Raw genomic sequence first — 56,492 nt, 5'->3', positions numbered from 1 at the left:
GTCCTGCTTCCTTCACTGGGGAGTGCCGTTGTGGGCGACAGTGTGCTGAGTGGTACGTTCCTGGCCGAGTCGAAGCTGGGCTTGATTTCGCGGCGTAATCAGGCGCGCAAGCAGGCCAACATCGCCTATCGTCAGGGGCGGTATGAGCAGGCGCTGGCGCAGTTTCGGACGGTACTCGAAACCGGACAACCTGTGTCGGCAGTTGAACACCTGGCCGTGGCTCACATGTATTTCCGGCTGCATCGGTTCCGGCCCGCTTCCTACCATTATGGGTTAGTCAGTGGCTCGGTGACACCCGCTGTTTTCAGCATCGCGTCGGCCCAACTGGGCGTGCTTGCCTGTTACCGCCGCGACACGGCCACGGCCCTTTCGCAGTTTCAGCGGGCCCTGCTCAGCGACCCGGAGAATAAGGCCGCCCGCCTGAATTATGAGTGGCTAAAACCACGCTATTCGGGTAAAAAACGGCAGCCGAAACCTCAAAAAAAAGCAGCTACAGCCCAACAGGAGGTGTCGCAGCAGGTGGAAAAGACGGAACAGCAACAGGCAAAGCTGAATCCATTTCGGAACGTGAACATGACCGAAGAACAGGCTCGTCGGTTGCTCGACGCCCTACAAAACGACGACCTCCCTTACGCCTTGGCTCGTCGGCGGCAGCTTCATCGCAGCAGCGCCGGAACGGCCGGACGCTGGTAAATAGTCATCAACAAACAGTAATCATCTAGTATGCAGGAAGTCGTTATTATTGCCGCCGTGCGCACACCTATCGGTAGTTTTGGTGGAACGTTATCTACGCTGTCGGCCACCGATTTGGGCGCGGCGGCTATCAAGGGAGCGCTGGCGAAAGCTGGTGTTGCACCCGAACTGGTCGAGGAAGTGTACATGGGTAATGTGGTGTCGGCCAACGTGGGTCAGGCACCGGCCAAGCAGGCCGCCCTGAAGGCTGGTCTGCCCGCCAATATTCCCTGTACCACCATCAACAAAGTCTGTGCATCGGGCACCAAAGCCATTATGCTGGCCGCCCAGACAATCCAGCTTGGCCTGGCCGACGTAATCGTTGCCGGGGGTATGGAAAGCATGTCGAATGTGCCGTATTACGTGCCCAAAGCCCGTTTCGGCTATAAATATGGCAACGCCGAACTAGTCGACGGTCTGGCCAAAGATGGCTTGCTGGACGCCTACGACGAGTGCGCCATGGGTGTCTTTGCCGATGCCACTGCCGAGCGTTACCACATCAGCCGCGAAACGCAGGATGCCTACGCCGTACAGTCGTATCGCCGTGCGGAAGCCGCCACCGAATCGGGGGTTTTCAAAGAAGAAATTGTGCCGGTAGAAGTGCCAGGCAAAAAAGGAGTGGTGATGGTGTCGGAAGATGAGGAGTTCAAAAATGTGTTTTACGACAAAATTCCGGCCCTAAAACCAGCCTTTACCAAAACCGGAACCGTGACAGCAGCCAACGCGTCGACCATCAACGATGGGGCCGCCGCGCTCGTGCTCATGAGTGCCACCAAAGCCGCTGAGTTGGGCCTGCAACCGCTGGCTCGTATTCTGGCCTTTGCCGATGCCGAGCAGGAGCCGCAGTGGTTCACCACCGCCCCAACCAAAGCCGTACCCAAGGCGCTGGAACGGGCAGGTCTGACCGCCGACCAAATTGATTTTTACGAAGTGAATGAAGCCTTCGCGGTGGTGCCACTTGCATTCAGCGAGGTGTTGGGCGTGCCGCAGGAAAAAATGAATGTGTTCGGCGGGGCCGTGTCTATTGGTCATCCACTGGGTGCATCGGGTGCGCGTATCGTGACCACACTGACCAACGTGCTGCACCAAAAAAAGGGTCGCTACGGTGCTGTAGGCATCTGCAATGGCGGCGGTGGTGCCTCCGCCATAATTATTGAACGAATGTGAAAACTAGTTGTGCGTGCTTCGCCGGCGAAGCCCAGAGCGTGAAGCTTCTCCACACGTACAATTGAAAAGACGCCCTTTTTTCTATGCCCAACCAACCTTTCACCTTCCCCGGACAAACCGGATTTTACCGGGGGAAAGTCCGCGATGTATATTCGTTTGCCAATCATCCGGCGGGGCCGCGGCTGGTGATGGTAGCCTCGGATCGGATTTCGGCGTTTGACGTGGTGCTGCCCCGGCCCGTGCCGCATAAGGGACAGGTGCTCAACCAAACGGCTGCTCATTTCCTCCGCGCCACCGCCGACATTGTGCCCAACTGGCTGCTGGCCGTGCCTGACCCCGCCGTGAGCGCGGGCCTTCGGTGTGAGCCTTATGCCGTGGAAATGGTGGTGCGGGGCTACCTGGCGGGTCATGCCTGGCGCACCTACCGCGCCGGTGGGCGAGTGCTGTGTGGTATCACCCTGCCCGACGGGTTGCGCGAAAACGACCGGCTGCCCAACCCCATCCTGACGCCCACCACCAAAGCCCACGAAGGCCACGACGAAGATATTTCGCGCGAGGAAATCCTGGCGCGACGCATCGTTAGCGAAGAAGAATACGTACAGCTGGAAAACTACGCGCTGGCCCTGTTCCAACGGGGAACCGAGATGGCTGCCCAACGGGGTTTAATTTTGGTCGATACCAAGTATGAGTTTGGGCGGGTGGGTAACGTTATCTATCTGATCGACGAAGTACATACGCCTGATTCGAGTCGCTATTTTTACACCGACGGGTATGCCGAACGCCTGGCTGCCAATGAGCCACAGCGCCAGCTCTCGAAGGAGTTTGTGCGGGAATGGTTAATGGAAAACGGGTTCCAGGGGAAAGAAGGACAGTCCGTACCTGCCATGTCAGACGAGTGGTTAGCCCAGATTTCGACCCGCTACATCGAGCTTTACGAGACCGTAACGGGACAGTCGTTTCAGCCGGCTCCGGCCCAGAACCGGGATGCAGAAATAGAGAAGGCCATTTTAGCTTATTTGCAAACAAACGAATAGCCGCGACGTTACACAGCAGAACCAGCTCGTTTCACTACCTGCGGTTTGTTGCCTGTTCCGGTCTGTAGACAAAACTGAACGCTATTCGCAACAGGAGTATACACATGGAATTTACCACTGAAAAAACAGAACGCTACGCCCTGCTGCGGCTGAGCGAAACCGAGTTTGCCAACACCGTACCTGCTGATTTTGAAGGCGCATGCCGGGGGCTGCTTCGAGAAGGATTTAGCCGCCTGATTGTTGACCTGGCCACCGTGCAAACCGTGGATGACGCGGGGCTGATGGCCATTCGAAAGATAAATCGCCAATGCAGTAATGAGCTTGGTTTACTGGTGTTGGTAACAAAGAATGACGAGCTGACTGATTTCCTGGAAGACGCCCGCATTACCGACCTGACCATATTGCCCACCGTGGAAGAAGCCATCGACGCGGTGTTTATGAACGAACTGGAAAACGACTTCGGCAGCGGAGCCGATGATGAATATGACGGAGAGTTGGATGAAGGATTTGAGCCCGAACGGTAACGTATCTACTACCGAGCCTGTATCCACGATTCCGTTTGCGATTACCATGTTGGGGTCCGGCTCGGCAACGCCTACGCTGGACCGCCACCAAACGGCTCAATTGCTCAACTATAACGGTGACTATTTCCTGATCGATTGCGGCGAGGCTACCCAATACCGGCTTATTGAGCAGCGCGCCCGGCCCAGTCGGCTAAAGTATATTTTCATCAGCCACCTCCACGGCGACCACTACTTTGGGCTGATGCCCCTGTTGTCGAGCCTGAACATGGGCGGACGTACCGAGCCCTTGTACCTGTTTGGCCCGCGCGGCCTGGATGAAGTCATCACCACCACGTTCAGGGTCTCTAACGGAAAGTTTTTCTTTCCTCTTCATTTTCAATCAATTAATCCCGACGTGCCCACGCTGCTGCTCGACTTGCCGGGCCTGACTGTTGAGAGTATTCCGCTGGATCATGGGATAGAGTGCACGGGATTTTTGTTCCGCGAAAAGCCCTACAAACCCCGCCTCCTGCGCGAGCGGCTCCCCGCAGAGGTGTCTATTGAAGCCCTGAAAACGTTGAAAGAGGGCCATGACGTGCTCAACGACACGGGTCAGGTGCAGTATGCCGCTGCTGATTATACAACGCCCGGCCCGGCGGCCCGGTCTTATGCTTATTGCTCAGACACCCGCTACAACGAGCGTATTCTCCACCAGATTCAGGGGATCGACCTGCTCTATCACGAGGCCACATTTCGCGATGACAATGCCGGTCGGGCGTCGGAAGTACACCATACTACCGCCCGGCAGGCGGCAGCGCTGGCCCAAAAGGCGGGCGTTGGGCGGCTGCTGATTGGCCACTTCTCCTCGCGCTACAAAACGTATGATGGGTTCCTGGCTGAAGCGCAGGAGGTTTTTGCAAATACTGAACTGGCTATTGAAGGGCAGCAATTTCCCGTGTAGCCCAACGGCTGACCAAGGCTTTGGCTCGGTTTTGTTCGGCAGAGTGCAGTTGGCGTTGTATCTTGCCCGCCAACGAAATGCATTGCCCACTGCCCCACACTATGTTTCTGATTCGCCTTGGTTTTCTTGATATTGGCTGGCTCGACGTGCTGGATATTACGTTGGTAGCCATCCTGATTTACCAAATATATACCCTGGTGCGGGGCAGCGTTGCCAGCCGGGTTTTTGTGGGCTACCTCTTCGTTTATCTTTTCTATCTGGTTGTTAAAGCACTGGGGCTGAACTTATTAACAACCATTTTAGAGTATTTTATTAGTGTTGGTGCACTGGCTTTGATCATTATTTTTCAGCAAGAGATAAGGCGATTTTTGCTGCTCATTGGTAAGTCGACCAACATTGGTAATAACCCCTGGATTAGAAAATGGCTGCTGCGCCAACCCGACCTGACCGAGCCAACCACACCGCTGAAGCCGATTCTGGATGCGTGCAAAATGCTCGCGGCCGAGTTCTCTGGCGCGTTGCTGGTGATTCAGCACAACGACGACCTGACTAAAATTGCCGATTCGGGTGAGCTGTTGAATGCTGAGTTGTCGAAGCCATTGCTGTTGGCTATTTTCAACCAATACAGCCCGCTGCATGACGGGGCGGTGTTGATAGCAGACGGCCACATCCGGGCGGCACGGTGCATACTGCCCGTGTCTGATGATGCCGAATTGCCCGCTACGATGGGCTTCAGGCACCGGGCTGCTGTGGGCATGAGTGAGGCTACTGATGCTGCCGTCATCACAATCTCTGAAGAAACCGGCCGACTATCGTTGGCCTTGAACGGTGAGCTGATCATTGGTATCACCATCCACGAGCTCGAAGAACGACTGAGTCAATACCTGAGCAAGCCCCGGAATTGATGATAGAAACGAAAAAGTGATGGGCTTACACAGCAGAAAAACAGCTTGTGCAAACCCATCACTCAATCACTCTTCCTGTCTGTCATTAAACCAATCCTAATATTCCAGCATAGCGGGCAGGCCTTTAGCCTGATCAACGAATCCTGCCACCTGATCGGCCGAGGGTGGACGTTGCGTTAGCTGACGTACACTGTTGATTTCCACCAGTTTAGCGTGTAGGTTAGCCGGTACGCGCTTTGATAATTCTTTAACGGTATCTACGCCTGCTTCTTCCATCAGGTCGCTATAAACCCGACCAATGCCTTTGATGCGGGCAAGGTCGGCACGGTTGGCCAGCTCAAGGAGCATGGCTGCATCAACGCCAATTGTACTGGCCAACTCCTTGCGGCCTTTTGGCGTACGTGTTGCTTCAAGCAGGGTGTCTGAATCGACTAAGCCCTGTGCTTTAAGTAGATTGATGAGGGCGTCGTTAATACCTTTCAATTCGCCAAGTGTGAGGCTCATACGCATTTGGGGTAGGGGATAAGTTTTGTCTAACTGGTCTTTTACCAGCCTTTCAACTATAAATTAACGCATTAAGTATTTACGTCTGGTAAGGTTAAGTAGAAATTTTTTTTGAACGGTAAAACTTTCTACGCTCACTTGGTCGAATAAACGAGACCATTCGTCGAAAATAACGGGGTCTTCGGCGGCAAAACGAACCGCATCAATCTTCTTGGTAGCTAAGTATTCTTCGAATGTCATCGCTGTAATAGCCGACCTGACAGGCTGGCGGTCGAACATAATTTTTTGAGTATTGGTATGGGCTTTGCCGGGTGCATCTGCTTCAACAAATACACTCTACCATGTCCTACTATTCAGTAAGTGGCCCCGACCTGGGGGCGGCGTCAGCCAGTTCGGCAGACAACGATGCGAAACTGCTTGACGCATATTCGTCAACGGTTGTAAATGTAGCGAAAAAGGTAAGTCCATCGGTCGTGCAGATCAAGGTGGCGGCAACCCGTCCGGCCCGGTCCCGCTCCGCCAATCAGCGGCCTAATCAACCCGGCGAGGGGGGCAGTACCGGCTCTGGTTTTGTTATTTCGTCAGACGGATATATTGTTACCAACAATCACGTTGTGGCTGGTGCTGACCGCATTACCGTAGCGCTGCCCGACCGTGACGCACTGACCGCCACGCTCATTGGCCGTGATCCTGCCACGGATATCGCCGTGTTAAAAGTATATGCCGATGGGTTGCGGGCCATTCGCTTTGCCGACTCAAAGCAGGTGCAAGTGGGCCAGATTGCCATTGCCCTGGGCAACCCGTATGGCTTTCAGTATTCGCTCACGGCGGGGGTGATTAGTGCGCTGGGCCGTACGCTTCGCTCTGAATCGGGCCGGTTGATCGACGACGTTTTGCAGACCGACGCAACCCTGAACCCGGGAAATTCGGGTGGGCCGCTGGTGAATTCGCAGGGCGATGTGATTGGTGTAAACACGGCCGTGATCCTGCCTGCGCAGGGTATTTGCTTCGCTGTTTCGTCGAACCTGGCCAACCTGGTGGCGGGCAAGCTCATCACCGAAGGGCGTGTGCGGCGGGGGTACCTGGGCATTGCCGGGCAACTGATTAATCTTACCGAACGCATCCGCCAGTACAACCAGCTTTCGGTTCGCACGGGGGTAATCGTGGCTAGTGTAGAGCCCGACGGCGTGGCCAACAACAGTGACCTGCAACAGGGCGACATCATTGTGGCTTATAACGACCGCCCCGTGGCCACCGTCGACGATCTGCACCTGATCCTTACCGACGTGACCATCGGCCGCCCCGCACAAATAACCATCCTGCGAAACGGCCGCAAACAGATCGCGACGGTTACGCCGGGCGAGTTGAAGTGATTTACGAGTAGGGATTTACGATGTACGAATTACGATTTACGATTTGTTGCTTTCGCCAGAGTAATCATGCTCTGGCGAAAGCAACAAATCGTAAATCGTAATTCGTACATCGTAATTCGTACATCGTAAATCCCTACTCGTAAATCGTAAGTCGTAATTCACCCGCCCTACCTTTGCCCTATGAAAAACACGTTTCTGTTTGTTGGCCTGCTGGGGCTGCTGGCTACCTGTACGCCGAAGATTTCCAGAACAACTTCCGCTGACCTTTCGGCCGATAGATTTCGGTTTAAAGCAGGGCAGCCTCCCCTGATCTCGGTGCATCGGGGTGGGGGCGATCTGAAAGGATACCCAGAAAACTGCCTCGAATCGTTTGCTTATGTGGCCCGGCAGATCGGGCGGCCCGGTGCCCCGGCGGTGATTGAGTGCGACATTGACCTGACCAAAGACAGTGTGCTGGTGATGATGCACGACGCCACCCTGGAACGTACTACTACCGGCACGGGAAAGCTCATTGACCGGACCTACGCCGACGTAAAAACCCTGAAGCTGGAGGATAACATGGGCAACCCAACGGCATTCCGGGTGCCCACGCTGAACCAGATTCTGACCTGGGGCCGTGCCCACGTGCTGTTCACGCTCGACGTGAAACGCAACGTGTCGTTTGCCAGCGTGATTGATCAGGTGCGGCAAACAAAGACCGAAAACAACGTAGCTATCATTACCTACAATGCACAGGACGCAGCCCTGGTGCACAAACTGGCTCCCGACCTCATGATCTCGGTTACGATCCGCAACCCCGCCGAATATGATCGGCTGCACGAGTTGGGCATTCCCGACAACCGTATGCTGGCCTTTGTCGGTGTGAAAACGCCGGAAGCCAGCCTATACTCGTTTTTGCACGGAAAAGGTATATCAACCATCTTGGGTACGCTGGGCAACCTCGACAAGCAGGCTGCCGCCAAAGGAGACGGACTATATAAGGAGTGGACCTCCGCCGGAGCCGATATGCTCTCCACAGACCGCCCGCTGGAGGTGAACCGGGTATTGAAGTAGGCTGGCCTGCATGAACAGAAACCGGGTTTTGTATGGGGGCATCACGGTGATTGTTATGGTGCTGGGTTTGCTATCGAGGCAATTTTCCGACGGGTTACCGTTTATCCGTGCCTTCGTAGGTGACGTGCTCTGGGCACTGATGGTGTTCTTTGGTTTGGCACTTGTGTTTAATAAACAGCCAACAGCGATTATCACGATCATAGCCGTACTGGTTTCATTCGGTGTTGAACTCAGTCAGCTGTATCATGCGCCTTGGATCGATTCACTACGGGCAACAAGGCTGGGTGGGTTGGTGCTGGGTTTCAGCTTTGTGTGGAGCGACCTGCTCTGCTACAGCGTAGGCGTCCTGATCGGTTCAGTGCTAGACAGACTAATCAACGGCCATTCGACTTAACCACACCGTACAGCAACAGCCCGTACCAGTGACTACTGGTACGGGCTGTTGCTGTAAGAACCCTTTGCTGATTAACGTGATTATTGAGCATTGCTCTAGTGTATGGCTGACGCAAAGCCCTTCGACTAGGCGTCAGCCATACACTAGAGCAATGCTCAATAATCACGTTAATCAATTGTCGTTGCTGTCGAGGATCTTCTTTTTCTCGGCCTCATACTCCTTTTCAGTCAGTACTTTTTCGTCAAAGAGCCGCTTGTTTTCGCGGAGGCGGTCGGCTTTTGATTTTGCGCCGGTTGTCTGCGCCGCAGTGGGTGCCGGGCTAGTGGTGGTGGGGGCTACGAATGACGCCGGCGGTGTGGTCATGGGTTGGCCATTGTCGCCGGGAGTGCGGAGTTCGTAGGTGTGCTCAGGATCATATTTCATGGTCCAGAGAAAAGGGAAGAGCAGGAAAATGCCACCTATAATGGCCCCACCGTCGGCCCGTTCGTTGCGCACCAGGGGTACGCGCAGAGGCTCATAACCGTCTTTTTCGAGCCTCAAATCGGTAGTCGAGCCAACAATTTTTGTGTCGCTATACTGGTAAGGGGTTACCCCTGCGTACTGCCCGTTGACGTAAAGTTTCGCCCCAGTAGGCTGGCTGTTGATGAGGGTTGAACTGGTACAACTGCTGATCAGGATAGTGCCCGAAAGGAGCAGGGGAATGGCTTTGCCGGGGTTCCGGAAATAATCAGTAATCATGTTCTATAAGCATTAAGTGGAACTGTCGAGACACCGTTGTTCGACTATGTACCTGTATAGATTACAAACGTACATAAAGGATTAGCGCCAGGCACAAAAAAAGCCATCACCACACAAACTGCGTGTAGTAATGGCTTTACGATTGTATGAATTATGTATTAGTCGGCAACCACGATCACCGGGGCCACCTGTTCGGGGTCGTTATCGGGCGAGGCTTTCTTGGCCGACCGGCGCGAGGGACGCTTCAGGGTCACCTCATACAAATCGGTGCGGCGGTCTTTGGCGTTTTGCACCGAGCCATATTCACGCAGTTCTTTCAACAGCGACACGTCGACGTCGGCGAAGAGCACCATCTCGGTGTTGGTCGTAGCTTCGGCTTTGATGGCGTTGTTGGGAAACTGGAAATCAGACGGGGTAAATACCGCCGACTGAGCATAGTGAATATCAGTGTTGGGCACGTTGGGGAGGTTGCCCACGCAGCCCGAAATAGCCACGTAGCACTCGTTTTCAATGGCCCGCGCCTGCGCGCAGTTCCGCACGCGGTAATAGCCGTTCTGGGTGTCGGTGAGGAAGGGCACAAAGATAATTTGGGCGCCCTGCGCGGACAGAATCCGGCCCAATTCGGGGAACTCCACGTCATAGCAGATCATCATGCCCACTTTGCCGCAGTCGGTGTCGATGGCTTTAATCTCGTAGCCGCCTACCATGCCATAGAATTTGACTTCGTTGGGCGTAATATGAATCTTCCGGTACTCTTCATACGACCCGTCGCGGCGACAGAGGTAAGCAACGTTGTAGAGCTTGCCATCGTCGATGAGGGGCATCGACCCGCCCACAATGTTCACGTTATACGAAATGGCAAACTCGGCCAGCTTGTCGCGTACCTCTTCCGTGTACTTCGCCAGTTCACGAATAGCCTGCGGTTCGGGCATATCGCGAAACTCGGCCATGAGCGGCGTGTTGAAGAATTCGGGCAGCACCAGAAAGTCGGCTTTGTAGTCGGCCACCACGTCGACGAAGAATTCGACCTGATCAAAAAACGATTTCAGGTCCGGGAAATGGCGCATCTGCCACTGCACCACGCCGAGCCGGATGATAGAGTCGGTGTGGGGCTTACGGTTTTTTTCGTCCACGTAGTAAATGTTATTCCACTCCAGCAGCGTGGCATACTCCTTCGATTCGGTGTCGCCGGGCAGATAACCGCGCAATACTTTCTTGACGTGGAAGTCGTTCGATAGCTGGAAGGTGAGCGTGGGATCATAAATCTCTTTCTGCTTCACTTTCGCGATAAACTCGCGCGGCGACAATTCGTCGGCAAATTTGCGGTAGTTGGGTATACGCCCTCCCGCCAGAATGCCCTTCAGATTCAGCTGTTCGCAAAGCTCTTTGCGCGCGTCATAAAGGCGTCGGCCCAGGCGCAGGCCCCGGTAGTCGGGGTGCACAAACACCTCGATACCATAGAGCCAGTCGCCTTTGGGGGTGTGCGTATCAAACGTGTATTCGCCGGTAATTTCTTCGTAAGTGTGGCTGTCGCCGAAGTCGGCATATTTCACGCGGATGGCCAGCGCACAGGCCACCACAGTATCGTCGACTTCCACACAAAGCTGGCCTTCGGGAAAGATCGTGACGAGCTTGTCGACCAGATTTTTCTCCCAATAATCGCCGCCGATACCGCTATACGACTCGATCATGGCCTCTTTCAGGTCGACGTAATCACTCTTTTTTAAATTTCTGGTTGCAATACGCATAGTGGCGTGGTTCTCTTTAATTCTGTCTGTCTATACTTAACAGTGGTGCGAACGGGCTTGGTTTCGTTTAGCTAAAAAACGTCCATTTTAGCCCAAAAATGGCGTTTTGCCCATATAGCCGTTCGATCACTCATCGAAAATGTCGATGAGCAGGCGAAACAATAGATCCCGATTTTCGTGTTGCTACATTGAATTCAGTAACGAACGCTGACTCAAAATTCTCATGGCACAATCAAAACGTAGAGCATCGGCAACCTGGGAAGGTGGCCTGCAAGATGGTAAAGGTTCACTGTCGGCCACCGGCGGTGTACTGAATAACACACCCTTCTCCTTTAAAACCCGTTTCCTGAGCGAAGACGGCAGCGCGGGTACTAACCCCGAAGAGCTGCTGGCTGCTGCCCACGCGGGTTGTTTTACCATGGCCACTGGTGCCACGATGGGTCAGCAGGGCATTGTGCCTACTCGTCTGGAAACGAAATCAGTGCTGACGATGGACATGGACACGCTCACTATCACGGCCATTGATCTTAACATTACGGGTACCGTGCCGGGCATTGACCAGGCCAAGTTTGAGGAGATCGCCAATGAGGCCAAAAAGAACTGCATCATCTCGCGCGCCCTCTCGCCTGACATCACCCTGACCCTGACGGCAACGCTGGTGTAAATAGAGTTTAAGGTCTAAGGCTCAAGGTTTAATGTTGCTTCGCGCTATAGAGGCTCAGAGCGCGAAGCAACATTAAACCTTGAACCTTAGACCTTAAACCCCTTTATTTCCAGTAATCATACTGCATGTACCGGGCTGTTTCGCGGGCTACGTCGGCACCCAGCAGCCGCCCCACTACATACAGCGACATATCTATACCGGCCGATATGCCCGCCGAGGTAACGATCCTGCCGTTGTCTACCCAGCGCTCATCGGGGCAGAGCGTTATCTGCGGAAACTGCTCGGCCATACCGGGCAAGGCTGATACGTGCGTCGTGGCCGATAGCCCATCGAGCAGGCCTGTGTTGGCCAAAATCAGCGACCCGGTACAGACCGACAATACCAGTTCGACCCGTTCGGCGTGGCGCTTTATCCAGTTCAAAACCACCGGGTTATTCATCTCCCGCCGCGAACCCGCCGGGGTGCCGTCGGCCAAATAACTACCCCCGCCCGGAATCAGGATCAGGTCCGGTTTTGGGTGATCATTCAAGGTATAAGTTGGTGTGATAATCAGACCGTTGCGGGCATAGACAGGGCCACGTTCGGCTACAGTGAAGACATGAAATGGCGGTTCCGAAAAGCGCGTCTGCTTCGACTGCCGCCCCGTCACGCCAAACACTTCAAACGGCCCGGCAAAGTCCAGCACCTCAATTTCGTTGAATAAAAGAATGGCTACGTTGCGCATGGGAAGGAGTGAATTAATGAACAATGAATAATGTACAATGTACAATGGTTGCTGACGCAGGAGCAGTACTCACGCGTCAGCAACCATTGTACATTGTACATTATTCATTGTTCATTAATTCACCGGCTTAACAACCCCGCATCCAGCACAAACTGAGCGCCGGTGATGTAGCGGGCACCGTCGGAGACGAGGTAGAGCACCATCGCCGATACGTCGCTTGGTTCGACCCACGGCACGGGCAGCAGATTCCCCGCCGACCGTTCGGCAATGGCCTGCGTGGTGGTGCCTTCCAGTTCGGCGAGGCCGTCGTTCATGGGGGTATTCACGCCGGTGGGGTGGATGGAATTGACCCGGATGTTGTGCGGAGCCAGTTCAATGGCCCACGATTTTGTCAGGCCTACCAGTCCCCATTTCGAGGCGGCGTAATGACTCAGGCGACCCATACCCCGCATGCCGGCTATACTCGAATTATTCAGAATCACGCCCGACTTCTGGGCCATCATCACCGGAATTACGCGCCGCGTTACCAGCCAGGCACCTTTCAAATTAATGTCGAGCATGTCGTCCCACTCGGTTTCGGTCAGTTCATGAGCCAGCCCGTAGGCGCAGATACCGGCGTTGTTGAACAGGATGTCGATCCGCCCGAACTGCGCCATCGCGCCATCAACGGCCCGGCTAATGGCGGCATCATCGCGCACGTCACCGGCCACGGTCAGGCAACCCACGCCGAGGGCTTCCACGTCACGTTTCAGGGTATCCAGGTCCGATGCAGAGCCGAACGCATAAGCCGGGTAGGTCAGGTTTTTGGCCACGTCGAACGCCACGATATGGGCACCCTCCGCCGCCAGCGCGAGCGCTACGGCCCGGCCTTGTCCGTGGGCAGCACCGGTGATAAAGGCTACTTGATCGGTAAGTGAAGCCATTGTTAGTCAGTGGGTTGTGTGAGTGGTAGGTAAGGCGCCAGGTAATCGTCGACGGTCACGCTGAGCGCATTGTTAAACAGATTCGTAGCCACCATCTGACCAGCAAAGGCCACCAGCATCACGATTTCAGCGGGTTGAAAATGGTCGTTTATGGGCTGGTAAATGGCATCGGGTACTTCACCCTGCTGCCGGGCAATGGCTGCCCCGAAATCGAGCAGTTGCTGCTCTGCCTCAGACAAGATCAGGTCTTCGGGACGTTCGCCGTTTTGGATAATGATCTTTCGAAAAAACGTGGTGCAAACCGGGCAGTTCGACGCCTCGGAAATGGCATGGGCAAACAAATACGCCGCCCGTTCGCCCACAATGCCGATTACGGCGTGGTAGAGTGGATACCACTGCATATACACCGAAAACGCCAGCGGCGCATGGCTTAGCGTGGCTTTCATATTGGTTATCCGCGAACCAGGATAATCGGCAATATGCTGCGCCCAGGCCGCCAGCAAATCGGGCGAGGCGTCTTGTTCGGAAAGGGGATCAATGCGGGGCAAGGGAGTTTAAGGTTTAAGGTTTTTAATTGTAGTAGGTGGCTTCGTACTTGGTGGCTTCGCGCTCTAGGCTACGCGCCGCGGGCCCTTCGACAGGCTCAGGGTGACAGCCCATCTGAGGCTGTTTCCTGACATGATTCTAGTTGCCTGTCACCCTGAGCCTGTCGAAGGGCCCGCGGCGCGTAGCCTAGAGCGCGAAGCCTCGCAACGATAATTACAGTTAAACAACACCTAACCCTCCGCCTTACTCCATTTCGTCAGTCGGGCACCGGCTTCGAGGAGAATGTTGTCGTCTTTGGCGAAGCAGAAACGGAGGATGTGGTGGTCGGTTTTCTGGTGGTAAAAGACCGACACCGGAATAGACGCCACGCCAATCTCATGCGTCAGGCGAATGGCTAGTTGGGCATCAGGCTCGCGGGTGATGGGAACGTAGGATACGTTTTGAAAAAAGGTGCCTTCTGATGGAGTAAATACGAACCTTGAGCCAGCAATGGCTTCCAGAAAAACATCACGTTTTCGCTCGTAAAAAGATGATAACGAGGCGTATGGTTCTGAATCGCGCAGGTACCCGGCCAGGGCGTACTGCATGGGCGTTGATACGCTGAAGGTCAGGAACTGGTGTATTTTCCGGAAGGCGTCGGTTAGGGGTTTGGGGGCCAGGCAATAGCCGATTTTCCAGCCCGTGATGTGGAATGTCTTGCCAAACGAGCCAATTACAAACGTACGTTCCCGCAACACGGGGTGCTGCATCAGCGAATGATGCGTGCGCCCGTCGAATGTGATGTGTTCGTAAACTTCATCGGCTACCACAAACAGATTATGGGCCTCGGCCAGCCGGGCCAGTTCGTTTACATCGCTGGCTGTCCAGACATGGCCGCTGGGGTTGTGCGGTGTGTTCATCACAACGAGCCGGGTGCGGTCGGTAATCTTCGCGGCTACGTCGGCCCAGTCAATGGCGTAATCGGGTGGGGAGAGCGAGACGTAAACAGGCCGACCACCGGCCAGCTCAATAGCGGGTACGTAGCTGTCGTAGGCGGGTTCAAACACGATGACCTCGTCTGGTTCCTGACCCTGGCTTGTGCCCGACTGTACTACCGCCGTGATTGCGGCAAAAAGAGCCTCCGTAGCCCCCGACGTGACGGTTATGTCGGTGTCTGGGTCATAGCTAACCCCGTAGCAATCAACCATTTTCCTGGCAATGGCTTTACGCAGGACGGGCACCCCGGCCATTGGGGCGTACTGATTGTGGTTGGCCCGCATAGCCTGGTTCACCAGATCGAGCAGGGCGGGGTCGGCACCAAAGCTGGGAAAGCCCTGCGCCAGATTCAACGCCCCCACGTCGGCCGCTAATTTCGACATCACCGTGAAAATCGTTGTACCCACGTTGGGCAGTTTATCGGGAATGATGGGCATAGGGAGATAAAGAGAATGAACAATGTACAATGGCTTTGCGCACTACATATCAATAGGCGAAGCCATTGTACATTGTTCATTATACATTGTACATTATACGTTATTTTAATCGTGGCATTCCATAATCAGCAGGTCACCGGATTGGGCCTGGACGCGGACAAAACCATCAGTGGCGGCTTCGTTGCTGCTGCTGGTTCGGTAGCCAAGGGTTAGGGTTTCGTTATAGAGGTTGTAGGCAAGTCCTTCTGTTTCAACACCTTCCACAACGCCAACGGGCATCAGAGAAATGGGCGTGCCGGCAGCCAGCCACTTCTCGAAACGGCCTACCAGCGGGTATACCACCGAATAATCGTCGATGATTGTGATCTTGATCTGGTCTTTATACCGCACAATGCCCGTCAGGTTGTTGAGCGTGTGATCCATCCGCCGACCGGTAGCCCAGACAATATTGACGCCCGGAAAGCCGCGTTCAATCAGAAACTCGATGCCTTTTTCCAGGTCGGTCTTGTTCTGATCGGGTGCATGGACCACCTCAATAGGGTACTGCGCCGACTGCACCGCCGCCACGTCGAGGTGCCTGTCGAAATCGCCGAGAAGCACATCGGCCTTGATGCCGAGGTCCATTACGCGCCAGATGGCGTTGTCGAGGACCACCACAAACGGGCTCCATTCCAGCAGCTGGCCCAGGCATTCTGAGCCGCAGGACTCGCCATTGGCGATGAGCAGGGCCGGTTCCTGTTTCTCGCGGACAATATGATGGGAAGACAAATGAGTTTTCAGTTTAGCGTTTTTCAGTTTTCAGTTGGCTGGCCGCAGCGGCAGACCGGCCAGACCACGCTAGCGTCAGTCAACTGAAAACGCTAAACTGAAAACTGAAAACTATTTTTCGTGGTTGACCTTTCATACAAAAAACTGAGCAAGCATGCACATTACAAAACATAAGGTGGCTGCCATTCACTACACCCTCCGCGATGAGACGGGTAAAGTGATCGATTCGAGCGTGGGTAGTGAACCACTCTACTACCTCCACGGCGAAGGTAACCTGATTCCGGGCATGGAGGAAGGCCTCGAAGGTCGTCAGGCGGGCGACAAGCTGCAACTGAACATTCCACCCGAAAAGGGCTATGGCGTTCGCAACGACGACATGATCGAAGAAGTGCCCAAGAGCGCGTTCGGTGGTCAGCCCGTGGAAGTGGGTATGCAGTTTAACGCCGGTCAGGGACAGATTGTAACCGTGGTGGCCGTTGGGCCTGACACCGTAACCGTAGACGCCAACCACGAACTCGCTGGTCAGAACCTGAACTTCGACATTGAGGTGGTCAACGTCCGCGACGCCTCCGCCGACGAACTCTCACACGGCCACGTCCACGGCCCAGGGGGAGCGCACTGAAGGGAGCAATGAGTGATAAATGATGAACGATGAATTTGCTTTCGCCTAATCAGATACGCGGGCGAAAGCAAATTCACCGTTCATCATTTATCACTCATCATTCCGTTAATACTCTTTCCTATCTGCCTTCGCGGCCCATTCGGTGAACACCGGCTGGGCTTCGTGTTGTAGGGCCTGTTGGGTGGGAATGCTGCGGTGAGTGTATGGTTTGGCGAGTTCGGCGTAAATGAATGAATCGTCGAAGCCCGCTACGGCGGCGTCGGTGTGGGCAGCGGCGTAGACCACACGGGCGGGTCTGGCCCAGTAGATGGCTCCCAGACACATGGGGCAGGGTTCGCAGGAGGTATAGAGCGTGCAACCGTCGAGCTGATGACTGTTGAGGTGTTGACACGCCGCCCGAATGGCCATTACTTCGGCATGGGCGGTGGGGTCGTTGGTGGAGGTAACCTTGTTGGCACTCTGACCCACCACCTGCCCGTCTTTTACGATAATGCAGCCAAACGGCCCGCCCTGTCCGGTGGTCATGCCCTCGCGTGAGAGGGCAATAGCCTGCCGCAAAAAGTGTTTATCCTGTTCAGAAAGCATACATGCCGTGTTGCCGGAAAATGGGGGCATAGCTGTTACGACGTGGCTTGTTCGTTCTCCAGGCTCAACCGTACGGGCTGTTCCAGCCAGGGCGCAAACGTGGTCTGGATGTGGTGAACCAATTCGTCCATGCTTGAGGGTTTTACCAGGTAATCGTTGGCGCCCAGCGCTTTCAGGTCTGCGGCCTGACTGCTGCCTTCCTGACCCGATAACACAATGACTGGCACCTGACTCCAGATGGGCCGTTGCTGCATGGCTTTCAGAATTGCTTTCCCGTCCATGTCGGGCAGGTTCAGGTCCAGAATAACCAGCCACAGCACTTTTTCACCCCCTTTTTCATCTAATTCCTGCTGCAGGTATGCCAGGAATTCAGCGCCCGTAGCGAATTCTTCCACGCGGTAGGTACTACCCGACCGTTCTACCGCTTCGCGCATGAAAAAACGGTCGTCGGCATCGTCATCAACCAGCACAAAAGCCGGTGTGTTATTCGCGTCCATAAGATTAGTTGGTTAATGGTTATTTCAACTGATTTATCTGCTGTTGAAGCCAGGGTTCAAACGTGGTTTTGATGCTGTTAACCAGCCCTGAATACGATTTGGGCTTCACTACATACGATTTAGCGCCCAGATCGATCAACTGCTGAACAAGTTGAGGGTCGTCGGAGGTAGACATCATCATCACCGGAATTCGCCGCCACAACGGGTGTTGCTGAAGTTTCCGCAGGGCATCTGGCCCCGACATGATTGGCATGTTGATGTCCATGATAATAAGCCAGTGTATCTGGTTATCTGCATGGTTTTTTATGTCGCTTTCGAGATAATCAATCAGTTCAGCACCATTGGTAAACTCCTGAACCGGAAACTGGGAATTGGTTTCGGCCAGGGCCATGCGCATCAGCAGTCGGTCGTCTTCGTCGTCGTCAACCAGCACAAACGAGGGCACAGTCATTTCATTGTTCATTAACAAACAGGCTTAAAAATTATTGAAAAGAGTACATAATATCGGCAACTACGGCTATAGGCTAACAGACAAACTAAAAAACAAGCGGTACGGTTGCCGGGTATCAGCCCGGGTTCACCGCCAGAAAAACGTTGAACGTAGCTCCGTTGCCGGGTGTGCTGCGCACCGAAACCGTACCCCCATGACGTTCGGCCACTTTTTTTACCACCGCCAGCCCAATGCCCGTACCCGCAAACTGGTCTTTGCCGTGCAGACGCTGAAACGTGCCAAAGATGCGCTCGCCATACTGGCTGGCATCAAAACCGATGCCCTCGTCGGTTACCGACAAACAATAAAATGCGTCGTTTTCGGTCAGCGACGGGGGTAACTCCGCCACAGAGGCCAGTCTGAATGTAATGGTAACCAGGGGCGCTTGCCCTGGCTTGGCAAATTTGAGGGCGTTGGTCAGGAGGTTCTGAATCAACTGCCGCAACTGACTGGCGTCGCCCTGCACCGTGCCAAGTTGGTCAACAGCAACCACGGCCTTTCGCTCCTGTATCACCACGTAGAGATCGTTGAGCACGTCAGACACCAACTGCGTCAGGTCAACCGGCTTGAGGGGTTGCTGCTGCGTGCTGAGTCGCGAGAATGCCAGCAGATCCCGAATAAGCGTGCTCATGCGATCGGCGGCTTTTTGCATCCGCATGACCAGGTCGGCCCCTGTTTCGCCAATCTGTTGGCCATAGCGGTCCTGAACAATATCACCAAACTGCTGAATTTTGCGGAGGGGCTCCTGCAGATCGTGACTGGCCACGTAGGCAAACGACTGGAGATTCTCGTTTGACTGTTGCAGGTTTTTGTTGATCGCCTCCAGCGACTGCCGGTAGCGCCGGTCGGCGGTTACGTCAACGGAGGTAAGCACAATGCCCGTGTCGGCTTTGGCAATAGTGAGGTTATAGTGGTGGTCCTGAAAACCCATATCAAACGATTCAGGTTGCCCCGATTCCACCACGCGTACATACCGGTTGAAATTCTCACTATCCTTTTCCCCGGGGAAAATGGTCAGGTACGATTTTGTCAGGAAATCCTGGGCCTGCTCCCCCCAGTTCTGAATAGCCTGTTGGTTGGCAGTAACTACCTGAAAGTCGATGATCTCGCCCTGCTTGTTTCGGATGGCTGTATGCAGCGATATGGCCGTTTGTGAATGGTCCAGGATGACCTGAAGCAACTGTGCCTGGCGTTGCTGAGCCAGACTGGCTTCCTTGCTGGTTGTTACGTTGTTGAACGTAAGCATCACATGGTCGGGCGATGACCGGGCCACCGACACGTCGAACCATCCGGTGAAGCCGTTGTCGTCCTGGTAAAAATATTCGGCCGACTCGGCTACGCCCGTGTTGGCTACGCGGGCGTAGAGCGCAAAAAAACCGCCCTCTACATTGCCCGGAAATACGCTGAGCAGCGTCTTGCCAACCAGTGCTTCGGGTTCGCGAAACAGGCTTTTACGAACGGCTTTGTTGGCCGTCAGCATTAAAAAGTCAACAATGTTTTCAGCCTCATCGCGGATGGCCCGCATCAGCAATATGCTGTTGGTCGAGGCGTTGAAGGTAGCTTCCAGTTGATCGGCCTGCTGCCGCGCCTGTAGTTCGGCCTGCTTGCGGACGGTAACATCAAGAAATGAGACCACCAGTCCTTCGCCCAGGGGTTGGGCGGTGATCATATACCACCCGTTTAAACCATCCGTCTGGTAGTGTTCTTCAATGGTGGCCGCCTGCCCCGACTCAACCACGGCGATGTATCTGCTTAAAATGCCCGCGGCATGTACACCCGGAAAGAGGGTTGTTAGCTTCAGGCCCAGCAGCTGTTCATACTTACCCTGATCCAGCCTGCTCTGAACCATGCTGGCAAAGCGGTCATTCACCAGCCGGAACGTAAAATCAATGATGGCGTGTGGTTCGGCCGTGTCGCGCACCACATCGAAATAGGCAATGTAGCTCTGTGAGGCGTTGATGATGCCCATCAGCAGGGCCGTTGATGACTCGCTAGGGGCCTGACTGGTCAATGGCCCAGAAACCCCGTTGAGGTGTGTATGGTCAGCAGTCAAGAAGGATGTTGTTGAGTAGTGGGAAATACAAAGGTAAGTAGGATTTTGATTAGGGTAAAAGGCTACACCGCGCCTGCTACCAGACGCCCGTTGAGTCATCGTAGCGGGGGAGGGGGCGCCAGTCTGTTGGCCGTTGAATGGAAATAAGCAGCCACAGCGGCTAACAAGTCGTTGGTTATAGCGTTAGGGCATTTTCCGCCGGGGAAACGCCATAAACCAATTCACCAACGTCATGAACAAGAAATGGCTTTTGAGCATCGGACTGATGCTCACACTAGCAGCAGGGGCTTTCGCACAGGATACCACGCGCCGTAGTGCTGAACAAAAAGTAGATAATGCGGCCGCTACTGTAGGCCGGGCCACCGAGACAGGCACCCGTGCTGTGGGCGATGCTGCCGTCACCACGGGCCGGGCGGTGGGCAAGGCAGGAAAAGCAACGGGAAGAGCCGTTGGTAATGCAACCAAAGCCACGGGTCGGGCGGTAACAAAAGCGACCAAGGCCACCGGGCGGGGTGTAACCAAAGCGGTGAAGGCTACCGGGCGTGCCATCAGCGGTGAGCCTAAGCGTGATTCGCTATAGGCGACAGCAACCAGTTAAGCCCGTTTGTTGGTGTATGTAGCCCGTAAGATTGGCTATTTAGCCAAATTGAAAACAAATAGGTTATAGTGTTTTAGGTGTTTAGCCAGCAAAGGTTGGCTGTTCCTGCCCATTACTTACATCAAACCAATTTACCATCGTTATGAATACGAAATGGCTTTTGAGCTTCGGACTAGTGCTCACCTTGTCAGCAGGGGCTTTTGCCCAAAGTGCAGAACAAAAAGTAAACAATACGGCTCAGGACGTGGGTAACGCCGCCGAAAAAGGCACGCGTGCCACGGGACGTGCCGCCGTGAAAACAGGCCGCGCAGTTGGACAGGCAGGCAAGGCTACTGGCCGCGCCGTGACCAGAGCAACCAAAGCCACAGGCCGGGGCGTGACCAAGGCAGTGAAAGCCACGGGTCGTGCTATCAGTGGTGAGCCGAAAAAAGACTAACCCAAAAGGCGTAAACCAGACATGTAAATGCCAGCTATGGACCACGCAAAACTGCGGGCCATAGCTGGCATTTGTGCGTTCAGGCGGTGCGTCGGCTACTGCTTAATACGATTCATATGTGTAGCGTAAAACTTCCGTTGTGAGTTGCTGCGTGCCGTTTACCACGTTGGTTGTGCGGCTTGTGGGCAACCCAACCGCGTTGTAGGAGTAACTGTATCGGGTATCTGTGGTGCCGGTTCCGGATACAATCAGGGCTGTCTCTACATTCCTTGGGCTTAAATTAAACGGGTTGTCAATGCCTCCATACAAGGTGTAGAATGGACCAAATAAGGATGTAGAGCCCGCAGGAAGAAACACGCCCGGTGCCGGAATGATGAAGTTGCCATAAAACGGATTTATGCCCGAAACATCGTAGGTATAGGTCACCTGCAATGCCCTGCTATACACGGGAGGCACCCCGCTGGGTTCGCCTGCGCGGAACACCGAAAAGGTCTCGGAGACAGCCGTCAGGTTGCCCCCCGTAAAGGTAAATGAACCGCCACCAGTAGACACAAGCCCTCCCAGACCAACTAGTTTAGTATAGTCTGGCCGGGGCGGCGCACTGCCTGTATTATAATTACGGATGACAACAAACCCGGAAGGCGAGTTTGTTACCTGCTACAACTGACCGGCTGTATTATAGGTCAGGGTGTAGGTCTCGGTCCTTGACCCCCGTCTGACTTCCGAGTGCTGAACCTGGATCAGTCGATTTTGCGTGTCGTATTGGTAGAAGGTTTTCTCAACAGGAAACGCCGTACTATCGGGTGTTCTATAACTTGTAATTGAGCTGAGCCGGTTCTGTCCGTCATACGCAAAGTCCATCATCGTTGTGCCTGTGGTTACCTGCTCTATGGTCTTCACCCGTAACCGATCTGCGCCGGGCGTAACAATAAATGACCGGTGATCGACACAACTTAACAACGCGCCTACCAGAAGTAGGCCAATAAATCCAGTTAATAACCGATTGGTGTTCATGGCTAATCTGATTAAGGGTAGTATTTTTATTTAAGTAGTAAAATGAGTAGTTGCGTCTTCAACTTTTGACGGTTATGCGTTTATTGTTTTTAAAGTACTGAGCCTTGTTAATTGATTAGAGAATATATAGTACAGCCACTATTTTTTGTACAAAAACTTTATTTATAGTCGGCCCAATTTATAAAACGGTAGTATAGGTCATATTCGCAGACTGGGCGCAGATAGTGGGATACCGTGATATGGGTTTCACTGCAGAAACCGTTTTGATCAGCCGTAAGCAGGCCCTTGGAAAAAAAGTCAGTATAGTTTCGAAATGGGCTGGGAAACAAATTAGTGTTTGATAATGAGATCGTTACGGATTAATTAATTTGCTAGTGAGTCTGTGTTGGGGTAGTGGCTACGGGTACTTACTTTATAGAATGTATGCATCGTTTATGTAACTGCCAAATGCGCTACAAATCACGCGTAGGCTTATTGTTTAAGCATAGATATAAATAAATTATTGATTATATGACTGTTATAGTATGCAGATAAGATCATAGGATTTCTTCGGTTATTATCTTGACAAAGTTAGTTGAATATAAAATCAAATTATGCCGGTTTTATACGGGAGTAGTGACCGTGTTTATACGTCAGCCAACTATTATATAAATGAGTACTTGCACGCTTTTTTGTGTCAAACAATCAGTGGAGCTTTGTAGCACGCTGACCTGCAAAAAGCAGGGCTATAAAATCAGCAATTAGCACACCAGCAAATAGCTACTACAATGACTAAATCCGAAAAACAACTGCGCGATGCGCTCGCCAAAATCGCCGACGTGGCGAGTCAGGCTGTGGGGGGAGGTAACACTTCGGGTAACAACGACAACAATGAAGAGCCGAAGGAAGGAGAAACCGAATTTGACCCCAATGCGGGCTGTAGCATAAAAACGCTGCCTACCCGCCTGCTGGCCAAGGCGGCCCAAACCGCCATTGCCATCAACCCGGTTAATGCGCCAACGTTGGGAGCAATGGCCAACCTGGAAAACGCCGACGTGATAACGCCCGAATTCCTGACCCTGCTGGTTAGCAAATACTGGGGTCCCACGCCGCGCCGACTGACGGTGAGTTTTATGGAAGCCACCTCGCAGGCGCTGAAAAACAAAATTCTTAGCCACATGAACGCCTGGGCCACACGGGAATGTATCTCGTTTGTGCTGACCAACGGAACGGGTCAGGTCAGAATATCGCGCGGGCCGGGCGGCTATTATTCGTATCTGGGTACGGACATTCTTCATATTCCGGCCAACAAACAAACCATGAACCTGCAGGGCTTTACGCTGGCCACGCCCGATTCGGAATACAGGCGCGTCATTCGGCACGAGACGGGCCATACGCTGGGCTTTCCTCACGAGCACATGCGGCAGGAACTGGTTAACCGGATTGATCCGCAGAAAGCATATGCCTATTTCCTGCAGACGCAGGGGTGGAACAAAGCAATGGTCGACGCCCAGGTGCTTACTCCGCTTAACCAGGCATCTATCTTTGGTACCGCTGCTGACCAGACGTCCATTATGTGTTACCACCTGCCCGGTTCGATCACCAAAAACGGGCAGCCAATCATCGGGGGGCTGGATATCAATGCTACCGACTATGCATTCGCCGCGCGGATATACCCCATACCGGGTCATACGCCTGTTATTGCCGGAGCAACGTCAGATGATGACTGGGATGCCTCAGACGACGTAGACAACCAAACGCTCGAAGAAGCCATCCGGGCCACCATCATGCAACACAACAGCCCGACGGATCGGGATAGCGAGAACGTTCTGGCAGGTGCCGACATGCACACCGCCTAGTGCTTGATGAGCATTACTTTTTTCAGGTTGCCAACGAGCGTTGCCGCGACACTACTGTCAGGGCAACGCTCGTTGGCACTATAGATGTGCGTGGCTCTCTGCAAAATTATTTTTGCATTTTTCAGTCATCTTGCTGACAATTGCGGCCAGCAAGTCGTTACCCCAGTGATGAAAGTCGCATTAATCCGTTTTCTGCACGTGTTCATGGCCGTGGTCGTGTTGCTTAGCAGCATGGGCTTCGGGCTGGTAGACCATACGTGCCAGATGCGGGGTAAACGGACGTATCTGATCCATGAGCACGGTAAGGCCTGCAAAATGTGTTCGGCCCATGTTTCTGAGCAGGAATCCGGTCCGGTGGTGAAACGGTCGGCCTGTTGTCAGGAGACAGTTCGGTACGAGAAAGTCGACGTTGGCTCGTCGCTTGGTCATGTGCTGATCAAGTTCGTCAAGGCTGTTTCTGAGGTGTTTGATGCATCTGTTGCGGCAATGTTTACAGCCTTGTTCGGCTTGTTTTTTCTTCACCCGGCCACGCACTATGCGGCCGCTCCCGACCCACCCGCCCCGCCTGCCGGCCGCGATTTATTGGTGCTGGTCCAGTCATTCCTGATATAGCCCTAGGCGTAACCTCCCTTGCCCTGTCGAGTTCGACGAGGGCTTTTGGTGCTTACTTTAGTTGGCTTATTTTATGCGAATAACTCTCATTATCAGTTGCTTATGCGTTGCTTTCGCGGCAAACGCACAAACCCTGTCGGGGCGGGTACAAACGCTTGAGAAGGGTAAAACGACACCACTGTTTGGGGCAAACGTCTATTGGGACGGACTGCTCAAACCCACCACGACCGACCCGAACGGACAGTTTCAGATAGACACCGTTGCGGCTACCAATCGGCTCATTGTCAGCTATGTTGGTTACCAGACCGATACCCTCACCGTAACTGATGTTACCGTGCCTCTGGTGGTTTCGCTCCGGGCCACGCAGCAGCTAGATGAGGTGGTGGTTACGGCAGGAAACACCCAGATCGACCGGATGAATCCGGTTCAGACGGAGGTGCTGACCAAGCGCACCCTGGCTAAAGCCGCCTGCTGCAACCTGTCGGAGAGTTTCGAGACCAATGCCTCGGTCAGCGTGTCGTATGCCGATGCCGTAACGGGCGCTAAACAGATTCAGTTTCTGGGCCTCGGCGGACAATACGTGCAAACCAACGTCGAAAATATTCCGACCATCCGGGGGCTGGCTACCACGTTCGGGCTGAATTACATTCCCGGCACCTGGATATCCAGCATCGACATTGGCAAGGGCGCGGGGTCGGTGGTAAACGGCTACGAAGCCATGAGCGGGCAGATCAACGTAGAACTTCAGAAGCCGGAATACCGCGCCGAAACCCGGCTGCCCAATTTGCTGCTGAATGGCTACATAAACAGTTTTGGCCGGCTGGAGGGCAATGTTAACTACTCCCACACGCTGTCTGACAAGTGGAGCATTGGCGCCTTGGGACACGTGAGCACCCTGCAAACGGAGATAGACCAGAACCGCGATCGCTTTCGTGACCTGCCGCTTTATACCCAATACAATGGCGTGGCGCGGGCCAGATACAGTTCCGACCGCTGGATGGCTCAGTTTGGTATTAAAGCGTTGTCGGAAAGCCGCGACGGTGGGCAACTTGCCGAGGTGGGTGCATTCCGCTATGGGTTCTCTAACCAGACCCGCCGAACGGAGGTGTTCAGCAAAACGGCCCGGCTCTATCCCGATAAACCCTATCGTGGTTTGGGCCTGATCCTCAACGCCAGCTGGTTCGACCAGCAGTCGCTGTTTGGTGGCCGGGACTATATCGGCAATCAGCAAACGGTATACGGCAATCTGATTTATCAGACGATCATTGGCAACACCAACCACACGGTGAAAACAGGAATCAGCTACCTGCTCGATTCGTACCGCGAGCGCTTTGTGCTTCAGCAGCTTAACCGCGACGAATCGGTGCCGGGCGCATTCTTCGAATATGCGTATACCTATCCCGAAAAGCTGGCCCTCGTGATCGGTAACCGCATCGATTTCCATAACCTCTATGGTGTGCAGTGGACCCCCCGGCTGCATCTGAAGTATCACATCAATAGCCAGTTGACGGCGCGGGCCTCGGCGGGGCGGGGCTGGCGTACACCCAACCAACTGGCCGAAAACTACGGCTACCTGGTGTCGTCGCGGCAGGTGTTTCTGAACTACAACGTTCGCCCTGAAGTGGCCTGGACCTACACAGCGGGCCTCTCCAACGAGTTTCTGCTGTTTGGCAAGAAGGCCACCTTTACGCTCGACGCCAGCCGGACCGACTTCCAGAATGCTCTGATCGTGGACGCCGATCAGCCCAATCAACTCCTGTTTTACAACCTGCAGGGTGTGTCGTTTGCCAACAGCCTGCAGGCCGAACTGACGGTGACCCCTGTTAAACGCGCCGAAATCAAACTTGCTTACCGCCTCTTCGATGCCCGCCAGAGCATGGGTGCCCCCCTGGGCGAAAGCGTGTTGATGCCCCGCATGATGGTAAGCCGCGACCGGTTGCTGTTCAACGCCGCCTACGCCCTGCCCTACGATAAGTGGAAATTTGATGCGACGCTGCAATGGAACGGCCCCAAACGCCTGCCCGACGAAAGAGAGACCCACACGCACACCACCTATTCGGCCATGACGTGGTATTACTCACCCTCATTCGTGAACCTCAACGCCCAGATCACCCGGACGTTCCGTACGTTTCAGGTGTACCTCGGCGGCGAAAACCTGACAGGCTTCCGGCAGGCAAACCCCATCATTGGCGCGGCAAACCCGTTTGGTACCAACTTCGATGCCGCCGGGCAAAACTGGGGACCCGTAACGGGCGCCATGGTCTACGCCGGTTTCCGTTATACCCTCGAACCCTGAGCGCCATGACCGAACTACGCATCAAAAACATGGTCTGTGACCGGTGTCTGCGCACCACCCGTCGGCTACTCGAAGACCTGGGGTTAACCATCGGCACTGTAGAGCTGGGCCGGGTTACGGTAACGCACTGGCCCGAATCGGTGAGCCGAAAAGCCGTGGAAGCTGCCCTGCACACGGAAGGTTTTGCCTTGATCGACGACCCCAAGCAGGCCCTGGTTGAACAAATTAAGGCCCTGTTGGTCAAGGAGGTGCATTACGAGTCGGTGCGGCCGGCGCACCAGAACGTCTCGGATTACCTGAGTCAGAAACTGGGCTACGATTACACCTACCTGAGCCACCTGTTTTCGTCGACGGAGGGCACCACGATTGAGCGGTACCTGATTGCCCAAAAGGTAGAGCGGGCTAAAGAACTGCTGCAGGATGGCCAACGAAGTATTGCCGACATTGCTTTCATGCTAGGCTACAGCAGCGTGCCTCACTTCACCAATCAGTTCAAGGCGGTGGTGGGTCAAACGCCGGGTCAGTTTAAGAAAGAGCCAGTGGGAAGACAAACAATTGACGGGGTCTGATGAAGTTTCGGGCCCAGTTGCTTTTAGGTGAATAAAGATGTTTCCATGAACCGCACCTACCTCATCACTGCCCTGCTCGTCGCGGGCCTGTTTAGTATCGGCTTCCAGCGCCAGAACCGCTCCCGGTTGCTCTTTGACGGACGAACGTTTGCGGGCTGGGAAGGAGACACGGCGCAAACGTGGCAGGTCCGGGACAGGGCTTTGGTAGGTGGGTCTAGGGAGCGCTTAGTACCCCACAATGAGTTTCTGTGTACCACCCGTTCCTACGCCAATTTTGACCTGAAACTGCAATTCAGGCTCATAGGCACGGGTTTTGTCAACGCGGGTGTACAGTTTCGCAGTCAGCGGGCCACAAAGCCTGCCTATGAAATGGTGGGCTATCAGGCCGACCTGGGCAAGGGCTACTGGGCCAGCCTCTACGACGAATCGCGGCGCGACAAAACCCTGGCTCAGGCCGACTCAGCCCTGATCCGCCGGATACTGCGGCCCAACGACTGGAATGACTACCGCATCCGCTGCGAAGGGCGCCGTATTCAAATCTACCTCAACGGCAAGCAAACCGTCGACTACACGGAGCCGGACCTCAGCATTCCGCAGTCGGGTCTTATTGGCCTGCAGATTCACGGTGGTGGCAAAGCCGAAGCAGCGTACAGGGCCATTGAACTGACGGAGTTGAAGTGATGAGCGAACCTGTGGTGCCGCCCGCCGAAACCCTGTAAGTCCCAATCATAATTCTGTAAAACACGCCCCTGTCTACCGGTGTACCTTTGTGCTGTCGATTACCTATATCGACTACAGCTACAACTAATCATGATTCATACGTATAAACTCGATGGTATGCATTGCGGCTCCTGTGTGGGCCGGGTGCAGGAAGCCCTCGAAGCCGTTGAGGGTGTTAAAAAGGTGGCCGTTTCGCTTAACCCGCAGGAGGCTGTCGTGAGCATGAACGGCCATATTGATACGACGGTGCTGGACCGGGCCGTAAAAAAAGCAGGGGCTTATTCGCTCACTGATGAGGTTCAGGTGATCGATACAATGGGTGGCCATACCCACCCTAAAGCCGACGTGCTCACCGCGCCAGCCGTGGCGTCGACTACGATTGCCGACGACCTCGCTGAGCCATCGGCAACGACCTACAAACCCCTGCTGATTATTCTGGCGTTTATTGTGGGGGTCACGGCGCTGGTTGAAATTCGGATGGGTGGGTTCGACTGGATGCGGGCTATGAACACCTTTATGGCAGGCTTTTTCTTGATCTTCTCGTTCTTTAAGCTGCTCGATATCAGCGGTTTTGCCAGTAGCTACCGCATGTATGACATTGTAGCGAAGGCAGTGCCGGGTTATGGTTTCGTGTATCCGTTTATCGAGCTGGCTCTGGGGGTGGCTTACCTAACAAACGTTAACCCATTGATTACAAATGTAGTTACAGTAGCAGTCATGGGTGTTAGCCTGGTGGGTGTGGTGCAGTCGGTGATGAACAAGCGCAAAATCCGCTGTGCCTGTCTGGGGTCGGTGTTTAATCTGCCTATGACCACGGTCACCATTGTAGAAGACAGCCTGATGATTGGCATGGCCGCCGTAATGCTGGCCGTGCTGTAATTACATTACCATACTCAACAACCTATGAAAAAAGTATTCTTCGTGTTGTGCCTGGGCGCTTTTTCGGCGACCGCACAACATATGGACCATTCTATGCCCATGGCCGCCGACACCACCAAGCCTATGAAGGGTATGGACCATTCCAAAATGGACCACTCCAAGATGGATCACGGTAAGATGGACCACTCCAAAATGGACCACTCCAAAATGGACCGCGGTAAGATGGACCATTCCAAGATGAATCACGGCATGACGATGCATCAGGGTGGTATGCATGCGTATGAAGGTGACACAGCCAGCACCATGATGATGCCCATGGGCGCGATGTCGCACACGTTGTCGCGGAACCTGCCGATGAATCGAAACGGCTCCGGCACATCCTGGATGCCCGACCAAACGCCCATGTATGCTTACATGAAGCATAGCGAAGGTGGCTGGATGTACATGCTTCACTACAGCGTTTTTCTGCGGCACACACACCAAAATTTTAACAATACGACCCGTCGGGGCTACGAGTCCCGGATTGACGCGCCCAACTGGGCGATGGGCATGGCCCAGCATACGGTGGGCAAGCGGGGGTTGTTTACTGCCAAGCTGATGATGTCGCTCGATCCGCTCGCGGTGGGCAACGGGGGTTATCCGCTGCTGTTTCAAACCGGCGAAAGCTACAGGGGGCAACCCCTGGTAGACCGGCAGCATCCGCACGACCTGTTTTCGGAGCTGTCGGTTTCCTACGCCCACGCCATCAACCGCGACATGGATGCTTATGTCTATGTAGGCTACCCCGGCGAACCGGCCCTGGGTGCCCCCGCGTTCATGCACCGCATTTCGTCATTCAACATCTCCGATGCGCCGCTAAGCCACCACTGGATCGATGCTACACACATTACGTTTGGCGTAGCCACGGCGGGGTTCCGGTATAAATGGGCTAAAGTGGAGGTGTCGAGCTTTACGGGCCGCGAACCCGACGAATACCGCTACAATTTTGATAAGCCCCGTTTCGATAGCTACTCGTACCGACTCTCCATCAATCCTTCGCCGGGCCTGGCCCTACAGGTGTCGCAGGGGCTGATCAAAAATCCGGAGGGCATTGGTGCTAACCACAACGATGTACGGCGCACAACCGCTTCGCTGCTGCACAGCAAGTCACTGGGCGGGGGTGACCACTACGTAACCTCATCGCTGATATGGGGTATGAACAGCCACGACGGCGTAAACGAAAACGCATACCTGGCCGAAACGAGCTTACAACTGGGTAAGCTAGCCCTGTATGGACGTTACGAAAACGTGACCAAATCACTGGCTGAACTGGTGCTGCCATCAACCGGCGACGCCGAAAAGACCCTGGCCAACGTCGATAACCTGACCCTCGGCGGCAACTGGCGGTTGCTGCGCCGGGCCAACACCGACCTGGCCGTGGGCGCACAACTTACTGCCAGCGTACCCAGCAGCGAACTGAAACCGTATTACGGCAACGTGCCCCTGTCCGGTCAGCTTTATTTCCGGCTAACTCCCGCGCTGATGGTGATGCGGTGAGGTTGACTGGTTTTTTAGATAAGAATTGTTGAATCGTTGTCGCTTAGCTGGGTGCCCCCGGCCCTCGTTGTCGCTTGGCTGCAGCCAAGTGACCTATATCAAAGGGCCTCCGGCCCGTAGCTTGAACTTGACGTAGTTAGGATAATATGAGTCAACGTCGTACTACGGGCCGGAGGCCCTTTGATATAGGTCACTCGGCTGCAGCCAAGCGACAACGGGGCTGATGGTCATGCGGTGAGGTTGTCCAAAAAAATCTGCGCCAATAATTTTTTAGTTAATCCAATTAAACCAACGTCTACTATGGAAACCATGACTCATGCCCACGGCCACGCCGACACTTGTTTTGAGTGCGCCGAAGCCTGCGAACGCTGTGCCACCGCCTGCCTCGACATGGGCGATCAGGACAGCAAGCATCACGACATGACGCTTTGCATTAAACTTTGCCGTGACTGCGCCGATATTTGTACACTTTGCGGACGGCTGGAAGCGCGCGGGTCGCAGTTTATGCAACAGTACATGCAGCTTTGCGCCGACGTGTGTGCTGCCTGCGCCGCTGAGTGCGAAAAACACGCCGACCACGTAGCTCACTGCAAAGCCTGCGCCGAAGCCTGCCGCCGTTGCGAAGCCGAATGCCGCCAAATGGCGAACCAGATGTAGCAGTACATTTGTTTGATCAAGAGACTATCCATTAAACGATTAGCTCCCAGGCTTGTCTAAAACCTACAAACCAATTCTATGAACAGAAGCATGTTTCTGAGTGGCTTATTAGCCCTTTCACTGGTGGGCACATCGGTGTTTGCCGACGATAAAGACAAAGAAGTCAAGATAAAGACGTCGGCTATTTGCGAGATGTGCAAGGCTCGTATTGAGCGGAATCTGGCCTTCGAGAAAGGCGTGAAAGAAGCTACCCTCGACGTTGACACGAAGGTGGTGACGATTAAATACAACCCCGCTAAAACCGACGTGGCGAAGCTGAAAGCCAACATTACCAAAACCGGCTACGACGCCGATGAGGTAGCTGCCGATCCCAAAGGTTACGACAAGCTGCCCAAATGCTGCAAAAAAGGCGGCATGGGACATTAAAAAAGGGGTTTAAAGTTCAAAGTCTAACGTTTAAAGTTGGCTGACGCAAGAGTATGTTCGCGTCAGCCAACTTTAAACGTTAGACTTTGAACTTTAAACCCCTTTTTTAATTCACTCTCAGCTTCTGTCCTGCGCGGATGCGAGAACGTGACGAAAGACGGTTCTTTTCGGCTAGTGAACTGGTAGACAGGCCGTAACGACTGGCAATGGATGACAGCGTTTCGCCGTGACGAACCTTGTGTAACACCGTGCGCTTAAAGCGGGGTTTAAACGAAAGCTCGCTCGACCGGGTGCTGCCGCGCGTGTAGTCCCAGACGGAGGGGGTAAGCAGAAAATGATCTGAGTTGATCGTGTTGGCCGGAAATGTATAGAGGTTGAGCGGATCGAAGGGGTTGCCTTCGTAGCGGGTTTCGTAGTGCAGGTGAGCTCCGTAGCTGCGGCCTGTGTTGCCGCCCAGACCAAGCTGATCCCCCGCTTTTACTAACTGCCCCGACTCAACCAGTTGCTTCGACATGTGGCCGTAGAGCGTTTCGAGGCCGTTGTAGTGCCGCACCAGCACGTAGCGGCCGTAGCCGTTGCCATCCCAGCCTACCACCCGCACAATACCGTCGAAGGCGGCGTAGACCGGATCGCCGGTTTCCAGATCGAGGTCAACGCCTGTGTGCCGCCGTCCCCAGCGGAAGCCAAACTGCGAGGTCATTTTGCCTTCGTCGAGGGGAGCCGACCAGAACCGGTTGGCTTTGGGGTCGTAGAGTTTCAGGTCTACCACCTGATCGAACTCGCGGGGGTCAATGTTGTAGGGGTCGATATTGCGCGAATCCCAGACCGAATAGTAGTCCGCAATTTTAATCCACTCGTCGCCAACCAGCACCGAGTCGATCACCTCCACCACGCTGGTTTCGCCCTGATCAATGCTGCTGGTGTCTTCGCTGACAACCGGATTCAGTTCTTTTTTTGGCTCAAACTGGTTGTTGAAACGAAGCTGGGTGGTCTCCTGCTCGAAGATATCTTCGGCCTTTTGCTGGTTGCTTGAGGGCGAAGCAGACGAACTGTTTTTGGGTGTAAACTTGGTGTCGTTCTTAAACCGGCCCCGTTCCTGCGCCTGTGTGGTTACGGTTGCACACAGGCAGCCGACAGCCACCAGCCACGATACTACAGTTATGTTCATGTACTGAACGAAACGAACAAAAACGCAGGCAACGGGGCTGGTGGTCTTGGTAGTGGTCCGGCCCGGGTGTCTGCGTTTGGGTTTGGTTCCGCATTTTAGGTTAACTCATCATCGCTTCCTGCATCTCCAGCGTGACCAGATAGCGTTCGGCATCGAGCGCGGCCATGCAGCCGGTGCCCGCGGCCGTTACGGCCTGCCGATAAACGTTATCCTGGGCATCGCCGCAGGCAAATACGCCGGGAATGTTGGTGTGGGTACTGCCCTTTTCGGTCAGGATGTAGCCGTGATCGTCGAGGTCGAGGTAGTCACTAAACAAACTGGTGTTCGGCGTGTGGCCAATGGCCACAAAGAAACCAGTCACGTCAAGAACGCTTTCCTGACCTGTTTCCGTATTCCTCACCCGCGCACCCGTTACGCCATCGTCGCCCAGGATTTCAACGGTTTCGGTATGCCACAGAATTTCGATGTTTTCTTTCGCTTTAATGCGCTGCTGCATAAAGCGCGACGCCCGCATTTCGCCCCGGCGCACGATCATGTAAACCTTGCGGCAGATGTTCGACAGGTACGATGCTTCTTCGGCGGCGGTGTCGCCCGCGCCCACAATGGCCACATCCTGGTTTTTGAAAAAGAAACCGTCACAGACGGCACAGGCCGACACACCATGACCGTTCAGGCGCATTTCGGAGGGTAGTCCCAGCCACTTGGCCGAAGCACCCGTGGAAATAATAACACTGTCGGCGGTGATCTCATGCTCATCGTCTACCCACACGCGGTGGGGTGAGCCGGGACCGGGGTTTTCGTTGAATTCCACTTTCGTGACCAGCCCGTAGCGAATCTGGGTACCAAACCGCGTAGCCTGCCGCTCCAGGTCCTGCATCATTTGTGGCCCCTGTACGCCCTCCGGATAACCCGGAAAATTGTCTACTTCGGTGGTGATGGTGAGCTGACCACCGGGCTGACCACCCTGATACAGGACTGGTTTGAGGTTAGCGCGAGCAGCGTAAATGGCAGCGGTATAGCCCGCCGGGCCGGAGCCGATAATCAAACAATGAACGTGTTCGGGAGTCATAAGTGCGAAAGTAGCTTGTCGAAAAAACGGCCTCAGTTAGTCAGAAAATAAACAAAAGCCGTTAACTAGACAACACCTACAAAGGTCGAAAAAATTCGCTATGAAACCAATGCAGGCACCAGAGGCGACCATTCATAGCCGCCTCTGATGCCTGCCGTACACGCATTACAGACTGGTTTTGAACGCTACTGTTTCTTTTTGTCGTCGGTGCCCCAGACCACATTGAAGGTGCCGTTGGTAATCACAATATCATCTGTCTTGTCGCCCTTCTTGGTATTGCTGTGGTCGTGGGGATCACCCTTCACAAACATGCCGCCGCCCGCCGCGGTGATGGCTTTGTCTTCCAGGTTCTGCCGCAGGCCAAAGCCCCCAAGGGTGGCCATGACGCGTTTTTTGTAGGTCTGCCCCCGCAACGTACCCGAAAATGTGCCCTCGATGCTGGTGTCCGTCACCTTCGTGATCGTCACCGTGCCCTCGCGTGACTCGCCATCCTGAAAGGCGTGCCCCATGCCTTTGGTTTCTTCGGTGTAGTCGAGCAGGGCATAAACAGGGTTGGATCCATCAGCTACGTTGTTTTTATTGAACGTCTCCCGCACCGATCTGTCGCTCTCGTCCAGAATCTTGTAGGTGCCGGGCTTGAGATCGTTGAGGTAAAAGAACCGGAGCCAAAGCTGCACGTCGGGGTTGACGTTCATGCCCGCGATGGCCAGGTAGCGCATAGTGCCGGGCAGGGGTAATTTCAGGCGCTGGCCTTTGGCTTCAAACGGTTTGCCGTTGACAGTGGCCGTGAATGTCGACGTGGTCTGGGCCATGGCTGATGACCCTACAAGCAGAGTGAGGATTAGGATACGAAGCGTGCGCATGGTTTTCTGTGTTTTTCGGGCAAGCTACGCGCTGTACCAGAGACAGATATGCACCATTGCGTTTCCGGTCAGGTATTGAGCAAACGGGGGTAAAGTTGTTGGCTTCGCGCATTGTGGCTTCGCGCTCTAGGCCCTTCGATAGGCTCAGGGTGACAGCCCATTTGAAGCAATTCGAGGAGCTGATTCTAGTTTTCTGTCACCCTGAGCTTGTCGAAGGGCTATGCGTCAGCCATCTTCAGCACGCCAAGCCATAACGCGCGAAGCAACACTACCCCAAAAACTCAACCACTAACTCATTCACCCCCCCAGCTTCTTCGTGTTGCACCCAGTGCGTGGCGTTTTCAAAAAAAACCAGTTGACCGGTGTCGCACAGGTCAATGCTGGGCTGGGCCATGTCGCGGATGAGGAAATCGTCTTTTACACCCCAGATGAGCAGGGTAGGCACCGTAATGCGCTCGTTGATAGGCAGTGCAGGACGGTGCTGCGCAAAGGCCCGGTACCAGTTGATCATGGTGCGCAGGGCCGGAACGCCCGTTGGCCCCGGCTGTGACCAGGCTGTTTGGTAGGCGTTAAGATCGGCGGCGGAAAAGGTGCCGGGGCGGCTGCTCTGCCGGAGTGTTCGGGTCATGCCCCAGTACCGCCCTAACCCCGATAGCCATTCGGGCAAAAACGGAATCTGGAAAAAAGCGGTATACCAGCTTTTCAGGAGCTGACGGGGACTTTTGCGCAAAAAACGGAGCATCACGGCGTAGTGCGGCACGTTCATACATACCAGCTTGTCGACGCGTTCGGGGTGTGAAGCCGCCAGCCACCAGGCTACCACCGCGCCCCAGTCGTGCCCAATGATGATGGCCTTGTCCACCCCCGCCGCATCAATAAGACCCAGCACATCGGCCACCAGTTTGTCGATACTGTACTGCCGGATGCCAACGGGTTTGTCGCTGAGGTTATAGCCCCGCTGATCGGGCACCCAGACGCGAAAACCTGCCGCCACCAACGCCGGAATCTGCGCCCGCCAACTGTACCAAAACTCCGGAAAACCATGCAATAAAATAACCAGCGGCCCATTTTCGGGGCCGTCCTGCATGACGTGAAGGGTGATGCCGTTGGTCTGTATGTAGGTGGATGTCAATTGAATTTTTCGGTTAGCAGTTATAGGCAGCTTCGCGTTGTGCGATGGCTTCAAGTAAGCCACCCCGACAGGCTCAGGGTGAGAAAGGAGCTTTCTTTGTCATCCCGACGACAGGAGGGATCTAGCGTCCTATCACTCAATTCTGCTTGTAGGACGCTAGATCCCTCCTGTCGTCGGGATGACAAAGAAAGCTCCTTTCTCACCCTGAGCCTGTCAAGGAGGCCTGTTCGAAGGGCCAGGCGATAGCAACCTAGACCACCAACCTCATCTAGCGTAGCCACCTATTTCCCATTTCCCCAAAATTACCCATACAGCGCCACCAACTCATTGGCGCAGCGTTCACCGTCCATGGCCGCCGAGACAATGCCACCGGCATAGCCTGCACCTTCACCGCAGGGAAACAGGCGGCGGGTGGTGAGGTGTTCGCAGGTGTCGCGGTCGCGGGGGATGCGGACGGGGGAGGAAGTACGACTTTCGATGCCGATAAGTTGGCCTTCGTTGCTGAGGTATCCCCGCATTTTCTGGCCGAAGTCACGCAGTCCCTGCCGCAACGGCTGGGCAATGTGAGTGGGCAGCACCTCGCGCATGTCCACCGAGAGCAGGCCCGGCTGGTACGACGTGTCCAGCAAAGATGACGACACGCGACCATCCACAAAATCAGCAATACGTTGCGCCGGGGCCGTCTGCGACAGGTTACCCGCAGGACTGGCCACCCGACAGGCCCGCTGCTCGATGTCCTGCTGCAACAGCAATCCAGCCAGCGGTCCGTGGTGGGCGTAGGGCTTGAGGTCGGCGTCGGTGATGGCCACAACCAGGCCCGAATTGGCCCATTTTGAGTCGCGCCGGGAGGGCGACATGCCATTGACAACCAGTTCGCCGGGGGCGGTGGCCGAGGGGACAATGAACCCGCCGGGGCACATGCAAAACGAGAATACGCCCCGCTCCACGCCGCCGAACCTGGTTTGCGTTACCAGACTATACGACGCGGCGGGCAGGTACTCCCCACGCCCCAGATTGGGCGACTGTGTGCTGTGGCGGGGTGCCAGGTGATATTGCAGCGTGTCGATGAGCGACTGCTGATGCTCGATCCGGACGCCCATCGCGAAGGCTTTGGCCTCGATCAATACATTCCGCTGGTGCAACAGATGAAACACGTCCCGCGCCGAATGGCCCGTGGCCAGAATCACGCCCAGTCCCGTGTATTCCTGACCGTCGGCGGCAACGACCCCCCGGATCTGGTCTCCCGTGAGCAGCAGGTCCACCACTTTGGTGTTGAAATGCACCTCGCCGCCTGCGTTCAAAATTTGCTCACGCAGGGCAGCCACCACGGTGGGTAGTTTGTTCGTGCCGATGTGCGGGTGAGCGTCGACCAGAATCTGCTCGGTGGCACCGTGAGCGACGAAAATCTCCAGAATCCGCCGAATGTCGCCGCGCTTGCTGGAACGGGTGTAGAGCTTACCGTCGGAATAAGTACCCGCGCCGCCTTCGCCAAAACAATAGTTCGATTCGGGGTTGACGACGTGGTCTTTGTTGATGGCCGCCAGATCGCGCCGCCGCGCCCGCACGTCGCCGCCGCGTTCTAGCACAACGGGTTTCAGGCCCAGTTCAATCAGCCGCAGGGCCGCAAATAACCCCGCCGGGCCAGCCCCTACAATGACCACCGGGCGGGCATTTGTCACGTTGGGGTAGGCCAGTCCGTGTTGAATGAGTGGGGGAGGGGTTTCGCCTGCGTATACGTCGGCGTCGATATGCACTTTGGTCTGCCGCCCGCGCGAGTCGATGGATTGGCGGCGCTTGCGTACGACCACGTCGGGGGTGTCGGGCAGGTTGAGGTATTGGAGGACGTGGGCGCGAAAGACCGCTTCGTCCAGGCCCTGTTCGGGCAACAGGGTCAGTGACAGTGACTGCATCATACGGAAAAATGGGCCGGTGTTTATCCGGCAACGCAAGCGCAAATTTACCAATTTTACGCCTGAACTTTCGCTGAACGTATATGACAACCGCCTATTTCACCGATTACCTTGCGAAACAGCAAGCGCTTTATCAGACTATTCCTATTGACACGGTGACCCGTTGGGCGGCTATGCTGCATCAGGCTTGGGTCGATGAGCGGCAGTTGTTTGTTTTCGGCAACGGCGGCAGCGCCATGAACGCCTCGCATTTTGTGACGGACCTGGGTAAAAGTGCCTCAGATCGTATGGGGAAGCGGTTTCGGTGCCTTTGTCTGAACGAAAGCATCTCCTGGATAACGGCCCTGGGCAATGATTATGCCTACGAAGACGTGTACGCCGGACAGCTTCAAAATTACGCCCGCCCCGGCGATCTGGTGCTGGCCCTGAGCGTGAGTGGGTCGTCGCCCAACGTGGTGAAGGCGGTGGAGTGGGCCAACGACCATGCCCTAACCACGCTGGCCCTGGTGGGTGGCAACGGCGGCAAACTGGCCGACATAGCCACCGAGCACATCCGCCTGCCCGACACCCATTTCGGCCGCGTCGAAGACGCCCAAATGACCATCTGTCACCTGCTTTGTTACTGCTTTATTGAAGGGGAAGTGGAGAGCTAAGAAGTAGGTAGCTATGCGCTCTGGTGGCTCCGCGTTTCAAGCCCTGCGGCTGGCTCAGGGTGAGTGGGGGGCTTTCTTTGTCATCCCGACGCAGGAGGGATCTACTTTCCTAACTCAGAATCTGCTTGAAGGAGACTAGATCCCTCCTGCGTCGGGATGACAAAGAAAGCCCCCCACTCACCCTGAGCCGGACGAAGGGCACGATGCGCAGAGTCACGCCAGCGGTCACCTCACTTCTCACCTCCTAGCATTGCCAGTGCGCCAACGGGTACTACGTCGGTACCTAGTTGGGCCAGCCGGACGGCGGGTGGTGGTTGAAAAGCGGCCATGACCAATGGTGGAAGGGCCGTCTCCACAGCCTGCCGCAACGGTTCGCCGATGAGCGACAGGCCGCCGCCGAGTACCAGCACGTCTGGGTGAAACAGATGAACCACGTGTGATAACCCCAGCGCAATCATGCGGCCAAGCTGTTGCACTAGCTGCTGCGCGGCGGGGTCATGGTCGGCCAGGGCAGGAGCCAGCCAACGGGCCTCGCCGCCGGGCTGACCGGCCATATCAACATAGCGTCGCAGGGGTGAATGGGGCGGAAGTTGGGGTAGCCGGTTGCGAATTTGCCGGTCAACGGCCCAACCCGATGTGGCCTGTTCCAGCGTTTGTCCGGGCGACTGCTCGGTGGGTGGCGTAACCCATACGTGGCCAATTTCGGCTTCGCCGGGTCGGGCACCCCGGTACAGTTGCCCGTCGATGACCATGCCGCCGCCCACGCCACTGCCCAGCGTCACGTAGAACACATGCCGGTAGCCTTGTCCTGCACCGCGCAAAGCTTCACCCAGCGCAGCCACGTTCGCATCATTTTCGACGCATACCCGCGTGACCCCCGTGCGCTCCCGAAGCCAGTTGGTCAGGTTCACCCCCGACCAGCCCGACACCTGATGCGAGGTGATGATCTGTCCCGTTTCGGCATCGACCGGCCCGCCAAAACCCACGCCAATGGCACTGGGCGGCGTGGCTAACTGGCTCATTGCCTGCTCAATCCAGGCCAGAATAGCCGTAGCGTTAGTGCCCGGTTCAATAGCCCGGTGGAACCGTTGACGGATCGGCCCCTGAGGGTCGGCCACCACAAGCTGAAGCTTGGTGCCCCCAATTTCGATGCCTACATGCATGATTGTCAGTGGGTTTGCTGACCTAGCCACGGAAGCAGGGCGGGGTCAGCGAAGTGGTCGATGATGAGGTTGGCACCGGCATTGGCGAGTTCGGCGCGGGTGTGGGTTGTAGCCAGCGCCACCACGCGCATGTTGGCCCGCAGGCCCGCTTCGATGCCCGAAAAGGCATCTTCAAACACCACACACTGACCCGGCTCAGCCCCCATCCGACTGGCCGCAGTCAGGTAAATCTCCGGGTCGGGCTTACCGCGGCTGATCATCGACGCATCCACCAGCGTCTGGAAAGCGGAGCGGATCGAGAGGCCATCCAGTACGAAGTCAATGTTTCCGGCGGGGCCGAGCTGCCCACCGCGCACAGGACGTGCTGGGTTTTCAGGTAAGCCAGAAACGTTTTCAGGCCCGTAGTGGGCGTCAGGTGCGGGGCGTACAACTGTCGGTAGCTACCATCCAGCGCGGTGGCGAGTGGCGTCAGTTCGTCGGTGTGCAGATCGCGGCCCAGCACGTAGGGAATGGAAGCCGCCGCTACCCGGCCGTTGATAAACTGATCGTACTGTTCGTGGGTAATGGGTCGCCCGTGACGCTCGGCGAAGGCAAACCAGTTTTGCCGGTGGAAGTGGGCGTTGTCGATCAGCACACCGTCCATGTCGAACAAGGCGGCTTTGATGGGTTGGGGCATATACTGAATTACCGCAGCCTCTGGCGAGTGGGCACCGGGGCTGATTATGTTTATGGCCAAAGCCGTATTTTGTGGCAGAATACTTTGTGTGGCACCAACAAGCCCGCGCTAATTCTTGTTTTGGCCCTATGCAAGCTCAACCCACAGTAACCTCGCCCCGCCTGAAAACCGACCAGTTTGAGTCGCCGGATTTTTACCAGATCGACGATTTGCTCACGGCTGAACAGAAGCTCGTGCGGTCGGCGATGCGCGATTTCGTGAAGCGCGAAATTACCCCCACCATCGACGACTACGCTCAGCGGGCTGAATTTCCGGAGGGCATTTTAGCCAAATTCGGGCAAATTGGTGCGTTTGGCTCCACCATCCCGGTTGCGTATGGCGGTGGTGGTCTAGACCAGATCAGCTACGGACTGATGATGCAGGAGATTGAACGGGGCGACTCAGGCATGCGCTCAACGGTGTCGGTGCAAAGCTCACTGGTGATGTACCCGATCTACGCGTTTGGCTCCAACGACCAGAAAGCCAAGTACCTGCCCCGGCTGGCCAAGGGTGAACTGGTAGGCTGCTTTGGCCTCACCGAAGCCAACCACGGGTCGGACCCCGGTGGTATGACAACGGCCTTTATTGAGCGCTCTGACTACTTTTTGCTCAACGGGTCGAAGCTCTGGATCACCAACGCGCCCATTGCCGACATCGCCGTGGTATGGGCCAAAAACGAGCAGGGTAAAATTCGCGGTCTCATCGTAGAACGCGGTATGGAGGGTTTCTCCGCCAACGAGATCGAGCGGAAATGGTCGCTCCGCGCCAGCCGCACGGGCGAGTTGACTTTTACCGACGTGAAGGTGCCCAAAGAAAACCTGTTGCCTGAAGCGGCTGGCCTGAAAGCACCATTGCAATGCCTCGATCAGGCCCGCTACGGTATTGCCTGGGGGGCGGTGGGTGCCGCTATGGACTGCTACGAGGCCGCCCGGAAATATGCGCTCGAACGCATCCAGTTCGACAAACCAATTGCGTCGTTTCAGTTGATACAGAAGAAGTTAGCCGAAATGCTGACCGATATTACCAAGGCGCAGTTGCTTTGCTGGCGGTTGGGTATGCTCAAGAACGCGGGTACGGCCACCACAGCCCAGATATCCCTCGCCAAGCGCGATAACGTCGATATGGCCCTGCGCGTGGCCCGCACCAGCCGCCAACTCCTCGGTGGCATGGGCATCACCGGGGATTACCCCATCATGCGCCACCTGATGAACCTCGAATCAGTCGTGACCTACGAGGGCACCCACGACATTCACCTGTTGATTCTGGGGGCCGAGATCACGGGTATTTCGGCGTTTAAATAGGGTAGGGTAAGGAAGTTTAAGGTGAAGCGGTTTTGGGTGTTTTGTCATCCCGACGCCAGGAGGGATCTACTTTCCTGTCTCACAACAGGCTTGAAGGAAAGTAGATCCCTCCTGGCGTCGGGATGATAAAACACCCAAAACCGCTTCACCTTAAACTTCCTTATCCTACTACCTCTTCTACCTTACTTTTGGCACCATTGTAGGCGCTTTTGACCGTATCGGCTACCGTGTCAGCGATGTCTGAGAGGGCACTTTTGGCTTTATACTGGGCTTTTTTGCCTTTGTAGTAATACTTGGCCTTATTGTAGTTGCTGATACCAAAATCGTCGCGTTTGCGGGATAGCAACCACAGGCCACCAATAATACCGATGCCTACGGCAAGGGCCACCGCAATCGTTTGCTTCTGATTTTCTTCGGCTTCTTCTTTTGGCGTCATATCGCTACGTACTCCTTTTGCCAGCAGTGGGTCGGGCAGGATGTGGGCCATCGCCACGCGGGCTTTGTTCATCCAGCCGGCCACCACATGGTCCTTGCCACTCATCAGGGCCTCGTAGCCTTCTTTAGCCACGGCGGCGGGGTCGGCGGTTTTGTTGGGGTCGGCACCCTTCACATTTTCGGCCCCAGCGGTTTTAAAGAAATTCGTGTTGGTCGCACCCGGCATCAGCACCGTCACGGTCACGTTGGTGTCTTTCAGTTCATTACGGATAGCCTCCGAAAACGACTTGATAAACGCCTTCGTCGCCCCGTAAACGGCCATCAGCGGGTTGGGAAATACCGACACTTCCGAGCCGAGCATCAGAATTTTACCCTCGTTGTGGGCTACCATGTCTTTCAGATACAGCTTGGTCAGGTGCACCAGCGCCACCGCATTGACCTGTACCATGTCCAGTTCCCGTTGCAGATCGGTTTCGGTGGCAAACATGCCATATTCGCCGAAACCGGCATCGTTCACCAGCACGTCGATCTGCTTGCCGCTCGTCTCGGCATAGATTTCGTCGGGGGCTTTCGGGTCCGACAGGTCTTTGCTGATAACGGTCGTTTCGGTGCCGTATTGATTGTAAAACATGCCCGCTATCTGATTCAGACCTTCTTCGTCGCGCCCCACGAGCACGAGGTTGTAGCCATCCTTGGCGAAAAGACGAGTGAGTTCACGGCCAATGCCGCTCGATGCGCCCGTGATCAGGGCTGTTTTTCCGTTTTGTTGGGTTTCCATGTGTTGTGTATTTGAACGTAAGGATTTACGATGTACGACTTACGATGTACGATTTGTTGCTGACGCATGAGCAGGGTGGCGTAAGCAATAAATCGTACATCGTAAGTCGTACATCGTAAATCCTTAAAATGGTTTCAGAATCACCTTCGTGCAGTCGTCTTCTTTCTTCTTGAAAATGTCGTAGGCGCGTGAGATTTCCGTTAGGGGCAGCACGTGCGATACGATGTCGTCGAGGACAACTTTGCCCTGTACAACCAGGTCGAGCAGGTGGTCGATGTTCTTATGAACAAACGACTGGCCCTGCTTAATGGTAATCCCTTTGTCGAAAATTCGACCCACCGGGAAATTGTCGAACATAGCGCCGTATACGCCTACTACCGACACGATGCCACCCCGGCGTACGGCCTGAAAACATTGCTCCAGCACGCTCACGGTGCCTTTTTCGAGGTTGATAACGGCTTTGGCTTTATCCAGAATAGACCGCTCGGCTTCCATACCCACGGCATCAACGCAAAGGTCGGCTCCACGCCCGTCGGTCATGTTGCGGATGGCTTCGATCACATCGACCTCGTGTGGATTCAGCGTTTCCACCTTGTTGACACGCCGTGCCCGCTCCAGCCGGTAATTGACCGGGTCGATGGCAATAACACGACCGGCACCCTGTATCCAGGCCGATTTCTGAGCCATCAGCCCCACCGGTCCCGACCCGAAAATGGCTACCGTTTCGCCGCCTTTCAACTCGCCCCACTCAATAGAACTCCAGCCCGTCGGGAAGATGTCGGACAAAAACAGCACCTGCTCGTCTTTCAACTCTTCGGGCACGTGGCGCAGGCCATAATCGGCGTAGGGCACGCGGACGTACTGCGCCTGACCGCCGTTGTAGCCGCCGTAGAGGTCGGAGTAGCCGAACAGGCCGCCGCCTTTTTCGGTCAGTACACCACCGTCGGGACCGTAGAATTCGGGGTTCGAGTTCTCGCAGTGCATTTCGTGGTGATTCTGGCAGAAAAAGCACTTCCCACAGGCTATGGTGAAGGGAACTACCACGCGGTCGCCTTTTTTAAGGTTGGTCACGTCTTTGCCCACTTCCTCTACGATGCCCATGAACTCGTGGCCCAGCACCTCGTTGCGAAGCTGGGGCAGAAAGCCGTCGTAGATGTGGAGGTCAGAGCCGCAGATGGCCGTTGACGTAACGCGCAGGACGACATCGCGTGACTGCTCAATTTTGGGATCATCCATCGTTTCGTAACGGATGTCGCCGACTTTGTGGAAGACTGCTGCTTTCATAAATCGTTTGGGTAAGAAACTGTACCGACAAGCGGACACAGGCCTAAACGCGGGCAGGCAGTCATGGTTTAAGAAACCAACTTAACCGGCTAATTTGGTAGGGTATGGCTGTGGCAGTATCTCGTGCTTAAAGTAGGCACAAACAACACCAATGTTACAGCAGCAGCGGCCAACTACCCCTGTGCCTGAAACACCCCAAGCTAGGAATGCACACGCTTAACAAGTATAGTTGGCAATAGAGGTAGCGTTATATATATTGTCAACACATTCGCTTGGTTGTTACGCTAAAACCAAATCGCGGAATTACAACGTACTAACAATCAAGCTAATGTAGTTCCGCGACTTTGCGTACTTTAACTTGTTGGGTGAAAAGTCCATAAAGTGCTTGTGGGGCGAGTTTCGGTTGACAGTCCGTACCTCCCGCAAGGCGGGTTTTTTACTTCCATTTCGGGGCCACGGGTGACAAGCTAAATGCCCCAATTAGAAAGGTTAAAGAATTGTTTGCCCATCAACTAAACAGCTACTGACATGCACCTACTTCGTTGCTCCGTTCTCGTGTTATCTGTTGCCCTATTGTTCAATGCGTGTAAGAAGGAGGAGGCACAACCTCAGGCTCCACTTGTTACGAACGGGGATATAGAGCAAAAATATCAAGGCTGGTTTTTCAACTTTAGTACACCAAACCAAGCTAATCCGAACGGATATGACCAGGGCTTCACCGCAGAGAGTGCGGCTTCCCCTCAGTACTCGTTAAAAATCAACTGTAACACAGTTAAAAACGATTCTGCATTCTGCTATTATGGTCAGCAGAACATACCAATTAAAGATATTCCAGTGGCAGCTAAGTTGACATTAAAGGCCAAAATAAAGACGGTCAACATGAAGGGTAGTGGCGTGTCTTTGGTGATTCGGGGTGATAAAGATGGTAAAACAGCTTTCTTTATGACTACCCAAGGCAAAATGTCAATTAACGATGTAAAAGAATTTACAGAGTACAGTGTAACAGTAGATTCGTTTCCGGGTAACGTCGATAATTTATTATTTTTTCTGGTCTATTTGCCCAAAACGACTGGAAGTGTTTATTTCGATGATGTATCTCTAACAGTAAATTGAAAAGGCTTGGACGGTGGGTTGTGATGCGCTCCACGTGGGCAGGTCACTTCTGACAAGATGCTCGCCAGTGAGAACGGTTTTCAGCCCAACCGAACAGGTATATAAGGGTTCAAGTACGTGTGTTCAGTTGAGTTATTCGCCCACCATCAGTACCTGTTGGCGTTGGGTGAAGAGAGAGTTCATCACTATTGGCAATCCCTTACAACACATGCCACTCGATACAGCGGTTGCGCTGGCGGGCTTCCTCGGAGGTGTTGGGGAGTGCTATTTATCAGTCACCGCCCTGTCAATCAGTTGCATGAGGGCTTTATCTGTGACTGTCGACTGCTCAGACTTATCGTATATTGAAAGCAGGTATAATTCATTATCAGCGGTCAGGTAATAGGTGATCACACGGGCACCGCCACTTTTTCCTTTATTTTTCGAGCTGATTGCCAACCGAATTTTGTAAGCGTTTTGCCCTAATGGCGTGCCCATCGAGGGGTTTTCCTGAAGATACGTTATCAGTGCCTGAAAATCAGCGTTGAGGGAGGCGTGTTTCTTGGCCATCCGTTTATACTCACGTTTGAACTCAGGAGTGAACGTTATCAACAGGTCACTCATTGTGGGCAAACAGTTCGGCAACTGATGGTTTGGGAAGCTTCCCTTCACGCATGGCCTTCATCTGGTCGAGGCTACGTTCCAGACCTTCTAACACAGGGGAAGCCGTCGTTTCTTTAATGTTAACGAAATCGAATTTTCCGAGTAACTCCATCAAAAAAGGCGCATCGGCATCGCGCACCTGAATATGTAAGTCCATTGAATTACAGAACGTTATGGATGAGTTATACTGGTTTGGCTTTGCCTAAACGTTTAAGCTTTGGCTTCAAAACTTAATCTAAAGTAGTGAAGTTCCTGCGTTACAACACGCGCCACGCTGTAGACTGCAGATGACGCTGATTGGGCGGATCAACGCTGACCTGTTTTATCTGCCGATGTCCCGTTATCCTCCCGTTGTCGCTTGGCTGAAGCCGAGTGACGGGTATCTGAGGGCCTCCGGCCCGTAGTGTAATATTGAGCCATGTTGGCCTAACTATGTCAAGTTCAAGCTACGGGCCGGAGGCCCTTTGATACTGGTCACTCGGCTGGAGCCAAGCGACAACGGGAGACAACGAGCGAAGTATGAGGTCAGGTTATTTTGGACAGGATTATCAGGATGGCGGGATTCACAGGATTTTTTCTTCGTTTCGACTATTGATTTCAGAACGAAACGAGGAAAAAATCCTGTTCATCCCGTCATCCTGCTAATCCTGTCCAAAAAAATCACAATACACGCCACTCGATGCGGCGGTTGCGCTGGCGGGCTTCGTCGGAGGTGTTGGGCACGGCGGGGCGGGTTTTGCCATAGCCAACGGCTTTCAGGCGGGTAGGGGCCACGCCCAATTTGGCCAGATAACCCACGACCGCCTGCGCCCGCCGCTTCGATAGTTCGAGGTTGGCCGCCGGGTCGCCCCGGTCGTCGGTGTGGCCCGCAATCTCGATTTGGGTGCTGGCGTTGGTCTTCAAAAACTCGGCGAGGCGTTCAAGCTCCGTGCGCGATTTGCCCGTCAGCTCATACCGACCCGACTCGAAAAAGAGGTTATTCAGCGTCTCTTTGCCCGCGTTGCCAAGCGGCTCCAGGGCCGCGTCGAGCGCCACGCCTTTGCCCATGCCCGTTTCGGTAGAGGTCTTGTCGGTGTAGTTGAACGACAGGCTTTTGAAGAGGTAGCCCGGCGCACTCACATACAGGGCATAATCGCCCCCGGCGGGCAGCACGGCCACATAATTGCCCGTTTCGGCATCGGATGCAATCCGCGAAACAGGTTGGTTGGTGCGCAGATCAATCAGGTCGAGGCTGGCGGTGAGGGGCTTTTTGGTGCGGGCGTCGGTGACAATGCCTTTGAGGTAATTGACGGGCTTTACCTGTTGCCGGAGCACGTCGGGCAGGTCGAAGGTGTAGATGCGCGACTTCTGCGAGAGACCTTCCTTTTGCTCTTCAAACGAATAATAAGCCCGGTTGCCGTTGGCCGCTACAAACAGCGACGCCTGATCTTCCGACGTATTGATGGGGTAGCCCAGGTTGCCCGGCTCGCCCCACTTGTGGTTGGTACTATCGGGCGTTAACCGGCTCATAAACAAATCATAACCCCCCAAACCCAAATGTCCTTCCGACGCGAAAAATAAGACCTGTCCGTTGGCGTGCAAAAACGGAGACGCCTCGTCGAAGGGGGTATTTACGGGCGTTCCCACGTTGGCGGGTTCACTCCAATCGCCGTTAGCAGAGCGGGTGCTGCGCCAGAGGTCGCGCTTGCCGAGGCCACCGGGGCGGTCGGAGATGAAGTATAGCTGCCGTCCGTCGGCCGAGAGGCTGGGCTGCGATTCGTAGTAACGGGTATTGACCGATGGCCCCAGATTTTCGGGTTTCGACCAGGTGTCGCCGGTTTTCTGGCTGCTGAACAGATCGCAGCCGCCGAAGCCACCCCGCTTGCTCTGGCAGGCCGTAAACACCACTAGTCGCCCATCGGCGGAGAGGCTGGCCGTGCCTTCATTTTCGGCCGTATTGATGTTGGTCGACAGGGGCACCGGCGTTTGCCAGCCCCCTTCCGCTGTCTGCGTGGCCGTCATCAGATCTTCGTCGCCATCGGGTTTCAGCATCGTGAACACGATGGTCTGCTCATCGGCGGTGAGCACCGGAAAATACTGAGAATCACCTACTTTAAGGCTCTCTGACAGCGGCTTCGGCTTCACCGACAGGGGGTGCAATACGGCCTCCTGTCCGTAGCGGGCGGTCGCCAGTAGCCGTTGCACCTGCTTGGCTTTCGACGATTGGGCCGGGAAGTTTTTGGCGAACGTTTCCAGCACCGGAACGGCGTCGGCGTAGCGCCCAAGCTTGAGCAGAATCTGCGATGCCCCCTGATAGGCGAGGGCCAGCGCGGCAGGGTCGGCGGGGAGTTTAATGGCGGCCTGATAGGTGCTTAGGGCCAGCTCGGGCTTGCGGACAAACTCATACAACTGCCCCAGCCGGATGTGCGCCTCCACAAAATTCGGCGACTCTTTTATCGCCTGTTGCAAAAACGGGATCGCCTCCGCTGCTTTCCGTTCGGCAAACAGCGACATCCCCTTCGTATACAGATCAACCGCCTGTTTGGATTGGGAGAAGGCGGGGAGGGAATGCACAATGCACAATGCACAATGTACAATGACCAGCATCGCCTTGAACCAGTGTAAGCCCGAACCGGTACGCCGGAGCGGCGGGACCGTCATTGTACCGCATCGGCGGACCGATTGTTCATTGTACATTGTACATTCCCTTACGGTATCTGCATGAACTTGTGTGTTTGTAACGAGACTTGCCACTGCGGATGTGCTTTTACATAGTCAACGATGCGGGGCAGCATTTCGTCTGACCGGCTCCATTCGGGTTGCAGCAATAAGCGGCAGTCGGGCCGGAGGTGGGGCACGAATGATTCGGCAAAAGCGAAGTCAGAGGCGTTGTAGATGATGACTTTCAGCTCATCGGCCTTCTGATAAATAGCCGGGTTGGGTTGCTTAAATTTCTTCGGCGAAAAGCAAATCCAGTCCCACGACCCCGTCACGGTCTGGCATACGCCTGATGTTTCGATATTGGTCTGGAAGCCAGCCGCTTGTAGCGCATTAGTCAGCGTGGTAAGGTCATGCATCAGCGGCTCGCCGCCGGTGATTACCACCATCCTGCCGGGGTATTGCCCGGCACCCGCTACCAGTTCGTCGACCGTTTGGCGCGGGTGGGCGTTCACGTCCCACGATTCTTTCACGTCGCACCAGTGGCACCCTACGTCGCAGCCACCGAGCCGGATAAAATACGCCGCCCGCCCCGCAAAAGCCCCTTCACCCTGAAGCGTATAAAACGCCTCCATCACGGGCAGGGATGTTGTTTCTGTTTGTTGTTGTACCTGTTCACTAAGCATAACACAAAGATACAACGCGACCATCGAACGGGTAAGCTGGTGGGAACGCACGAGCTTACCCGTTCAACGCACTCAACTTTTTTGATAACTTTTTACAACGCATTGGCCCCGTTTTAACTCTACACCAGTATACAAACCTGACAACGAACAATGAAAAAACTACTTGTTGCTGTGGTGGGGCTGATAGCCCTGGGCTGCGAAAAAGAAACTGTGTCGAGTGACTGTGTCGAGAAAATCAACCCCAACGTGGTCTGTACGCAGCAGTACGATCCCGTTTGTGGCTGTAACAACAAAACCTATGGCAACGCCTGCGTGGCCGGGGCGGCGGGTATTCGGGTTGTATCGAAGGGCGAGTGCAACAGCGCGGGTAAATAAACGCATGATAGTTGCCTGCTCATTCGCAAGTGACAAATAATCAGGCAGTCACGTTTATATTGTTCCGAAAAGTAATGACATGAAAAAGCACATTGGAATCAGCCGTGCGATGGTGGCTGTTTTGGTTGTGGCAATGTCCTGTCAATCAAACTCAACGGAAATGAAAAGCAAGTCAACCGAAACAACGGGCACAACAGCCAGTCGGGCGGTGAAGCCAGCAGAAAGCGGCTATGCCGATGTCAACGGGCTGAAGCTGTATTACGAAGTGTATGGCAGTGGTAAACCCATCGTACTGATCCACGGCTCTTTTATGACCATTCCCTTAAACTGGTCGCCATTCATTCCTCTTCTGGCCAAAGATCGGAAAGTCATTGTAGCAGAAATGCAGGGCCACGGCCGCACGAGCGACATACCCCGTGCGCTCAGCTATGAAAGCATGGCAGACGATGTAGCAGGCTTGCTCAGGCATTTAAAAATAGACAGTACAGATTTGCTGGGATATAGTATGGGCGGTGGCGTCGCTTTTCAGTTTGCCGTCCGCCATCCAAAGCAGCTACGCAGGCTCGTTATCTTATCAGGCGCCTATGCGCATGACGGATGGTGGCCCGATGCGGAGGCCGGTTTTGCTACGGCCACCGCCGATCAGTTTAAGGGCACGGCCATAAAAAAACAATACGACAGTCTTGGAAACGATCCGGCTCACTTCCCGGAATTTGTCAAGAAAGTTATCAGCATAGACCTGAAGCCGTATGACTGGTCGAAGGAGGTAAAGAAAATAACCGCCCCGCTGTTCATGGCCATTGGCGATGTTGACGGGGTACGGTATGAGCATGCGCTGGAACTCTTTCGGGCCAGGGGAGGCGGAAAAATGGGCGATCTGCACGGGCTGCCAAAATCCCGGCTAGCCATTATTCCGGGCACAACTCACATCGGTATGACGAAGCGGGCGGATTGGCTGGTACCGATGATTACTGATTTTCTGGATTCCGACCTGAACGCCACACCGCCCACGTTTTAGCCGGGCCTGGGTTCCCAAATGAAATACCATTCCCGCCTGATCAACTTATTTGCTCATCGTAGCCCGGCCCAGATAAATCTCGTCGGCGTTGAGGCGGACGGTGGTGTAGAACCGGTAGCCCTTGTCTACGTAGCGGACCATGAGGCTCGTTTTCTGGCCCGGTTTAGCATAGGGCATCGAGGCCGCAACCAGGATCTGATCCCCTTTCACCATAGCGCGGGCAAAAGGTAAGCCCCTGGTTTTGATCTGGTTTGCGTTGTATTTATACCAGTTTTGTCCCCCGTCATACGAGCATTCCGTTTCCTGGTTTAGAAACACGGCATCGTTGGTGAACATGTCGCCGTGGTGTTTGAAGATGCGCCACAGGCCATGAATATAATGTTCGTAGCAGGCGTAGTTTCGGTCACTGTCGAGGCCCTGCCGTTCGGGGTCTTTGGGCGTGGGCTGGTCGGGTTTTAGCTCTACCAGGTCGTCCCAGAAAACGCAGCCGTAGGCACCGGTCATCCAGTAGAAAATGCCCGTTCCCTCGGCCACCATCGGCGGCGCTGGGTTCGATGCTTTCTGACTGCGGTTAAACGGGGCCTGGGTGTTAAACATCCACACGTACCCCAGCCGCGGCTTATCTGACAGCCGCATGTTGTACTCCTGTTCCGCCAGCAAGCCCGCCAGCCAGTGCCGGTCGGCGTCGCCGGTGTGGGGAATGGTATAATCAAAATCGGGATAGACAAAGTAGGTGCCAGCCATCTGAAAATCAACGTAGTCGGAGAACGATTTGCCCACGATGTCGTTGGGCATGCCGCGCTGCCGGGAGGTGGCCGTCTGTTTGGCTTTCATATTCCAGAGCGGAAACGGCGTAGCCGAGTAGTCCATGGCCCGTGAGTAACCGAAGCCGCTATGGGGAATTGGGCCAATAGACCCGATCATGGTGCGGGGGTCGGCAATGTCGCGGGTGGCTTTCATAAAGTAGGTGTACAGGTTGGCTTGCTCCTGCAAAACCTCGTCTTTAACGCCCTCATTCTCAATGTCGAAGAAGATTTTGCCGTAGCCGCTTTTATCACGTCCGTTGGGACAATCGTTGTACAGCTGGCATGACCCTGCCAGCCCCTGAATAGCCGAATAGATGTTGTTGAGTTTGTCGCGGTTGCCGGGCATAGGCCGGAAGTACGTTTCGGCGGCCAGGTTGCCGTTGCCCGCCCACGGAATGTTATACGGGCCCAGCCGGAAATGATGCTGCCCTACGCCGTCGGTGCGTTGTTCGAAGGTGAGTCGGCTTGTCCAGCCGGGCCTGATCCGGTTGGGGTCGCGGGCAACCTCTTCGTCCCATACCATCCGCGTCCGGTCTATCGACGAAAAACCACGCCGGAACAGCTTGTCCCATTCGCGGCCCAGGTGCAGGTTTCGCCCTGCCGCGCAAAACGTGATGGAACGGGTACTGGGCAGCACAAAATCGTCGACCACGTCGAGACTCCAGTAGCCCTTCCGGGTGGTGGGCGTGAAATTGCTCCGGGGCGTGGGCGTCAGCGGCGTTTCGGCGGGTAGTTTCCCCGTCACCGTTGCCCCCGCCGAATGCACCATCCGGTCGGAACTGGTGAAGAATACGCTGCCCGAAACAGCCGTGAGCAAGATCAGTAATAAACGCATGGTGGTTTTGGACATGGTTAACGAGAGTGAATTAATGTACAATGTATAATGAACAATGTACAATGGCTTCGCGCTTAGCAGGTGCCGAATGCGAAGTCATTGTACATTGTTCATTATTCATTGTACATTAATTCACTCATCTATATATCGTTTGGTAATGGGCTGGTAGGAGTCGATGCGGCGGTCGCGGAGGTAGGGCCAGGTGGTGCGGTACTTGTCGGTTTGGGCCAAATCGATTTCCTGCACATGCACAACCTCCTGATCGTGAGGGGCTAGATACAGCAATGACCCAAACGGATTAGCCACAAATGACCCACCCCAGAACTGCTGATCGGCCTCGCGACCAACGCGGTTCACCGATACAACATGTACACCGTTGGCAATCGCGTGGCTCCGCTGAATCGTTTGCCAGGCATTATACTGTTCGGTGTTCTGCGCAGGGTCTACTTCGTTGGTGTCCCAGCCAATGGCCGTGGGGTAGACCAGCAGTTCGGCCCCCATCAGCGCCGTAATGCGGGCAGCTTCGGGGTACCACTGATCCCAGCAGATGAGCACGCCCACGCGGGCAAACTTAGTGTCGAACACCTTGTAGCCGAGGTCGCCGGGGGTGAAATAGAATTTCTCGTAATAGCCGGGGTCGTCGGGGATGTGCATCTTCCGGTACTTGCCCAGGTACGTGCCGTCGGCGTCGAGTACGGCGGTGGTGTTGTGGTACAGCCCCTGTGCCCGTTTCTCGAACAAAGAGGCTACAATCACCACGCCCAACTCCCCCGCCAGCGCGGCCATACGGTCGGTAGTGGGGCCGGGAATGGCTTCGGCCAGACTAAAATTATGATGGTCTTCCACGTCGCAGAAATACAGCGACGTAAACAGTTCCTGCAAACAGACAATCTGCGCTCCCTGCGCAGCGGCCTCCCGGATGCGCGCTTCAGCTTTGTCCACGTTGGTGGCCACGTCGGCCTCGCACGACATTTGGACCAGACCGATTTTTACTTTTTTAGACAATGGAATAGTGTTTGACGTTTGATGATAAAGATGTCTATGTCCTGACGGCTTTTTTGTCCTTCCGGCGGTTTTTGTCATCCCGACGTCAGGAGGGATCTAGTCTCCTAGTGCAGAATTTGATTGGAGGAGACTGGATCCCTCCTGACGTCGGGATGACAAAAAAAGCGCCGGAAGGACAAAAAAGCCGCCAGCAGGATAAAAACACCCCTGAGATGACAAAGCAACACCGGGGAGGACAAAATCCTAACACAAAAACCCCATTCTACCCCTCCCTGTTCCGACTTACCCCACCAGCGCCTTTTCAGCGGCCAGGGCTTTCTCGGCGCCGAAACCGGCCATCGCGGCATTCATGGCTTCGGTGATGACCTCGTTCATCAGGTTGCCGATGCTGCCTTCGTGGGTGTGGTGGAGCGTGCGCGGAGGCGTGTATGTATGCTCGGCAATCTCTTTACCCACGCGCCCATACGCCTCGCGGAAGGGTACGCCGCTCAACACCAGTTCGTTAACCCGCTCCACGCTGAAAAGCAGATCGTATTTGTGGTCGTCGAGCAGGTTGGGTTTTACCTGAATGTGTTCGAGCATGAAATCGGCGATGTGCAGGCAGTCGAGGATATCGTCGAAGGCGGGCATGAGCACTTCTTTCAATAGCTGCATGTCGCGGTGGTAGCCGGAGGGGAGGTTGCTCATCACCAGCGTTACTTCCATGGGCAGGGCTTTCAGGCGGTTACACTTGCCCCGCAGCAGTTCGGCCACGTCGGGGTTTTTTTTGTGCGGCATGATGCTGCTGCCCGTCGTGAGGGCGTCGGGGAGGGTCAGAAAGCCGAAGTTCTGGCTGTTGTAGAGGCAGATATCCATTGCCAGCCGGGCCAGGGTAGTAGCCACAGCCGCCAGAGCATTCAACGCTGTCTGCTCGGTCTTGCCCCGGCTCATCTGGGCATACACCACATTGACGTGAAGCCCCTCAAAACCAAGTAGTTCGGTAGTCAGCGTGCGGTTCAGCGGAAACGACGAGCCGTAGCCCGCGCCCGATCCCAGCGGGTTGCGGTTGGCGAAGCGGTAGGCTATTTGTAGCGTCAGCATATCATCGGAAAGGGCTTCGGCATAAGCACCGAACCATAAGCCGAACGACGATGGCATGGCAATTTGCAGGTGCGTGTAACCCGGCAGCAGGTCGTCCTTGTGTTGCTCAGAACGGGCAATGAGCCTGTCGAATACCCGCCGCGTAGCCCCGGCTACTTCCCAGAGCCGTGACCGGGTAAACAGTTTAAGGTCTACCAGCACTTGATCGTTGCGCGACCGGCCTGAATGGATTTTCTTGCCCACGTCGCCCAGGGCCTGCGTCAGCAATAACTCCACCTGCGAATGCACGTCTTCTACGCCGTCTTCGATCACAAACTGCCCCGACAGCGTCTGGGGATATAATTTCCGAAGTTCGGCGGCCAGCAACTCGTATTCATCGGGGGTGAGCAGGCCAATGGTGCTGAGCATGTGGGCATGGGCCAGGTTGCCGAGCACATCGAACGGGGCCAGGTACAGGTCCATGTCGCGGTCGCGGCCCACGGTAAAGCGGTCTATTTCGTCAGACACTACGGTGCCTTCTTTTTGCCAGAGCTTACTCAATGAGTGAATGAGCGATTGAGTGATTGAATATCGCCTGGAGCAAAATTATTCACTCATTCGCCTAATCGCTCATTTACTCAATAATAACATCCCCCGTAACTTGCCGGTTGTTCAGATAGGAAGTGACGGATAGGGTTTTTTTGGACAGGATTAGCAGGATTTCGGGATGAACAGGATTTTCTTGTTCGCCCTACCGATTTGCTCGGAAGTAAATAGAAAATCCTGTTCATCCCGAAATCCTGCTAATCCTGTCCAAAAAAAACTGTCCGTCACCATCAAAAAAATACAATCACGCAACCTGCCATGCTATATCCGCTTACGTTTACGCCCATTTTCAAAGACAAAATCTGGGGCGGTCACAAGATCAAATCCATCTTAGGCAAAGACTTCTCATCCCTTCCTAACTGCGGCGAAACCTGGGAGGTGTCGGGTGTACCGGGCAATATTTCGGTGGTGAAAGAAGGCGCGCTGGTAGGGGAGACCCTGCAGGCTGTGCTGGAGAAATACAAAGAGCAGTTGGTCGGGAAACATGTCTACGAGAAGTACGGCAACGAATTTCCGCTGCTGGTGAAGTTTATCGACGCCAACGATGACCTCAGTATTCAGGTGCACCCCAATGACGAACTGGCCAAGAAACGGCATAACTCGTTCGGCAAAACCGAGATGTGGTACATCATGCAGGCCGATCCTGGGGCAAAACTCAACGCTGGTTTCAACCGCGAGGTGACCAAAGACGAGTACGTGAAGGCGGTGTCCGACAACACCATTACCGACATCCTGAACATTGAGGAAGCCCACCCCGGCGACGTGTTTTTTCTCCCCGCCGGACGGGTACACTATATCGGGAAAGGGTTGCTATTGGCCGAGATTCAGCAGACGTCGGATATCACTTACCGCATTTATGATTTCGACCGGAAAGACGACAAAGGCCAAACCCGCGAACTGCATACCGAGCAGGCCGTCGACGCCATCGACTACCACTACTACGGCGATTATAAAACGCACTACGACAAGAAGTTAAACGAAAGTGTGAACGCCGTTACGAGCGATTATTTCGTTACCAACGTACTCCATTTCGACCAGGAAGTGATGCACGATTACACCCACCTCGACTCCTTTGTGATCCTGGTTTGCGTGGAAGGTGCCCTTACCGCCCAGACCGTTGGTGGCTATTCATTTGATTTAAAAATGGGCGAATGCGCCCTGATTCCCGCCTCCGTGTCCTCTGTTACGCTCATCCCCGAAGGGACCATGACCGTGCTGGAATCGTATGTACCTTGAGGGGGAGTTTCAGGTTTAACGTCCAA

At 54.8% G+C, this 56,492-nt stretch carries 58 protein-coding genes and 1 pseudogene (1 of these 59 running past the window's edge); 28 read left to right on the top strand and 31 right to left on the bottom strand.

The features are described 5' to 3' along the window. From J2I47_RS24135 to cdaA, 6 genes are all read left to right on the top strand, one after another. Positions 1-693 carry the 3' portion of a hypothetical protein gene (locus J2I47_RS24135; protein ID WP_207367189.1) on the top strand. 33 nt of this gene lie to the left of the window's left edge, so the window shows 693 of its 726 coding nt (coding positions 34-726); the start codon falls outside the window, past its left edge; it ends in the stop codon at positions 691-693. A gap of 30 nt (positions 694-723) precedes the next feature. Further along, positions 724-1,899 carry an acetyl-CoA C-acyltransferase gene (locus J2I47_RS24130; RefSeq protein WP_207367188.1) on the top strand — a complete coding sequence of 392 codons (1,176 nt, stop codon included), beginning with the start codon at positions 724-726 and terminating at the stop codon, positions 1,897-1,899. Between the two features lie 83 nt (positions 1,900-1,982). Continuing rightward, entirely contained in the window at positions 1,983-2,933 is a 951-nt protein-coding gene (locus J2I47_RS24125; RefSeq protein ID WP_207367187.1) for a phosphoribosylaminoimidazolesuccinocarboxamide synthase, read from the top strand. Between the two features lie 104 nt (positions 2,934-3,037). Next, a complete protein-coding gene (locus J2I47_RS24120; protein WP_207367186.1) occupies positions 3,038-3,457 on the top strand; it encodes an STAS domain-containing protein in 420 nt (139 codons plus the stop codon). A gap of 46 nt (positions 3,458-3,503) precedes the next feature. After that, positions 3,504-4,397, top strand: coding sequence for a ribonuclease Z (locus tag J2I47_RS24115; RefSeq protein ID WP_310587732.1), 894 nt, complete (start codon positions 3,504-3,506; stop codon positions 4,395-4,397). Between the two features lie 101 nt (positions 4,398-4,498). Further along, entirely contained in the window at positions 4,499-5,302 is an 804-nt protein-coding gene (gene cdaA / locus J2I47_RS24110) for a diadenylate cyclase CdaA (protein ID WP_207367185.1), read from the top strand. Between the two features lie 96 nt (positions 5,303-5,398). On the opposite strand, the gene J2I47_RS24105 is transcribed toward cdaA, so the two are convergent. After that, on the bottom strand, positions 5,399-5,806 hold the full coding sequence (locus J2I47_RS24105) for a DUF4332 domain-containing protein (RefSeq protein ID WP_207367184.1): 408 nt from the start codon (positions 5,804-5,806) through the stop codon (positions 5,399-5,401). Positions 5,807-5,869: 63 nt separating this feature from the next. After that, a complete protein-coding gene (locus tag J2I47_RS24100; protein WP_207367257.1) occupies positions 5,870-6,085 on the bottom strand; it encodes a hypothetical protein in 216 nt (71 codons plus the stop codon). Positions 6,086-6,147: 62 nt separating this feature from the next. Between J2I47_RS24100 and J2I47_RS24095 the strand changes: the two genes are divergently transcribed. The 3 genes from J2I47_RS24095 to J2I47_RS24085 all read left to right on the top strand — a co-directional run bounded on the left by J2I47_RS24095 (position 6,148) and on the right by J2I47_RS24085 (position 8,626). Beyond that, positions 6,148-7,179, top strand: a complete 1,032-nt coding sequence (locus J2I47_RS24095; protein ID WP_207367183.1) for a S1C family serine protease — start codon at positions 6,148-6,150, stop codon at positions 7,177-7,179. Between the two features lie 180 nt (positions 7,180-7,359). Next, on the top strand, positions 7,360-8,232 hold the full coding sequence (locus J2I47_RS24090) for a glycerophosphodiester phosphodiesterase family protein (RefSeq protein WP_207367182.1): 873 nt from the start codon (positions 7,360-7,362) through the stop codon (positions 8,230-8,232). 10 nt (positions 8,233-8,242) lie between these two features. Further along, positions 8,243-8,626 carry a ribosomal maturation YjgA family protein gene (locus J2I47_RS24085; protein ID WP_207367181.1) on the top strand — a complete coding sequence of 128 codons (384 nt, stop codon included), beginning with the start codon at positions 8,243-8,245 and terminating at the stop codon, positions 8,624-8,626. 171 nt (positions 8,627-8,797) lie between these two features. On the opposite strand, the gene J2I47_RS24080 is transcribed toward J2I47_RS24085, so the two are convergent. Beyond that, positions 8,798-9,364: a PEGA domain-containing protein gene (locus J2I47_RS24080; RefSeq protein ID WP_207367180.1), complete on the bottom strand. Its 567-nt coding sequence runs from the start codon at positions 9,362-9,364 to the stop codon at positions 8,798-8,800. Between the two features lie 158 nt (positions 9,365-9,522). Further along, a complete protein-coding gene (locus J2I47_RS24075) occupies positions 9,523-11,112 on the bottom strand; it encodes a bifunctional GNAT family N-acetyltransferase/carbon-nitrogen hydrolase family protein (RefSeq protein ID WP_207367179.1) in 1,590 nt (529 codons plus the stop codon). Between the two features lie 223 nt (positions 11,113-11,335). On the opposite strand from J2I47_RS24075, the gene J2I47_RS24070 reads away from it, so the two are divergent. Next, entirely contained in the window at positions 11,336-11,776 is a 441-nt protein-coding gene (locus J2I47_RS24070) for an OsmC family peroxiredoxin (protein WP_207367178.1), read from the top strand. 103 nt (positions 11,777-11,879) lie between these two features. Here J2I47_RS24070 and J2I47_RS24065 read toward each other — a convergent pair whose 3' ends face one another. From J2I47_RS24065 to J2I47_RS24045, 5 genes are all read right to left on the bottom strand, one after another. Then, a complete protein-coding gene (locus J2I47_RS24065; protein ID WP_207367177.1) occupies positions 11,880-12,500 on the bottom strand; it encodes a DJ-1/PfpI family protein in 621 nt (206 codons plus the stop codon). Positions 12,501-12,619: 119 nt separating this feature from the next. Continuing rightward, positions 12,620-13,423: a mycofactocin-coupled SDR family oxidoreductase gene (locus tag J2I47_RS24060; protein WP_207367176.1), complete on the bottom strand. Its 804-nt coding sequence runs from the start codon at positions 13,421-13,423 to the stop codon at positions 12,620-12,622. 2 nt (positions 13,424-13,425) lie between these two features. Continuing rightward, positions 13,426-13,971: a carboxymuconolactone decarboxylase family protein gene (locus J2I47_RS24055; protein WP_207367175.1), complete on the bottom strand. Its 546-nt coding sequence runs from the start codon at positions 13,969-13,971 to the stop codon at positions 13,426-13,428. Positions 13,972-14,199: 228 nt separating this feature from the next. Further along, positions 14,200-15,381 carry a methionine aminotransferase gene (locus tag J2I47_RS24050; protein WP_207367174.1) on the bottom strand — a complete coding sequence of 394 codons (1,182 nt, stop codon included), beginning with the start codon at positions 15,379-15,381 and terminating at the stop codon, positions 14,200-14,202. A 105-nt stretch (positions 15,382-15,486) separates the two neighbouring features. Beyond that, positions 15,487-16,149 (bottom strand): thiamine diphosphokinase, encoded by a 663-nt coding sequence (locus J2I47_RS24045; protein ID WP_207367173.1) that lies wholly within the window; start codon positions 16,147-16,149, stop codon positions 15,487-15,489. A gap of 154 nt (positions 16,150-16,303) precedes the next feature. Here J2I47_RS24045 and J2I47_RS24040 point away from each other — a divergent pair, with 154 nt between their 5' ends. Continuing rightward, on the top strand, positions 16,304-16,771 hold the full coding sequence (locus J2I47_RS24040) for an FKBP-type peptidyl-prolyl cis-trans isomerase (RefSeq protein ID WP_207367172.1): 468 nt from the start codon (positions 16,304-16,306) through the stop codon (positions 16,769-16,771). A 105-nt stretch (positions 16,772-16,876) separates the two neighbouring features. Here the strand turns inward: J2I47_RS24040 and J2I47_RS24035 are convergent, their stop codons facing one another. The 4 genes from J2I47_RS24035 to J2I47_RS24020 form a co-directional block, all read right to left on the bottom strand. Further along, positions 16,877-17,386: a nucleoside deaminase gene (locus J2I47_RS24035; RefSeq protein ID WP_310587731.1), complete on the bottom strand. Its 510-nt coding sequence runs from the start codon at positions 17,384-17,386 to the stop codon at positions 16,877-16,879. Positions 17,387-17,391: 5 nt separating this feature from the next. Next, the gene (locus J2I47_RS24030; protein ID WP_207367171.1) at positions 17,392-17,853 is read right to left on the bottom strand and encodes a response regulator; all 462 of its coding nucleotides are present in this window, start codon (positions 17,851-17,853) and stop codon (positions 17,392-17,394) included. A gap of 19 nt (positions 17,854-17,872) precedes the next feature. Then, a complete protein-coding gene (locus J2I47_RS24025) occupies positions 17,873-18,316 on the bottom strand; it encodes a response regulator (RefSeq protein ID WP_207367170.1) in 444 nt (147 codons plus the stop codon). 103 nt (positions 18,317-18,419) lie between these two features. After that, positions 18,420-20,396, bottom strand: coding sequence for a PAS domain-containing sensor histidine kinase (locus tag J2I47_RS24020; protein WP_207367169.1), 1,977 nt, complete (start codon positions 20,394-20,396; stop codon positions 18,420-18,422). Between the two features lie 232 nt (positions 20,397-20,628). On the opposite strand from J2I47_RS24020, the gene J2I47_RS24015 reads away from it, so the two are divergent. Together J2I47_RS24015 and J2I47_RS24010 are read left to right on the top strand one after the other, a co-directional pair. Then, positions 20,629-20,976 (top strand): hypothetical protein, encoded by a 348-nt coding sequence (locus tag J2I47_RS24015; RefSeq protein ID WP_207367168.1) that lies wholly within the window; start codon positions 20,629-20,631, stop codon positions 20,974-20,976. A 160-nt stretch (positions 20,977-21,136) separates the two neighbouring features. After that, positions 21,137-21,430, top strand: coding sequence for a hypothetical protein (locus J2I47_RS24010; RefSeq protein ID WP_207367167.1), 294 nt, complete (start codon positions 21,137-21,139; stop codon positions 21,428-21,430). 102 nt (positions 21,431-21,532) lie between these two features. Here J2I47_RS24010 and J2I47_RS26720 read toward each other — a convergent pair whose 3' ends face one another. Both J2I47_RS26720 and J2I47_RS26715 read right to left on the bottom strand, forming a co-directional pair. Next, positions 21,533-21,982, bottom strand: coding sequence for a hypothetical protein (locus tag J2I47_RS26720; protein ID WP_229374917.1), 450 nt, complete (start codon positions 21,980-21,982; stop codon positions 21,533-21,535). Positions 21,983-22,087: 105 nt separating this feature from the next. Next, complete coding sequence (locus tag J2I47_RS26715; protein ID WP_229374916.1) at positions 22,088-22,444, bottom strand: hypothetical protein; 357 nt, start codon at positions 22,442-22,444, stop codon at positions 22,088-22,090. A 767-nt stretch (positions 22,445-23,211) separates the two neighbouring features. On the opposite strand from J2I47_RS26715, the gene J2I47_RS24000 reads away from it, so the two are divergent. The 9 genes from J2I47_RS24000 (at position 23,212) to J2I47_RS23960 (ending at position 31,977) form a co-directional block, all read left to right on the top strand. After that, a complete protein-coding gene (locus tag J2I47_RS24000; protein WP_207367166.1) occupies positions 23,212-24,282 on the top strand; it encodes a M12 family metallopeptidase in 1,071 nt (356 codons plus the stop codon). A gap of 168 nt (positions 24,283-24,450) precedes the next feature. Further along, positions 24,451-24,894, top strand: coding sequence for an HYC_CC_PP family protein (locus J2I47_RS23995; RefSeq protein ID WP_207367165.1), 444 nt, complete (start codon positions 24,451-24,453; stop codon positions 24,892-24,894). Between the two features lie 73 nt (positions 24,895-24,967). Continuing rightward, positions 24,968-27,190 (top strand): TonB-dependent receptor, encoded by a 2,223-nt coding sequence (locus J2I47_RS23990; RefSeq protein ID WP_207367164.1) that lies wholly within the window; start codon positions 24,968-24,970, stop codon positions 27,188-27,190. A gap of 5 nt (positions 27,191-27,195) precedes the next feature. Beyond that, complete coding sequence (locus J2I47_RS23985) at positions 27,196-27,759, top strand: AraC family transcriptional regulator (RefSeq protein ID WP_207367163.1); 564 nt, start codon at positions 27,196-27,198, stop codon at positions 27,757-27,759. Positions 27,760-27,804: 45 nt separating this feature from the next. Further along, entirely contained in the window at positions 27,805-28,440 is a 636-nt protein-coding gene (locus J2I47_RS23980) for a 3-keto-disaccharide hydrolase (protein ID WP_207367162.1), read from the top strand. A gap of 129 nt (positions 28,441-28,569) precedes the next feature. Continuing rightward, a complete protein-coding gene (locus tag J2I47_RS23975; protein ID WP_207367161.1) occupies positions 28,570-29,358 on the top strand; it encodes a heavy-metal-associated domain-containing protein in 789 nt (262 codons plus the stop codon). A 24-nt stretch (positions 29,359-29,382) separates the two neighbouring features. After that, positions 29,383-30,894, top strand: coding sequence for a hypothetical protein (locus J2I47_RS23970; RefSeq protein WP_207367160.1), 1,512 nt, complete (start codon positions 29,383-29,385; stop codon positions 30,892-30,894). A 300-nt stretch (positions 30,895-31,194) separates the two neighbouring features. Further along, a complete protein-coding gene (locus J2I47_RS23965) occupies positions 31,195-31,551 on the top strand; it encodes a four-helix bundle copper-binding protein (protein WP_207367159.1) in 357 nt (118 codons plus the stop codon). A 78-nt stretch (positions 31,552-31,629) separates the two neighbouring features. Then, positions 31,630-31,977 carry a heavy-metal-associated domain-containing protein gene (locus tag J2I47_RS23960; protein WP_207367158.1) on the top strand — a complete coding sequence of 116 codons (348 nt, stop codon included), beginning with the start codon at positions 31,630-31,632 and terminating at the stop codon, positions 31,975-31,977. A 106-nt stretch (positions 31,978-32,083) separates the two neighbouring features. Here J2I47_RS23960 and J2I47_RS23955 read toward each other — a convergent pair whose 3' ends face one another. The 5 genes from J2I47_RS23955 to J2I47_RS23935 all read right to left on the bottom strand — a co-directional run bounded on the left by J2I47_RS23955 (position 32,084) and on the right by J2I47_RS23935 (position 38,122). Next, a complete protein-coding gene (locus J2I47_RS23955; RefSeq protein ID WP_207367157.1) occupies positions 32,084-33,145 on the bottom strand; it encodes a peptidoglycan DD-metalloendopeptidase family protein in 1,062 nt (353 codons plus the stop codon). Between the two features lie 100 nt (positions 33,146-33,245). Continuing rightward, complete coding sequence (gene trxB, locus J2I47_RS23950; protein ID WP_207367156.1) at positions 33,246-34,214, bottom strand: thioredoxin-disulfide reductase; 969 nt, start codon at positions 34,212-34,214, stop codon at positions 33,246-33,248. Between the two features lie 185 nt (positions 34,215-34,399). Further along, the gene (locus J2I47_RS23945; RefSeq protein ID WP_207367155.1) at positions 34,400-35,077 is read right to left on the bottom strand and encodes a hypothetical protein; all 678 of its coding nucleotides are present in this window, start codon (positions 35,075-35,077) and stop codon (positions 34,400-34,402) included. A 268-nt stretch (positions 35,078-35,345) separates the two neighbouring features. Beyond that, a complete protein-coding gene (locus tag J2I47_RS23940; RefSeq protein ID WP_229374915.1) occupies positions 35,346-36,209 on the bottom strand; it encodes an alpha/beta fold hydrolase in 864 nt (287 codons plus the stop codon). A gap of 302 nt (positions 36,210-36,511) precedes the next feature. Beyond that, positions 36,512-38,122, bottom strand: a complete 1,611-nt coding sequence (locus J2I47_RS23935; RefSeq protein ID WP_207367154.1) for an NAD(P)/FAD-dependent oxidoreductase — start codon at positions 38,120-38,122, stop codon at positions 36,512-36,514. 80 nt (positions 38,123-38,202) lie between these two features. On the opposite strand from J2I47_RS23935, the gene J2I47_RS23930 reads away from it, so the two are divergent. Further along, positions 38,203-38,772 carry a D-sedoheptulose-7-phosphate isomerase gene (locus J2I47_RS23930; protein WP_207367153.1) on the top strand — a complete coding sequence of 190 codons (570 nt, stop codon included), beginning with the start codon at positions 38,203-38,205 and terminating at the stop codon, positions 38,770-38,772. 230 nt (positions 38,773-39,002) lie between these two features. On the opposite strand, the gene J2I47_RS23925 is transcribed toward J2I47_RS23930, so the two are convergent. Both J2I47_RS23925 and J2I47_RS27065 read right to left on the bottom strand, forming a co-directional pair. After that, positions 39,003-39,935 (bottom strand): ROK family protein, encoded by a 933-nt coding sequence (locus J2I47_RS23925; RefSeq protein WP_207367152.1) that lies wholly within the window; start codon positions 39,933-39,935, stop codon positions 39,003-39,005. Positions 39,936-39,940: 5 nt separating this feature from the next. Continuing rightward, positions 39,941-40,578: pseudogene (locus J2I47_RS27065) on the bottom strand (HAD family hydrolase). Between the two features lie 161 nt (positions 40,579-40,739). On the opposite strand from J2I47_RS27065, the gene J2I47_RS23915 reads away from it, so the two are divergent. Further along, positions 40,740-41,951 (top strand): acyl-CoA dehydrogenase family protein, encoded by a 1,212-nt coding sequence (locus tag J2I47_RS23915; protein WP_207367151.1) that lies wholly within the window; start codon positions 40,740-40,742, stop codon positions 41,949-41,951. Positions 41,952-42,111: 160 nt separating this feature from the next. On the opposite strand, the gene J2I47_RS23910 is transcribed toward J2I47_RS23915, so the two are convergent. Together J2I47_RS23910 and J2I47_RS23905 are read right to left on the bottom strand one after the other, a co-directional pair. Next, complete coding sequence (locus J2I47_RS23910) at positions 42,112-43,164, bottom strand: SDR family NAD(P)-dependent oxidoreductase (RefSeq protein WP_207367150.1); 1,053 nt, start codon at positions 43,162-43,164, stop codon at positions 42,112-42,114. 123 nt (positions 43,165-43,287) lie between these two features. Then, on the bottom strand, positions 43,288-44,448 hold the full coding sequence (locus J2I47_RS23905; RefSeq protein ID WP_207367149.1) for a zinc-dependent alcohol dehydrogenase: 1,161 nt from the start codon (positions 44,446-44,448) through the stop codon (positions 43,288-43,290). A gap of 528 nt (positions 44,449-44,976) precedes the next feature. Between J2I47_RS23905 and J2I47_RS23900 the strand changes: the two genes are divergently transcribed. Then, positions 44,977-45,561 carry a hypothetical protein gene (locus J2I47_RS23900; RefSeq protein WP_207367148.1) on the top strand — a complete coding sequence of 195 codons (585 nt, stop codon included), beginning with the start codon at positions 44,977-44,979 and terminating at the stop codon, positions 45,559-45,561. Between the two features lie 264 nt (positions 45,562-45,825). On the opposite strand, the gene J2I47_RS23895 is transcribed toward J2I47_RS23900, so the two are convergent. From J2I47_RS23895 to J2I47_RS23880, 4 genes are all read right to left on the bottom strand, one after another. Next, entirely contained in the window at positions 45,826-46,164 is a 339-nt protein-coding gene (locus tag J2I47_RS23895; RefSeq protein ID WP_207367147.1) for a type II toxin-antitoxin system RelE/ParE family toxin, read from the bottom strand. Then, positions 46,157-46,360, bottom strand: coding sequence for a hypothetical protein (locus J2I47_RS23890; RefSeq protein ID WP_207367146.1), 204 nt, complete (start codon positions 46,358-46,360; stop codon positions 46,157-46,159). The genes J2I47_RS23895 and J2I47_RS23890 overlap by 8 nt, the downstream gene beginning before the upstream one ends. A 503-nt stretch (positions 46,361-46,863) precedes the next feature. Continuing rightward, entirely contained in the window at positions 46,864-48,843 is a 1,980-nt protein-coding gene (locus J2I47_RS23885) for an OmpA family protein (RefSeq protein ID WP_207367145.1), read from the bottom strand. Between the two features lie 47 nt (positions 48,844-48,890). Further along, positions 48,891-49,526, bottom strand: coding sequence for a 7-carboxy-7-deazaguanine synthase QueE (locus J2I47_RS23880; RefSeq protein WP_207367144.1), 636 nt, complete (start codon positions 49,524-49,526; stop codon positions 48,891-48,893). 150 nt (positions 49,527-49,676) lie between these two features. Here J2I47_RS23880 and J2I47_RS23875 point away from each other — a divergent pair, with 150 nt between their 5' ends. Together J2I47_RS23875 and J2I47_RS23870 are read left to right on the top strand one after the other, a co-directional pair. Beyond that, a complete protein-coding gene (locus J2I47_RS23875) occupies positions 49,677-49,901 on the top strand; it encodes a Kazal-type serine protease inhibitor family protein (RefSeq protein WP_207367143.1) in 225 nt (74 codons plus the stop codon). Positions 49,902-50,061: 160 nt separating this feature from the next. Beyond that, positions 50,062-50,919, top strand: coding sequence for an alpha/beta fold hydrolase (locus tag J2I47_RS23870; protein WP_229374914.1), 858 nt, complete (start codon positions 50,062-50,064; stop codon positions 50,917-50,919). A gap of 45 nt (positions 50,920-50,964) precedes the next feature. Here the strand turns inward: J2I47_RS23870 and J2I47_RS23865 are convergent, their stop codons facing one another. From J2I47_RS23865 to argH, 3 genes are all read right to left on the bottom strand, one after another. Continuing rightward, the gene (locus tag J2I47_RS23865) at positions 50,965-52,560 is read right to left on the bottom strand and encodes a hypothetical protein (protein ID WP_207367141.1); all 1,596 of its coding nucleotides are present in this window, start codon (positions 52,558-52,560) and stop codon (positions 50,965-50,967) included. 132 nt (positions 52,561-52,692) lie between these two features. Further along, positions 52,693-53,565, bottom strand: coding sequence for a carbon-nitrogen hydrolase (locus J2I47_RS23860; RefSeq protein WP_207367140.1), 873 nt, complete (start codon positions 53,563-53,565; stop codon positions 52,693-52,695). A gap of 282 nt (positions 53,566-53,847) precedes the next feature. After that, positions 53,848-55,107 (bottom strand): argininosuccinate lyase, encoded by a 1,260-nt coding sequence (gene argH / locus J2I47_RS23855; RefSeq protein WP_310587738.1) that lies wholly within the window; start codon positions 55,105-55,107, stop codon positions 53,848-53,850. A 381-nt stretch (positions 55,108-55,488) separates the two neighbouring features. Here argH and J2I47_RS23850 point away from each other — a divergent pair, with 381 nt between their 5' ends. Then, positions 55,489-56,466, top strand: a complete 978-nt coding sequence (locus tag J2I47_RS23850) for a type I phosphomannose isomerase catalytic subunit (protein ID WP_207367138.1) — start codon at positions 55,489-55,491, stop codon at positions 56,464-56,466. Positions 56,467-56,492 lie beyond the last annotated feature (26 nt).

This window comes from Fibrella rubiginis (genome assembly GCF_017353185.1).
In the GTDB taxonomy this organism is placed as follows: Bacteria; Bacteroidota; Bacteroidia; order Cytophagales; family Spirosomataceae; genus Fibrella; species Fibrella rubiginis.
The sequence above is the reverse complement of the archived record's forward strand: the minus strand, read 5'-3'. Positions and strand labels throughout refer to the sequence as shown.

Coding starts and splice junctions, on each gene's coding strand:
- J2I47_RS24130 (WP_207367188.1), top strand. CDS start 724: ATGCAGGAAGTCGTTATTATTGCCGCCGTGCGCACACCTATCGGTAGT.
- J2I47_RS24125 (WP_207367187.1), top strand. CDS start 1,983: ATGCCCAACCAACCTTTCACCTTCCCCGGACAAACCGGATTTTACCGG.
- J2I47_RS24120 (WP_207367186.1), top strand. CDS start 3,038: ATGGAATTTACCACTGAAAAAACAGAACGCTACGCCCTGCTGCGGCTG.
- J2I47_RS24115 (WP_310587732.1), top strand. CDS start 3,504: ATGTTGGGGTCCGGCTCGGCAACGCCTACGCTGGACCGCCACCAAACG.
- cdaA (WP_207367185.1), top strand. CDS start 4,499: ATGTTTCTGATTCGCCTTGGTTTTCTTGATATTGGCTGGCTCGACGTG.
- J2I47_RS24105 (WP_207367184.1), bottom strand. CDS start 5,806: ATGAGCCTCACACTTGGCGAATTGAAAGGTATTAACGACGCCCTCATC.
- J2I47_RS24100 (WP_207367257.1), bottom strand. CDS start 6,085: ATGTTCGACCGCCAGCCTGTCAGGTCGGCTATTACAGCGATGACATTC.
- J2I47_RS24095 (WP_207367183.1), top strand. CDS start 6,148: ATGTCCTACTATTCAGTAAGTGGCCCCGACCTGGGGGCGGCGTCAGCC.
- J2I47_RS24090 (WP_207367182.1), top strand. CDS start 7,360: ATGAAAAACACGTTTCTGTTTGTTGGCCTGCTGGGGCTGCTGGCTACC.
- J2I47_RS24085 (WP_207367181.1), top strand. CDS start 8,243: ATGAACAGAAACCGGGTTTTGTATGGGGGCATCACGGTGATTGTTATG.
- J2I47_RS24080 (WP_207367180.1), bottom strand. CDS start 9,364: ATGATTACTGATTATTTCCGGAACCCCGGCAAAGCCATTCCCCTGCTC.
- J2I47_RS24075 (WP_207367179.1), bottom strand. CDS start 11,112: ATGCGTATTGCAACCAGAAATTTAAAAAAGAGTGATTACGTCGACCTG.
- J2I47_RS24070 (WP_207367178.1), top strand. CDS start 11,336: ATGGCACAATCAAAACGTAGAGCATCGGCAACCTGGGAAGGTGGCCTG.
- J2I47_RS24065 (WP_207367177.1), bottom strand. CDS start 12,500: ATGCGCAACGTAGCCATTCTTTTATTCAACGAAATTGAGGTGCTGGAC.
- J2I47_RS24060 (WP_207367176.1), bottom strand. CDS start 13,423: ATGGCTTCACTTACCGATCAAGTAGCCTTTATCACCGGTGCTGCCCAC.
- J2I47_RS24050 (WP_207367174.1), bottom strand. CDS start 15,381: ATGCCCATCATTCCCGATAAACTGCCCAACGTGGGTACAACGATTTTC.
- J2I47_RS24040 (WP_207367172.1), top strand. CDS start 16,304: ATGCACATTACAAAACATAAGGTGGCTGCCATTCACTACACCCTCCGC.
- J2I47_RS24035 (WP_310587731.1), bottom strand. CDS start 17,386: ATGCCCCCATTTTCCGGCAACACGGCATGTATGCTTTCTGAACAGGAT.
- J2I47_RS24030 (WP_207367171.1), bottom strand. CDS start 17,853: ATGGACGCGAATAACACACCGGCTTTTGTGCTGGTTGATGACGATGCC.
- J2I47_RS24025 (WP_207367170.1), bottom strand. CDS start 18,316: ATGAACAATGAAATGACTGTGCCCTCGTTTGTGCTGGTTGACGACGAC.
- J2I47_RS24015 (WP_207367168.1), top strand. CDS start 20,629: ATGAACAAGAAATGGCTTTTGAGCATCGGACTGATGCTCACACTAGCA.
- J2I47_RS24010 (WP_207367167.1), top strand. CDS start 21,137: ATGAATACGAAATGGCTTTTGAGCTTCGGACTAGTGCTCACCTTGTCA.
- J2I47_RS26715 (WP_229374916.1), bottom strand. CDS start 22,444: ATGAACACCAATCGGTTATTAACTGGATTTATTGGCCTACTTCTGGTA.
- J2I47_RS24000 (WP_207367166.1), top strand. CDS start 23,212: ATGACTAAATCCGAAAAACAACTGCGCGATGCGCTCGCCAAAATCGCC.
- J2I47_RS23995 (WP_207367165.1), top strand. CDS start 24,451: ATGAAAGTCGCATTAATCCGTTTTCTGCACGTGTTCATGGCCGTGGTC.
- J2I47_RS23990 (WP_207367164.1), top strand. CDS start 24,968: ATGCGAATAACTCTCATTATCAGTTGCTTATGCGTTGCTTTCGCGGCA.
- J2I47_RS23985 (WP_207367163.1), top strand. CDS start 27,196: ATGACCGAACTACGCATCAAAAACATGGTCTGTGACCGGTGTCTGCGC.
- J2I47_RS23980 (WP_207367162.1), top strand. CDS start 27,805: ATGAACCGCACCTACCTCATCACTGCCCTGCTCGTCGCGGGCCTGTTT.
- J2I47_RS23975 (WP_207367161.1), top strand. CDS start 28,570: ATGATTCATACGTATAAACTCGATGGTATGCATTGCGGCTCCTGTGTG.
- J2I47_RS23970 (WP_207367160.1), top strand. CDS start 29,383: ATGAAAAAAGTATTCTTCGTGTTGTGCCTGGGCGCTTTTTCGGCGACC.
- J2I47_RS23965 (WP_207367159.1), top strand. CDS start 31,195: ATGGAAACCATGACTCATGCCCACGGCCACGCCGACACTTGTTTTGAG.
- J2I47_RS23960 (WP_207367158.1), top strand. CDS start 31,630: ATGAACAGAAGCATGTTTCTGAGTGGCTTATTAGCCCTTTCACTGGTG.
- J2I47_RS23955 (WP_207367157.1), bottom strand. CDS start 33,145: ATGAACATAACTGTAGTATCGTGGCTGGTGGCTGTCGGCTGCCTGTGT.
- trxB (WP_207367156.1), bottom strand. CDS start 34,214: ATGACTCCCGAACACGTTCATTGTTTGATTATCGGCTCCGGCCCGGCG.
- J2I47_RS23945 (WP_207367155.1), bottom strand. CDS start 35,077: ATGCGCACGCTTCGTATCCTAATCCTCACTCTGCTTGTAGGGTCATCA.
- J2I47_RS23935 (WP_207367154.1), bottom strand. CDS start 38,122: ATGATGCAGTCACTGTCACTGACCCTGTTGCCCGAACAGGGCCTGGAC.
- J2I47_RS23930 (WP_207367153.1), top strand. CDS start 38,203: ATGACAACCGCCTATTTCACCGATTACCTTGCGAAACAGCAAGCGCTT.
- J2I47_RS23925 (WP_207367152.1), bottom strand. CDS start 39,935: ATGCATGTAGGCATCGAAATTGGGGGCACCAAGCTTCAGCTTGTGGTG.
- J2I47_RS23915 (WP_207367151.1), top strand. CDS start 40,740: ATGCAAGCTCAACCCACAGTAACCTCGCCCCGCCTGAAAACCGACCAG.
- J2I47_RS23910 (WP_207367150.1), bottom strand. CDS start 43,164: ATGGAAACCCAACAAAACGGAAAAACAGCCCTGATCACGGGCGCATCG.
- J2I47_RS23905 (WP_207367149.1), bottom strand. CDS start 44,448: ATGAAAGCAGCAGTCTTCCACAAAGTCGGCGACATCCGTTACGAAACG.
- J2I47_RS23900 (WP_207367148.1), top strand. CDS start 44,977: ATGCACCTACTTCGTTGCTCCGTTCTCGTGTTATCTGTTGCCCTATTG.
- J2I47_RS23895 (WP_207367147.1), bottom strand. CDS start 46,164: ATGAGTGACCTGTTGATAACGTTCACTCCTGAGTTCAAACGTGAGTAT.
- J2I47_RS23890 (WP_207367146.1), bottom strand. CDS start 46,360: ATGGACTTACATATTCAGGTGCGCGATGCCGATGCGCCTTTTTTGATG.
- J2I47_RS23885 (WP_207367145.1), bottom strand. CDS start 48,843: ATGACGGTCCCGCCGCTCCGGCGTACCGGTTCGGGCTTACACTGGTTC.
- J2I47_RS23880 (WP_207367144.1), bottom strand. CDS start 49,526: ATGCTTAGTGAACAGGTACAACAACAAACAGAAACAACATCCCTGCCC.
- J2I47_RS23875 (WP_207367143.1), top strand. CDS start 49,677: ATGAAAAAACTACTTGTTGCTGTGGTGGGGCTGATAGCCCTGGGCTGC.
- J2I47_RS23870 (WP_229374914.1), top strand. CDS start 50,062: ATGAAAAGCAAGTCAACCGAAACAACGGGCACAACAGCCAGTCGGGCG.
- J2I47_RS23865 (WP_207367141.1), bottom strand. CDS start 52,560: ATGCGTTTATTACTGATCTTGCTCACGGCTGTTTCGGGCAGCGTATTC.
- argH (WP_310587738.1), bottom strand. CDS start 55,107: ATGGACCTGTACCTGGCCCCGTTCGATGTGCTCGGCAACCTGGCCCAT.
- J2I47_RS23850 (WP_207367138.1), top strand. CDS start 55,489: ATGCTATATCCGCTTACGTTTACGCCCATTTTCAAAGACAAAATCTGG.